This is a genomic window from Baekduia sp. (assembly GCF_035685985.1).
In the GTDB taxonomy this organism is placed as follows: Bacteria; Actinomycetota; Thermoleophilia; order Solirubrobacterales; family Solirubrobacteraceae; genus Baekduia.
In genome coordinates this window covers 1-55,136 of the sequence record NZ_DASRZV010000009.1, presented here as the reverse complement: position 1 = coordinate 55,136, position 55,136 = coordinate 1, and the positions used below count along the sequence as shown (strand labels likewise).

The window sequence follows — 55,136 nt, the reverse complement described above, 5'->3', positions numbered from 1 at the left end:
CACGATCATGAGGTGCTCGGCGAACGTCTTCTCGTCGTCGCGCAGCTCGCCGGGGATCTCCGCGTCGCGGACCGGGTCGGCCGAGCGGGCGGCGGTGCCCTTGATCGGGCGTGCCTCGACGCGGCCGTCGCGGTCGATCGACAGGAAGCGCTCGGGCGAGGACGACACGACCGCCAGGTCGCCGCCGAGCTTCAGGTAGGCGGCGAACGGCGCCGGGTTGCGGCGGCGCAGCAACCGGTACAACTCGAACGGGTCGGGCGACGCGGTCGTCGTGATCTGGTCGGTGAGGCAGACCTCGTAGGACTCGCCGGCCATCAGCGCCGCCTGCGAGCGGGCGATGTCGGCCAGGTACTGGGTGCGGCCGCGGCCGACCTGGAAGACCACCGGCTCGACGTCGGCCGGCGGGTCGGGCGCCACCGCGACGACCGGCGGGGCGACGTCGTCGGCGGGCGGCGCCGCGAGCGCCTCGCGGACCACGGCCTCGGCGACGTCCAGCCAGCGCGACGGCGCCGGGTCGTCGGGCGCCCCGAGCGCGAGCAGGTAGGTGGTGTCGGAGACGTGGTCGACCGCCACGACCCGGTTGGCGAACAGGAAGACCGCGTCGGGGACGTCGGAGCGGTGGACGTTGGGCGAGCCGCAGTCGGCCTTGCACTCGTAGCCGAGGTAGCCGACGAACCCGCCGACCAGCCCGCGCGGCACCGCGGCCGGCGGCTCGATCGCGTTCGCGGCGCCCTCGCGGTCCAGCACGTCGAAGATCGACGCGTGCTCGACCGTGACGTCGTCGCCGCGCCGGATGCCGACCTGGCCGGCGTCGACGTCGTACTCGACCACGCAGTGCTCGGCGCTGGCCGTCGTCCCCAGGAACGACTGCTGGGCGAGCTTGCTCGGCGCGTCGGCGCTGTCCAGCCAGAAGGCGTGCTCGGCCTCGCCGAACAGCCGCTGGAAGACCAGCTCGGTGGACGGCTGGCCCGGCAGCTCGCGCACGCGCAGCTCCAGGCCGCTGGCCTCGCGACCGCGGTCGCCGGCCGTGCGCGACGGCGACGGGGCGGGCGCCGGCGGGCGGCCCGCGCCGCGCCGGCGCGGGCGCTTGTGCTCGCGCGCCAACCGGTAGAAGTTGTCGACGATCGCGTGGCCGTGCTCGGAGGCGATCGACTCGGGGTGGAACTGCACGCCCCACAGCGGGCGCCGAGTGTGCTCGATGCCCATCACGACGCCGTCCTCGGTCCACGCCGTGACGTGGCCGTCGGGCCCGAGCGGGCCGGTGACCGCCAGCGAGTGATACCGCACCACGGAGAAGTCCTGCGGAACGTCCGCGAACAGGCCGGTCCCCGCGTGCTGGACGCGCGACAGCCGCCCGTGCATCGGAACCGGCGCGCTGCCGACCACGCCGCTCAGCACCCGTCCCAGGCCCTGGTGGCCGAGGCAGATGCCCAACACGGGGATGTCGCTGGAGCGCAGGATGTCGCTGCACACGCCGAAGTCGTGCCAGCGCGCCGGATGCCCGGGTCCGGGGGACAGGACGATCGCGTCGAAGTCCCACCGCGACAACGCCCGCCACGACACCATGTCGTTGTGCACGACGATCGGCTCCTCGCCGGAGACCGCCGCCAGCAGGTGGAAGACGTTGTAGGTGTAGCTGTCGTAGTTGTCGATCAACAGGGTGCTCATCGGGCGGCCTCCAGGCCGAGCCCGCGCGCGCTGCGATCCAGCAGCGTCTGCACGACGCGGTCGACGTGCTCGCCGCGGTCGCGCTCCATCGACCAGCGCGCCAGGTGCTTCAGGTACAGCGCCAGCGGCCCGACGTCGTAGCGCTCGACGGCCAGCCGCAGGTGCTGGCGGTAGAGCTCGGACTGCACGACCGCGAAGCGGTACTCCGGGTCGTCGGCCGGGCGGCCGCCCTCGGCGCCGCCGCGCTGGCTGATGTGGGCCCGCGCGCGGACCAGGTCCCAGCCGACCGACTGCTTGTCGCGCAGCAGCTTCTGCTGGTCGAAGTCCATCGGCCGCGCGACCGGGTAGGGCAGGAAGTAGCCCAGCGCGATCTGCGGCGCCATCCGCTCGGGCTGCGGGTGGTGGCGGCGCAGCTCCCGCGTCGCCGGGTCGGCGTCGATCTGGTCGTCGACCCAGTCGACGAGCTCGTCGATCAGCAGCGCGCCGTCCGACGAGGAGATCGCGCGCTTCTGCCGGGCGACCATCGCGTTGAAGATGTCGAGCGTCGGGTGCAGCGACCCATTGCCATTGGGCAGCAGCTCGTCCATCAGCTTGCGCCGGGCGGTGACGTGGCCGACCCACTCGGTCCCGCAGATCTGCATCGAGGTCATGTCCTCGAGGTCGGGCGCCGCCATCCAGTAGGCCAGCGCCCGCATGTGCTGGGTCGTGACACCGTCGGGGCGCACGAGCGGGAACTCCTCGAAGCCGTCGACGCCCGTCGGGTAGACCACGACGCCGTCGTCGCGGCGCACGAAGCGGCCGTCGCGCAGGCCCTCGGCCATCAGGTCGGTCGCGTCGCCGAGGAAGTCCGACTCGAAGAACACGCGGTCGAACGCCACGCCCAGGCGGGCCAGCGTCTTGCGCTGGCCGGCGATGACCCAGGCCCGCGTCTTGTACCACAGCTCCAGCGTCTCGCGATCGCCCTCCAGGACGCGCCGCAGCAGGTCGTCGGCGTCGTCGTGGCGGACGGTCAGCTCGCGCGTCTGCGAGTCCTCGGGAAGCTCCTGCTCCCCGGCGACGATCGCCGTCGAGGCGGCGACGTAGTCGGCGTAGCAGACGCCGACGAAGTGATCGCTCTTCTCGTCGCCGTCGCTCCACCCGTTGGTGTGGCGGCCGCTGGCCATGACGCCGGCCATCGCCTCGCCCATCGAGCGCCCGGCGTCGGAGATCAGCGAGCGGCGCTCGACCTGACCGCCCGCCTGCGTCAGCGCGCTGGCGATGGCGTTCCCGATCGAGAGGTTGCGCAGGTGGCCGACGTGCAGGGCCTTCGTCGCGTTGGCGTCCCAGAACTGGACGGAGTAGCGCCGGCCGGCGGCCAGGTCGGACAGGCTGGAATCGGCCGAGCCGCCGGCCTCCAGGCCGGAGCCGACCGACTCGATCCAGCTGTCGGCGATGCGCACCTCGACCCCGTCGCGCTCGCGCTTGACGGAGTCCACCCAGGGCTCGCCCTCGATCCGGTCGAGGACCCTGAGGGAGTCGGGATCCTCCTGCCAGTAGGTCGTGCGGGGAATCAGCTTGATGTCGAACCGTCGGGGCCGTCGCGGCGCTCTCGCCGCCCACGGTGCGCCCGCGCCTTCGCGGGCCGTAGTGGTTTTCAGCTGGTCAAAGATGTTCAACGGCATGAGTATGGACCTGACCGGGACATGTACCAGTGGCCTCCGTGCCGCTTCAACGTGGACGTGTAGCCAGTCAGGCAAGAAGGTCAGGGGCTCTGACGATTGGCTTGTCGCAAGGCCAATTGGCTGTTGTGGGCCCCGTCCCGTGGCCGTTAGAAATGCCCTACCTCACGGCGCCGTCCCCATCGGATCTACGGCAAGGACGAGCGGGACGACAGCTGTGAGCCGTGCACCTGTGCCCTAATCGGTGAAGGGACCAGATTAGTAATCTGGGCATCAGGGTTCGAGCCCCTGCAGGTGTGTTTCGAGTTACCGCCATGCACGATCGGTCCACGTCTCTGCCACCAGGCCCTCCGATGCCGGCGGCTCTCCAGGCGTGGCGGTGGACCCGCGAGCCGCTGCCCTTCCTGGGGCGCTGCCGGCATCGATACGGCGATGCCTTCACCCTCCGGATGAGCCACGCCGGCACGTGGGTCGTGCTGAGCGACCCGGCCGACGTCAAGCGCGTCTTCACGGCCGCGCCCGACGCGATGGGCGCCAGCACCGCCAGCGCGGTGATCGAGCCGCTGCTGGGACGGCGCTCGGTCATGCTCCTCGACGAGCCCGAGCACCTCACGCGCCGCCGCATCATCCTGCCGCCGTTCCACGGGCAGCGGATGGCCGGCTACGCGGACATGACCGCGATGGTCGCCCGCCGCGAGGTGCAGCGCTGGCCCGTCGGCGAGCCGTTCGAGCTGTGGCCGCGGATGCAGTCGATCACGCTCGACGTGATCATGAACGTGGTCTTCGGCGAGGACGCCGAGACGAACCCGCGCCTGGGCCGGGTGCGCGAGGCGCTCGTGGCGATGACCGAGTGGCTCAACGACCCGCGGCGCCTGGCGGTGCTGGCGGTCCTGGGCCCGCGCTGGATCCGCGGCCACCGCGGCTTCGCGCGCACGCGTGGAGCGGTGGCCGACGCGGTGATGGACGAGGTCCGGCTGCGGCGCGGCGCCGCCGCCCATGGTGTGCCGGGTGGCAACGACATGATCTCGCTGCTGCTGGAGGGCAGCTACGAGGACGGCCGCCCGCTCAGCGACCAGGACCTCGCCGACGAGCTGATCACGCTGCTCTCCGACGGGCCGACGTCCACGACGCTGGCCTGGGCCTTCGAGCGGCTGCTGCGCCACCCCGACAAGCTGGAGCTCCTGCGCGACGAGGTCCGGGCCGGCGAGGACGACACCTACATGGAGGCCGTCATCCGCGAGACGCTCCGGCTCTGCCCGCCGGTCCCGGTCGTCGTGCGCCGGCTGCTCGCGCCGCTGGAGCTGGAGTCCGGGCACCGGCTGCCCACGGGCACGACGGTCGCGCCGTGCGTCTCGCTGATCCACCACCGCGAGGACGTCTACCCCGAGCCCGACGCGTTCCGGCCGGAGCGCTTCCTCGGCACGACGCCCGGCACGTACACGTGGATCCCCTTCGGCGGCGGCGTGCGGCGCTGCCTGGCCGCCTCGTTCGCCAACCAGGAGATGAAGCAGGTGCTGTCCACCGTCCTGCGCACCGTCGATCTGCGGGCCGTCGGGTCGGCCTCCGAGCGCGTCGCGCGCAGCTCGATCGCCTTCGTGCCCGACCGCCGCGCGCTGGCGCTGGTCGCATGAGGGCCGACCTGCTGGTGATCGGCGCGGGGGCGAAGGCCGCCGCGGTCGCCGCCAAGGTCCACGCGATCAACGAGCTGGGCCACGGGCCCGTGTCGGTGACGATCGTCGAGGACCGCGAGCCCGCCGCCTCCTGGCTGGGGCTCAACGGCATGACGTCGGGCGACGAGACGCTCGCGATCCCGCCGGTCAAGGACGTCGGCTTCCCGTACGAGAGCGGCCGGGCGTTCGGCGAGATCGGCAACGAGATCGACGGGGCGATGTTGTCGTTCTCGTGGGCGGCGTACCTGATCGCGGGCCGGCGCTACGCGCGCTGGATCAACGCGGAGTCGCCGAGCGTACGCCATCGCGACTACGGGATGTACCTGTCGTGGGTGCACTCGCGGGCGACGACCGGCGTACGTCACGTGCGCGGGCGCGCGGCGGCGATCGAGCTGGACGCCGACGGCTGGTCGGTGGAGGTCGTCACGCCGGAGGGCGCGCGCGTGCGCGAGATGGCCTCCGCGCTGATGCTCACCGGCTCGGGCGTGCACCGCGAGCTGGCGCACGACCCGGCGGTCGCCGATCGGCTGCTGCACTGCGACGACCATCGCGGCGACCTCGCGCGGGCGATCCCGGCCGACCGGCGCTCGGAGGTCGCGATCGTCGGCGGCGGCGAGGGCGCGCTGAGCTGCGTGCTGTTCCTGCGGGCGGCGCGACCGGCGGCGCGGATGACCGTCCACACGCCCGACCTGCCGATGAGCCGCGGCGAGGGCTTCCTCGAGAACCGCGTCTTCGCCGACCCCGACAGCATCGGCTGGAGCGGGCTGGACCTCGCGACCCGGCGCGACTTCATCGCCCGCTGCGACCGCGGGGTCTTCGGACCCGAGGGCCTGCTGCGGATCGCCTTCGACGAGCACCTGCGCTTCGTCACGGGTCGGGTCGTCGGCGTCGGGCCGGACGCCGACGGGCGCGGCGTGCGGGTGGACTGCTCGACGCCCGACGGGCCGTGGAGCGACCGCTATGACTTCGTCGTCAACTGCACCGGCTTCGACGTGCTGCGCCAGGTGCGCCGGCTGTTCTCCGACGACGTCCGCGACGCGATCGAGCAGGCCGCGGGCCCGGTGTGGTCGGCGTCGTCCGGCGAGGAGCTGCGCTTCGGCCGCGCGCTGGAGGTGGCCGGCCTGACCCCGCGCCTGCACATCCCGGGGCTGGCGAACGTCAGCCAGGGCCCGGGCTTCGCGAACCTCGGCTGCCTCGGGCTGACGGCCGACCGCGTGCTGGCGCCGGTGGTGCTCGGCGCCGAGGCGCCCGCGACCGCGCCGACGACCGCCTGGACCGCCGCGACGTGACGGCGGACGGCCGCGCGTGACAGCGTGCCGGCCGGCAGCTCGACGACGAACGCGGTGCTGCTGGGCCGGACGTGCTCCTGCCAGCGCGTCGCGGTGCCGGGCAGGCGCGGCAGCGTCCGGACGCGCATCCGCGCGGTGCGGGCGTAGCGGGCGATGATCGCGGGGTCGCTGCCGCGCGTGCGATCGACGAGGTCCATGTGCTGGTGAAACCAGATCGTCACGCGCGGGCGCTCGCGGCGGATCAGCGACATGATGGCCTTGGTCTCGGGCTCCGACGCGGGTCCCGACCCGGACGCGTAGATTCCGCCCTGGCGGCGCCAGCCCCAGGGGAAGTTGCGGTTGAGGTCCACGCCGCGCGCGTTGCCGCGGGTGCCGCGCGCGCAGCCGTCGGGGTTGGCGGCGTCGAGCAGCAGCAGCTGGACGCCCGCGGGCGGCGTGGCGCGGCGCAGGGCCTGGACGACCGGCAGCCCCGCGCGCTCGGTGCCGTGGACGCAGCCGACGACCAGGACGCGGACGGCGTGGGCGCCGGGCGTCTCGGCGCCGACGCGCACCAGGCGCAGCGCCCGGTGGCGCACCGAATGGCCGATGACCTGCGCGTGGATCGGTGGCGCGTCGGCGAGCACGTGTGCCGCGGAGCGTAAGGCGCCGCGAAGCGGCGCGCGATCCTCGGCGTCCGGCCGGCGGGGCCTGGGCCGACGACCGGGACCGACCCGCGCGCTCACGCGGGAGCGCGCCCGGCGGCTTGGCCGGTCCGCTGGTCGAGCCCGAGGACCTCGATCTCGCAGCCGGCGCGGTGCGGGTCCTTGGCGACGAACGCGGTCAGCCGCGCGCCGGGCGCGGCGGCGTCGAGCATCCCGAGCGTGATGCCGCGGTGCAGGCCGCAGACCGTCGGCTGGTCGGCCTCGACGACGTCCCGGTACGGGCAGTTGTGGAGGCAGAAGCGCGTGTGGCCGTCGGGCGCGGCCGCGCGCCGCGGGCGGAAGCCGAGCGCCGCGAGCGCGGCGTGCAGCGCGGGGCCTGGCGGGCCGTCGGCGTCGATCAGCTCGCGGCCGATGCGGCGGCCGGTGGCCTCGACGTCCGCGTCGGCGTCGGCCTCGGCGAGCGCGCGGACCAGCCAGCGGCCGAGGGCGGCGTAGCCGGTGGGCGCGTCGCCGACCGGGGCCTCGGGGTCCAGCGTCCACTCGTCGCGCGGGCGGCCGCGGCCGTGGGCGACCCGCTCGCGGGTGACCGCGCCCTCGCGCGCGAGCGCGTCCAGGTGGGCGCGCACGCCGTTGGGGTGCAGGCCGAGGCGGCGGGCCAGCTCCGCCGTCGTCGCCGGCCGGGCGAGCTCGTCGAGCAGGGCCACGAGCCGCGCGGGGGTCGGCGCGTCGTCCGAGGTCGCGTCGCGGATCGGTTCGGCCACGTCGGCCAGTCTGGCATCCGGGTCGGCCACGGTGCTATTTTTCACACTTAGATGTAAAAAATAACGCCCATCCTCAGGAGACCACCCCATGGCCTATGTGATCAGCGAGCCCTGCATCGGGACCAAGGACAGCTCGTGCGTCGAGGTCTGCCCCGTCGACTGCATCCATCCGACGCCCGACGAGGCCGACTTCGACCAGCACGAGCAGCTCTACATCGACCCCGAGGAGTGCATCGACTGCGACGTGTGCGTCGAGGCCTGCCCGGTCGACGCGATCACGCCGCTGGAGCAGATCCCGCCGGAGTGGGAGAAGTACATCGCGATCAACGCGAAGTACTACGAGCGCGCGTGAGCAGCGAGTGGGCGGCCACGAGCGCCCACGTCCCCTCGAGGAGCAGGAACCCGTACTGGCGCTCGTGCGCGGCGAGGACCGCGAGCACGGCGCCGCCGACCATGTTGAGCACGAGGTAGGGGCGCGAGCGGTCGCTGAGCCAGCCGCGCTGCGACGCGAGGAACGCCGCGAGGACGAGCAGCGAGCCGAGCACCTGGATGACCTGTTCCATGGTGGGAACCTCCTGGGTCGCGCCGTCGTCAGGCCGGGTACGGCGCGAGCTCTCGTCCGGGCGGCCGCGCTGGTGCGGCCGCGCCCTTCAGGCTAGCGGCGTCCCGATCATGCGCACGAGCAGGTCCGTCAGCCGGCGCCGGTCGGCCGGCGGCAGCGCGCCGGTCAGCGGCGCGAGCGCCCGGGCGACCTCGGCCGCGCCCCGGTCGGCCACCTCCGCGCCCGCGACGGTGATCAGCACGTCGACCGCGCGGCCATCGTCCGGGTTCGGCGCGCGCGCGAGCAGGCCCCGCTTCTCGGCGCGGTCGACGAGCCCCGACATCGTGGACTTCTCCAGCCCGAGGTAGTCGGCCAGCGCGGTCATGCGCAGGCGGCGGTCGCGCAGGATGGCCAGGACGCGCAGCTGCGTGAGCGAGAGGTCGGCGTCGGCGGCCGCCTTGGTCAGGACGGCCATGGTGGCGAACGACGCCTGGACGAGGGCGTCGACGAGCGGGTCGGCGGCAGGGGCGGCGGGCACGCCCGGAGCGTACTTGACGGAAGTTCGTAGTACCAACTAAGATGGTTCGTAGTACGAAATATCTTCGATCCGGAGGCCCGACCATGAGAGCTGCCGTCGTCACGTCGTTCGACGCGCCACCCGAGTACGAGGAGGTCCCCGCGCCGGTCGCCCGCGGGGAGGACGAGCTGCTCGTCGACGTGCTCGCCGCGGGCCTGCATCCACGTGTGCGGTCGCAGGCCGGCGGCTCGCACTACACGAGCACCGGCGTGCTGCCGCTGGTGCCGGGGGTCGACGGCGTCGGGCGCGACCCCGACGGGCGGCTGCGCTACTTCGTCCTGCCCGACACGACGCTCGGCTCGATGGCCGAGCGGACGCTGATCGACCCGCGCCGCAGCGTCGTGCTCGACGACGCGGCCGATCCGGTCGCGGTCGCCGCCGCGATGAACCCGGCGATGTCCTCGTGGGTCGCGCTGCGGCGGCGCATCGCCTTCGCGGCCGGCCAGAGCGTGCTGGTGCTCGGCGCGACCGGCAACGCCGGGCGCATGGCCGTGCCGATCGCGCGGCACCTGGGCGCCGCGCGCGTCGTCGCCGCCGCGCGCGACGCGACCAAGTTGTCGCGGTCGGACGCGAGCGACACGGTGGTGTTGGACGACGCCGAGCGCCTCGCCGCGCGGGCCGCCGACGTCGACGTCGTCATCGACTACCTCTGGGGCGAGCCCGCCGCGGCGGCGATGGTCACGCTGGTCGCCGCCCGACCCGACCGCGCCAAGCCGCTGACCTGGATCCAGATCGGGTCGGTCGCGGGCCCGACCGCGCCGATCCCGTCCGCCGCGCTGCGCGCGTCGCGCCTGCAGATCGTGGGCAGTGGCCAGGGCTCGGTCCCGACGAGCGACCTCGTCGCCGAGCTCTCCGCGCTGGCCGGCGAGATCGCGCGCGGGACGTTCGCGATCGACGCGCGCGCGGTGCCGCTGGCCGACGTGCGGCGCGCGTGGGGCGAGGCGGGAGCGACGGCCGAGCGGGTCGTGCTCGTGCCCTAGTGTCGTGATTCAGTCATTCGCTGGCCGCCTCCGGGCGCTCGCCGCCGCCATGCGCTCGTCGCTGATCCTCAACGACCCAAGGGGTCGCTTGCGGTCATCGACGACCGCCTGACGGGGCCGAGCATCCCGGAATGCTGCGACCGAATGAATGAATCACGACACTAGATGGTGGTCGCATCTCGCGCAGGCGCGCTCATCGCTCATCGCTTCTCGGTGCGCGTCGTCGGCGCCGGCGCCGCCACCCCGGCGGCCAGCGCGTAGGCGCGGTCGGCCTCGACGGCGGGCGGCGTGCCGTAGACGTGGAAGCTCTCCACGGTTCGGACGCCCCAGGCCTGGCCCTTGGCGCGCTCGGCCTCGGTCCACATCAGCGGCTGCTGCTCGGGGTCGTAGAGGAAGTGGCCGCCGGTGGTGACCTCCATGCGGTTGCCGCCGGGCTCGAAGCCGTACAGGAAGAAGCCGCCGGCGACCGCGTGCTTGGAGGGCGCGGCCTCGATGTGGACGCCGTAGTCCAGGAACAGGTCGGCGGCACGCAGGCACTCCTCGCGCGTGTCGACCCAGAAGGCGACGTGGTGGAGGCGGCCGTGCGCGCCGCGGGCGTCGTGGACGTAGATCAGCTCGTGGGCGGCGATCGACAGCGACAGCCACGCGCCGGTCTCGTCGCCGTTGTCGAGTTGTATGCCTTCGTAGTGGCGGAAGCCCAGGACGTCGGTGGCGAACCGCCGGCAGGCGGCGACGTCGGCGGCCAGCAGGTTGACGTGGTCCAGGCGCTTCACCGCGGCGCCGCGGCCGGTGTTGCGCATCGGCACGTTGCGCAGCGCGGGCCTGAGGTGCTCGGGCGCGACGTAGCGGTCGGCCTCCCAGATCAGCTCCATCGCGTGGCCGTCGGGGTCGGTGAACGTGTAGGCCTTGCCGTGGCCGTGGTCACCGTCGTGCCATCCGATCCCGAGTCCGGACGTCTCGATCGCGGCGACGCGACGCTCCAGCGCCTCGGCGCTCCAGGCGCGGATCGCCATGTGGCCCAGCCCGGAGGTCCTCGACTCGGTCAGCTTGAGGGAGTAGCGCTGGTACTCGCCCCACGAGCGCAGGTACACCGACGGCCCGTCGCGGTGCTCGACCTCCATGCCGAGCACGTCGACGTAGAAGTCGAGGCTCGCCTGCGGCGTGGGCGTGAGGACCTCGACGTGGTGGATGTGCGCGAGGTCGCTCACGACGACGGCGTTCCCTCCACGACCGCGCGCAGCCCGTCCAACTCATAGGACAGCTCGCCCGCCCGGAGCTTCTCGCGCTTGTCGCGCTCCTTGGCCTCGCGGGCCAGGGACGCGCCGAGCACCTCGTCGGCGCGCTCCTGGGCGACGACCGTGCCGCCGTCGGCGTCCAACACCACCAGGTCGCCCGGGCGGATCCGCGCGCCGCCGACGACGACCGGGACGTCCAGCGCGCCGACGACGTCCTTCGTCGCGCCGCGCGAGCGCACCCAGCGCGCCCAGACCGGCAGGCCCAGCTCCTCCAGGTCGGCGCAGTCGCGCACGGCCGCGTCGACGAGCACGCCCGCCGCGCCGTGGACGAGCGCCTGCGTGGCGAGCAGGTCGCCGAGCAGCGCGACCGGCGCGGGCTCGGGCATCGTCAGCACCAGCACCTCGCCCGGGCGCAGGGCCGCCATCGCCGCGTGGACCATCAGGTTGTCGTCCTGCCCGCAGCGGGCGATGCGCGCCGGGCCGCACGCGCGGGCGCCGGGGACGACCGGGATCAGGTCGGCGTCGATCAGGCCCTCGCGGCCCGACGCCTCGTAGACCGTCGCGGCGCCCAGGCGCGCGAGCTCGTTGGTCACCGTGCTCACAGCTCGTCCACCACCTGCGGGACGACGCGCATGAAGCTCTCGCCGTGGCGGACGTCCTGGTCGCCGGACGCGCGCCGCGCGTGGTTGCCGCGCTGCTCGCCGCGCTGGGCGTAGTAGGTCTGCAGGTACCGCTGGGCCTTCATCTCGGCCATCGCCGCGACTTTCCTGTCCCACACCGAGGTGATGTCCACGTGGACGGTCGGCGTGAAGTTGCACAGCTCGGGCTGGTGGGGCTCGAACAGGAACAGCTGCGGCGGCTTGATGGTGGCGAACGCGCTCGACACGCCCGCGCCGGCGGCCAGCGACCGCGCCCGGTCGACGGCCGCGTGGGCGACGGGGTGGTCCGGGTTGAACGGGTCGGTGTCGGTGTGGGTGATCAGGACGTCGGGCGCGAACTCCCGGATCGCCTCGGCGATCGCCAGCAGCCGGTCGCCGTCGACCTGCAGCGGGTAGTCGCCGAAGTCCATGCACTTGAAGGACGCGCCCAGGTGTCCCGCCGCCGCCTCGGCCTCGGCGTGGCGCGTCCGCTTGACGTTCGCGACCGTCTGGCCCTCGACCTTCCACAGCTCGCCGGACTCGCCGCGCTCGCCGTAGCTCAGCGCGATCACCTCGGCCTGCCCGCCCAAGGACACCGCCTTGGCCACCGCGCCGGCCGCGCGCCAGACGAAGTCCGCGCTGTGGGCGCCGATCACCTGCACCCGCCTAGGCACGGACCTCGACCCCGGCCAGCCGTCGCGTGTTCTCCACCGCCATGGTCACGACCTCCTGCTCGCTGAACCCGGCCTGGAGGTGACGGTCGGCCATGAGCGCCAGGCCGTCCTCGACCGGAGGGTTGAAGACCTGCCCGAGATCGCTGCCCCAGACCGTGTGGCGCGCGCCGACCGCGCGGGTGGCGGCGAAGATCTCGTCCCACGTGCACTTGCCCGTGTAGGGCGTGGTGAGCGCGCGCTGCAGCAGCGCGCCGCGGTCGGCCAGCTCCACCTGCTCGGCGGGCGTCAGCCGGTGCGACGGGAACTCGGGGTTGGTGACGACGATCGTCTCGACCCCGACGTCGAGGGCGGCGTCCACCACGACGAGGATCTCGTCGCGTGACAGGTGGCCGGTGTTCAGGACGAGCCCGTGCGCGGCCACCACCCGCAAGACCTCCAACAACTCGGGAAGCGGCGCGCCGTCGCCGTCGAGGACGTCGACCGGGCGCGGGGGAGCGCCCGCCGCGCGCAGCTCGCGCTCGAAGCGCACCCACACCGGCACGTTGCCGCCCGCCGGGGCCCGCTGCACCTTGGCGACCTCGCCCGGCGCGCTGACCGTCGGCAGCCACACGAACCGCACGCCCTGCCGCGCCGCGACCTCCACGGCGGTCGCGTTGAGCCCGCCGACGGCGTGGTTGAGGACGATCGAGCCGGCGGCGACCGTCGCGCCGACCGCGGCGTTGACGACCGCGGCGCGCTCGTGCGTCGCCGTGTAGTGCGACATGACGCCGAAGCCCGCCAGCCCCAGCTCCAGGCAGCGGCGCGCCAGCTCGAGGTCGGTGATCCGCCGCGGCGCGAAGTCGGGCGCGACGTGCACGTAGGGATCGAAGCCGCCGCGCACCAGCGCGCGGGCGCGCTCGGACGGGACGGGATGGTCGTCGGGACGCCCCACGCAGAGAACGCTAACAGGATTGTCAACAATCTTGTTCGCTTAGACTCGACCTGTGAGCGACACCGACGCCTACGACGCGCTGCATCGCGACATCGTCTCCGGCGAGCTGTCGCCGGGCGAGCGGCTCGTCGAGGAGGAGCTGGCCGAGCGCCTGGGGGTGAGCCGCGGCGCCGTGCGCTCCGCGCTGCAGCGGCTCGACCACGACGGCCTGGTCGTCCGCGAGCGCAACCGCGGCGCGCGCGTGCGGCGCGTCACGCCGCGCGAGGCGATCGAGGTGCTGGAGGCGCGCGCGGCGCTGGAGTCGCTGGCCGCCGGCTACGCCGCGCTGCGGCGCACCGACGCGGAGGCGGCCGAGCTGCGGGCGCTGACCGCCGAGATGGCGCGGTTGCACGCCGCGGGCGAGCTGCTGAGCATGTCCGAGCGCAACGCGGTCCTGCACCGCCGCATCCTGGAGATCTCCCGCCACGACGTCGCGCGCGACATCTGCTCGCGCTTGCACTCCCAGCTCGTGCGCTTCCAGTTCCGCACCATCTTGGCCCCCGGTCGCTCGCCGCGGTCGCTGACCGAGCACCAGGCCATCGTCGAGGCGATCGCGGCGGGCGACCGCAAGGCCGCCGAGCGGGCGATGCGCAAGCACCTGGACAACGTCGCCCGGGCGCTCGACGCCGTCGCGGCGGGCGAGCGCGTCGCGTCCTGAGCGACCGATGGCCCGCGGGCAAGGCCCGCGGGCCATCGATCACCTTGGGGGCGCCTCCGCACGACCAGCGCGGCGCCTGACCGTGGGTCGGGCTAGATCGACAGCACCACCTTGCTCGCGGTGGCGCCGCCGACCGTCACGGTCAGCGTGTAGCGCCCGTGGGCGAGCGCGCGGCGGCCCTTGAGCGTCACGGCGCCGGCGCCGCGGCGGGCGGTGGCGGTCGCGACGGCGCGGCCGCCGCGGCGCAGGACCAGGCGCGCGCTGCTCGCCTGCTTGCCGGAGAACGTCACCTTGCAGGTGACCTTCACGCGCTTGGCGCCCTTGGCGGTGCAGGCGACCTTGGCGTCGCGGCCGGGCTTGCCGGTCGCGCCCTTGGCGCCGGTCTCGCCCTTGGCGCCGGTCTCGCCCTTGGCGCCCGCGGCGCCCGCGGCGCCGGTCTCGCCCTTCGCGCCGGTCTCGCCCGCGGCGCCCGTGGCGCCCGTCGCCCCGGTCTCGCCCGTGGCCCCCGTGGCCCCCGTGTCGCCCCGCGGGCCGGTGGCGCCGTCGACCGGCACCGCGCGGACGAGCGTCGAGCACGACTTCGTCGTGGCGTGGCCGACGCGGTCGGTGGCGGTGTAGGACACCGTCTTGGTCCCGGCGGTCGCGGTGTCGATGGCGACCGTGCCCGCCGCGTCGCCGGCCAGGCCGGCTCCGACGTCGGTGGCGATCGCCGTCGCCTGCGCGGCGTCGCCGACGTACGCGCTCGACGGGCACGCCAGCGCGACCGACGGCGCGGCCGCGTCGACCTCGACCGTCCGCATGGCGGTGGCCGACACGTTGCCCGCCCGGTCGCGGACCGCGCCGCCGACCGTCAGCGATCCGGTGGTCGTGCGCGACGCGCCGGCCGGCACCGACGCCGGGTCGACGCCGCTGCCCGCGCTGCCGTCCGCCAGCGCCGGGTCGGTGGCGCTGACCGACAGCGTCACCGCGTCCTTGAACCAGTCACCGTCCGGCCCGGGGTACTCGGGCGCACGGTCGGCCGCGATCGTCGGCGCATCCGGCGCCGTGCGGTCGATCTTGACGCCGCTGAGGACGTTGGACCAGGCGGTCGTCTCCACGCGCGAGGGCTCGACCGGCGAGGGCACCGTGTGGGTCGTGCTGCGCACGCGGAACGCGTAGGTGCCGTCGGGCAGCGCCGCGCCCGCGCCCGCGAAGCTCCGCGCGGCCAGCGCGTCGGCGCCCGCGACGCCGGCCCACCGGGCGCTGGGCGCCGCGTCCTGGGCCTCCAGCTCGTAGGTCGTGTCGGTGGTGACCGGCGACGGGCCGCGCCAGCTCAGCCCGAACGTCCCGGCGTTGACCTCCCCGCCGGACAGGACCGGCACCGTCGGCCGCAGCCGCGTGAAGTCGGCGGCGTCGGCCTTCAGCGCGTCGACGCCGGAGTCCGTGAGGAAGCCGCCGCCCCGCAGCGCCTCGGCCTGCGCGTCGGACCGGTCGACGTAGTCGCCGTAGTCGCTGTAGGTCGTCTCGAGCGCCGACAGGGCGAACGGCGTGCTGGAGCCGAGCAGCCCGCAGAACGCGCTGAACGGGTTCGTCGTCCCGGCCATGGCCGAGTTGACGGAGGACTCGGTCGCGACCGGCACCGTCAGGCCCGGCAGCTGGATGCCGCCGATCTCGTTGCCGTTGGCGTCACGCGACAGCGCCGCGCCCGCCGTGACGTCCACGTACTGCGCGCGCGGCGCGATGGCCGGCGCGGCGCCGCCCTTCGCCCACGTCGCGAGCGCGTCGAGCGCGCGGTTGGCGACGTAGGGCCACTGGATCCGCGACAGCGCGGGCTTGGTGCAGTCGGCCGACTGCACGCCGAGGTCGCGCGTCGCGGACGGCACCCAGTTCTTGTAGGCCACGAACGGGAGGTGCGAGCCGCCCGCGATCTCCCAGTGGCGCAGCGTCGCGCTGTCGGCCTCCGGCGACGCGGGCCGGGTCGTGACCTCGCGCTCGCTGAGCACGCGCATGACCTTGGCCGTCTGGTCGGTGCGCAGGGAGCCGGTGGCGACCGTGATGAAGAACCCGTCGATCAGGTTGGCGACCGGCTGGATCGCGTTGTAGTAGTTGTTGAGGCGGCTGCCGGACTGCGACTCGCCGCTGGCGATGACCTGCGTGGTCTCCAGCCCGCCCATCGGGTCGCGGCCGTTGAACGCGCCGCGCGTGGCCTTCACCGCCTGGGAGAAGATGTCGTAGGACAGGATGTCGGCCGGGGACACGCCGCCGGAGTCGACGTCGAGGTCGCCGTAGCGCGCGGGGCTCCAGGACTTCAGCGCGTTGACGCCGACGCGCTGCGCCGAGACGCCGACCCACGCGTAGCCGTGGTCCATCAGGTACTTGGGGTCGTTGAACCAGTTCCACTCGACGTCGAAGCCGGCGGTGACGTTGTCCCACTCGACGATCGTCGTCCCGTTGAACTTGGCCGGGTCGGACGGGCGCCGGACGACGATGCGCGTCTTGTAGGGGTACAGGCCGCCGGCGGGGCCGTCGAGGACCTTCGTCGACGTCGTCAGGCCGGAAGGCGTCGAGTACTTGGTGGCGTCGCCCGACAGGTTGTACTCCTTCTCGACGTAGCCGCCGCCGGCCAGGTCGAGGTCGGACGCCAGGAACGGGTGCGACGTGGCGGTGACCGGGATCGGGCCGGACACCGTCGGGGTCGGGACGTCGGACAGGGCGGCCGACGCCGCGGACGGGCCGACCGCGGCCGCGGTCAGGGCGCAGGCCAGCGCCACGCAGGTGCGTGCTGATCGCACGGTTCTCTCCTCCAGGAACGGGACCCGGCGCGCCCATGGGACAACGCGCGCTCGGATTCGGTGAACAGGTGTTGACCGTAACCACACACGACCTTCCGGGTCAAGCCTGTTTCGCTTTCCTGCCCTTCGGTAGGGTCCACCGTGAGCCGTGAGCATCCGTTCACCCAACGATCCGCCGAGGGTCCGCGCCGCGCGCAAGGAGCAGACGCGCCGCCGCCTGCTCGGCGCCGCCCACGAGCTCCTGGCCGAGCAGGGGTTCACGAGCCTCAGCCTGCGCGAGGTCACCCGCCACGCCGGCGTCGTGCCCGCGGCGTTCTACCGCCACTTCGACAACCTCGAGGCGCTCGGCCTCGCGCTGGTGCAGGAGAGCTTCGCCAACCTCAACGGGGCGCTGCGCGCGGCCCGCGCCCGCGAGGGGGCCGACGGGCTGACGACCGCCACGTCGGCCGAGGCCGTGCGCCTGCTCGGCTACGCCCGCGAGAACACCGCGAGCTTCCGCTTCGTCGTGCGCGAGCGCCTCGGAGGCTCGGCCGCGATCCGCGCGGCGATCACCCGCGCGATGGAGCGCTTCGAGGGCGACCTCGCGCTCGACCTCGCCCGCGAACCCGCGCTGCGCGCCTGGAGCACCGAGGACATCAGGCTGCTGGCGTCGCTGCTCGTGACGATGATGACCTCGGCCGTCGAGCAGATGGTCGAGGCCGAAGGCCCGGCCGCCCAGCAGGCGATCGAGCAGCGGATCCTGCGCCAGCTGCAGATGCTCGGCGCCGGCGTCCGCGGCTGGGACGGCGCCTAGCCCGCGCGCTTCCGGGCCGTCGACCCGCGCTCGCGCAGCTCGGCGTCGACGATCAGCGAGCCGGTCTCGGCGCGGGCCTCCAGGCGGTCGGCCAGGAACGTCATCGCGGTGTCGCCGATCGTCGCCGCGTGCAGCTCGAAGGCGGTGATCGACGGCGACGTCGAGCGCAGCGCGTCGCTGTCGACCGTCGAGGCGATGCCGAGGTCGTCGGGGACCGCGATGCCGAGCTCCTGCGCGACGCGCAGCGTGCCGAGCGCGAAGTGGTCGAACGTCGCGTAGATCGCGTCGGGGCGGTCGGGGCGCGACAGCAGGGCGCGGGCCGCCGCGATCGCGGCGTCGGCGGTCGGAGGGCCGGGGACCTTGACCGCCAGCGGCTCGCCGCCGCGCGCCCGGACCCAGTCGCGATGGGACCGGATCATGTCGTGGGCGTAGGACCGGGACGCCGCGCCGGTCAGCAGCGCCGGCCGCGTGTAGCCGCGTGCCTCGAAGTGGTCGAGGACCTGGGTCGTCAGCGCCGCGTGGTCGTTGTCGACCCACGAGACCTCGCCGGTCCGCCGCAGCGGGCGGCCCGCCGTGACCACGACCTTGCCGGTGTCGACGAGCGTGCGCAGCAGCGGGTCGCGGGAGGTCGGGTCGATGATCACGGCGCCGTCGATCGCCAGGCCCTCGACCGCGTCGGCGCCGAGGTCGGACGGCGTCAGCATCGGCGTGTAGCCCCGGCGCAGCGCGGCGGCCGACGCGGCGTTGAGTACCTCGATGAAGTAGGCCGAGTCCGGCAGCAGGATCTTGCCGCGGTGGCCGCTGACCTGCAGCGCGACGGTCATGTGGCGCCCGGTGGCCAGGCCGCGGGCGTGCACGTTGGGCTCGAAGCCCAACTCGGCGGCCACCGCCATGATCCGGGTGCGGGTCTCCGGACCGACGCGTCCCTTGCCGTTGAGGGCGTGGCTGACCGTCGTCTTCGAGACGCCCGCACGCGCCGCGATGTCCTGGACCGTGGGTCGGCGCGTGGGTTCCACCGCGTCCATTCTCACGCATCGGGCTTGCTTCGCGCGGACTCAGGCGCTACGGTGCCAAACCGGTTGGGCGCCAAACCGGTTAGGCAGATGGTCGCACCCTCCCGACGCCGCGCACCCCGAGAGAGGAGACTCGACCCCGATGTCCGCCGTTTCGCCGACGAACGACCACAGCCAGGAGCTGGTCCGCGACTTCACGTTGCGCTCCACCCTGTCGCTGGCCTTCGCGTTCGTCTCGCCGATCGTCGCCCTGTACGGCATCTTCGCCATCGGCCTGACCACGATCGGGCCGGGCTTCTGGTGGGGCTTCCTGGTCACGCTGGGCGGCCAGATGCTGGTCGCGCTGACCTTCGGGCAGCTCGCGTCGCGCTGGCCCTACGAGGGATCGGTGTTCCAGTGGTCGCGCCGCCTGCTGGGCGAGACCTACGGGTGGTTCGCGGGCTGGGCCTACATCTGGGTGCTGTGCATCGCGATGGCCGCGGTCGCCTACAGCGGCGCCGGGTTCCTGGCCCAGGTCGTCGGGATCGACACGCCGAGCCAGACGACGCTGGCGCTGCTCGCGCTCGGCCTGCTGGCCTTCGCGACGTGGGGCAACACCCACGGCCGCCACGTGGTCAAGATCATGGTGGCCTTCTGCATCGGCGCCGAGGTGATCGGGTCGATCGGCGTCGGCGCGTGGCTGCTGCTCTTCCACCGCGAGCACGGGCTGGGCGTGATGACCGACGGCCTGGGCTCCGCCTCGACCGCCGGGTTCATGTCGACGCCGGTCGTGCTCGCGATCGCCTACGCGGGCTGGTCGTTCCTGGGCTTCGAGAGCGCGGGCGCCATCGCCGAGGAGGTCCGCGACCCCCGGCGCGCGGTGCCCAAGGCGATGGCGTTGTCGCTGTTGTTCGTGGCCCTGGTCGTGATGTTCTCGTCCTTGGCGATCATCCTGGCGATCCCGGACCTCGGCGCGGTCGCGTCGGGCCAGGTCGCCGACCCGGTCGTCGGCACGCTGGAGGCCCAGCTCGGCCACACGGCGACCGAGGTGCTGTTGTGCGTGTTCCTGATCGGCTTCCTGGCCAGCCTGCTGGCCATCCAGGCCGCGGTGTCGCGGATCATCTGGGCGCTGGCGCGCGAGGACCGCCTGCCCGCGGCGACGTTCCTGCGTAAGCTGTCGGGGCGCGACCGGCTGCCGGTCCGCGCGATCTGCGTCACGTTCGTGATGTCCGGCGTCCTGTTCCTGCTCAGCGGGACCGACATCTACACGATCCTCGTCACGTTCACCTCCGGCGGCTTCTACATCGCGTTCTCGTTCCCGGTCATCGGGCTGGCGGTCGCGCGGGCGCGCGGGACCTGGCGGCCCGCCGAGGACGGCTTCCTGTCCGGGACCAAGGGCGTCGTGATCTCCTGGGCCGCGCTCGTCTGGCTCGTGCTGGAGACCATCAACATCGTGTGGCCGCGCGGCGGGCTGCCCTGGTACGAGGACTACGCGGTGTTCCTCGTCGCGGGCGTGATCGGGATCGCGGGCGTCGTCATCCGCACCCGGCTGCCGCGCACGGGCGCCGACGCGCCCGCCGAGCCGCACGCCGAGGCCGCGCCGGCCCTGGTGGCCGAGTGATGTTCGCCTGGCCGGAGGTCGACCGCGCGGTGCTGCGCGCCCACCGTCACGCGCGGGTCCGCGCGCTGATGGACGAGCGCGGGCTGGACCACCTCCTGCTCACGGGCCCGGACCACATCCGCTACGTCACCGACTACCGCGCGCAGATCATCAGCGAGGCCCACGACTGGTTCGCGGTGGTCGTCGACGGCGAGGGCGAGGCCGACGTGTTCGGGCCGTCGGTCGGCGAGACCGTCCTGGCGCCGGTGCCCGAGCTGCCGCTCGTGCGCGCCGAGCACCCGCTGCCGTCGTGGTGCCCGGCGATCGGGCACCCGGAGTTCTGGGTGTCCTCGGTCGCGCGCGAGCTGACGCGCCGCGGCGCCCGGCACGTCGGCTACGAGGGCCTCGACCCGGCGCTGCTCGAAGGGCTCCGCGCCGCGCTGCCGTCCGTGGCCTTCGTCGGCGTCGGGCTGGACCTGTTCCTGACGCGGCAGGTCAAGCATCCGCTGGAGGTCGAGCTGGTCGAGGCCGCCGCGCGCGTCAACGCCGGCGCGATGCAGCGCGCGCTCGAGGTCGCCGAGGTCGGCATGACCGACCACGACCTGCTCGCGGCCGCCAACGCCTACGCCCAGTCGATGGGCGCCGAGTTCCTGAGCCACTCGGTGTGCAACCTGCGCAAGGGCAGCGGCGACTGGTTCGCGCACGGCGCGGAGATCCGCGAGGGCGACGCGTTCTTCTTCGACATCGGGTGCTACGGCGTCGGCGGCTACGCGTCCGACGCGGCGCGCACGGGGTTCGTCGGCGAGCCGCCCGCCGTCGTGGTGAAGGCCTACGAGACGTTGTTGGAGGCCTACGGAGAGCTGGTCGCCGCCGCCCGCCCTGGGGTGCGCGCGTCCGAGCTGGTCGCGCGCGTCAACGGGTTCCTGCGTGGCCGTGGGCTGGGGGAGACGCCCTACTCGATCGGCCACGGCGTCGGGCTGCGTGGATGCGAGCTGCCGACGCTGCACCGCTCCGAGCTGCTGGACCGCGACGCGGCCCTGGTCGAGGGCATGACCATCGCCTTGGAGCCCGAGACCTCGCTGGAGGTCGACGGCCAGGTGATCGTCCTCAAGGTGGAGGACAACTTCGTCGTCGAGTCCAACGGGTTGCGGCGCCTGACCGAGGCCCCGACGCTGGAGCAGGTGGTGCGCGCGTGATCGACGTCTTCTGGCACGACGCGGTCCTGGACCACGACACCGGCGAGGGGCACTTCGAGCTGCCGGCCAGCCCGCTGCTGGCCGTCCAGGAGCGCCACCCCGAGAGCGCGCCGCGGATCGCCAACATGAAGTCCATGCTCGAGCGCGGCCCGCTGGCCGACCGCGTGCGCTGGCGCGACGGCCGCCTGGCCGAGGTCGCCGAGCTTCAGACCGTCCACGACCCGGCCTACGTGGCGTGGGTCCAGGAGGCGATCGCCGGCGGCGGCACGCGGCTCTACGGCCATACGGTGCTGACGCCGCGCTCCTGGGAGCCGCTGCGCGCGGCGGCGGGCACGGCGCTGGCGGCCACCGACGCGGTGCTCGCCGCCGGCGGCGGCGACGAGGCGGCGCGGGTCGCGCTCGCGCTCGTGCGCCCGCCCGGCCACCACGCCCAGCCGGCGCGCGCCGACGGCTACTGCTTCTTCAACCACGTCGCGCTGGCCGCCGAGCGCGCCCGCCGGGCCGGCGTCGAGCGCGTCGCGATCGTCGACTGGGACGTCCACCACGGGAACGGCACGCAGGCGTGCTTCTACGAGCGCGCCGACGTCCTGACGATCTCGCTGCACATGCGCACCGGGCTCTGGGGACCGTCGCATCCGCAGACCGGCGGCCCGTCGGAGACCGGGCTGGGCCCGGGCGCCGGGCACAACGTCAACGTCGAGCTGCCGCTCGGCTCCGGCGACCTGGCCTACGCGATGGCCTTCGACCGGATCGTCGCGCCGATCCTGCGCGAGTACGACCCGCAGCTGATCGTCGGCGCCTGCGGCCAGGACGCCTCGGCCTTCGACCCCAACGGCCGCATGAACGTCACGATGGACGGCTTCCGCGCGCTCGGGCGGAGCATGGGAACGCTGGCCGACGAGCTGACCGACGGCCGCCTGCTGCTCGTCCAGGAGGGCGGCTACGCCCCGACCTACGCCGCCTTCTGCCTGCACGCGACGCTCGAGGGCGTGCTGGGCGAGCCCGAGCCGCTGCTCCAGGAGACGCTGGCGTTCTTCGGCGACGACCTCGGCACCGCGCGCGCGGCGATCGACGGCGTGCACAGCGCGCTGGCGCGCCACTGGGCGCTGCGCGCTCGCTGACGGGCGCGGGCGCCCGCGCCGGGCTGAGCCGGCGCGGGGTTCCCGGCACGGGTCGCGGCGGCGCCTACGCGGCGGCGCCGACCAGGCCGTGAGGGTCGAGGATGAACTTCTGCGCGGCGCCCGAGTCGAACTCCTCGTAGCCGCGCGGCGCGTCGTCCAACGTGATCACGGTCGCGTTGACGGCGTCGGCGATGTGCACGCGGTCGTTGAGGATCGCCTGCATCAGCCCGCGGTGGTACTTCATCACCGGCGCCTGGCCGGTGGCGAACGTCAGGCTCTTGGCCCAGCCGATGCCGAACTGCAGCGAGAGGTTGCCGTGCTTGGCCGACTCGTCGGCCGCGCCCGGGTCGCTCGGGACGTACAGGCCCGGGATGCCGATGCCGCCCGCCGCGCGCGTGATGCCCATGACCGTGTTGAGCACGACGGCCGGCGCCTCCTCGCCGTTGGTGCCGTGGCCCTTGGCCTCGAACCCGACGGCGTCGACGGCGCAGTCGACCACGGGCACGCCGAGGATGCCCTCGATCGCGCCCGCCATCGCCTCGGGGGAGTCGACCTTGGAGAGGTCGATCGTCTCGCAGCCGAACGACCGCGCCTGGCCGAGGCGGTCGGCCTGCATGTCGCCGACGATCACGACCGCCGCGCCCAGCAGCTGCGCCGAGCACGCCGCGGCGAGGCCGACCGGGCCCGCGCCCGCGACGTAGACCGTCGAGCCGGTGCCGACGCCCGCGGTGACGCAGCCGTGGTAGCCCGTCGGGAAGATGTCGGACAACATGGTCAGGTCGCGGATCTTGTCCATCGCCTGCTCCTTGTCCGGGAACTTCAGGCAGTTCCAGTCCGCGTAGGGGACCGTGACGTACTTGGCCTGCCCGCCCCGCCAGCCGCCCATCGCCACGTAGCCGTAGGCCGATCCCGGCTGCTCGGGGTTGACGTTCAGGCAGACGCCGGTGTTGCGCTCCTTGCAGTTGCGGCAGCGCCCGCAGGCGATGTTGAAGGGGATCGACACGAGATCGCCCTTCTTGATGAACTCGACCCCCGGCCCGATCTCGATGACCTCCCCGGTGATCTCGTGGCCGAGCTGCAGGCCCTCCGGGGCGTCGGTGCGTCCGCGGACCATGTGCTGGTCGGATCCGCAGATGTTCGTCGCGACGACCTTGAGGATCGCGGCGTGCGGCAGCTCCCGCCCCACGTTGTCGGGGTGGACGCCCGGCCCGTCCTGCAGGACGAAGCCGGCGTCCGCGACGTCCTCGACCTCGACGTGGCGGATCCCGCGGTAGATGACGGCGCGGTTGGTGTCAGCCATCGGGTACTCCCTTCACGGCCGCCTCGGCGACCGGTTGGACGTGGTCGGCGGTGCCACCGCTGGGTCCACGGCGTCCGCCGTCGGGCACAGGGTGCCCCAAGTCCGGGAAGAAAGGCCATCGAGCGCCGGAGAGAGGCGCGTAGGCGCTCGCGAACGTCAGGGGCCGGCGTAGCGCTCGGCCAGCCGTCGCTTGAAGAGCTTGCCGGTGTCCTGCCGGGGGAGGTCCTCGAAGACGACGACGCGGGGCACCTTGTAGCCGGCCAGCTCGCGGCGGACGTGGGCGCGGACGGCGTCCTCGTCCACGGCGGCGCCGGGCGCGAGCTGGAGGTGGGCGGCGATCGCCTCGCCCCAGTCGGCGTCGGGGATGCCGAAGACCGCGACGTCGACCACGCCGTCGAGCCCGAGCAGGCAGGCCTCGATCTCGGCCGGGTAGACGTTGACGCCGCCGGAGATGATCATGTCCTTGATCCGGTCGGTGATGTGGAGGTAGCCGTCGGCGTCGAGGTGGCCGGCGTCGCCCAGGGAGACGAAGTCGTCGAGGCCGATCGCCGCGCGCTGCTCGGGGCGGTTGAGGTAGGTGAAGTCCGGCCAGAAGGACGGCGGGCGCAGGAAGATCTCGCCGGTCTCGCCGGGGCCGAGGTCCCGGCCGTCGGAGCCGACGATCCGCACGGCGCCGTCGGCGACCGGCCGGCCGACCGTGCCGGGGTGCTCCAGCCACGCCGCGGTGTCGGTGACGACGACCAGCCCGACCTCGGTCCCGCCGTAGTACTCGTGGACGATCGGGCCCCACCAGTCGATCATCGCGCGCTTGACCTCGACCGGGCACGGCGCGGCGGCGTGGACGACCGACCGCAACGACGACAGGTCGTACCGCGCGCGCGTCGCCTCCGGCAGCGCGAGCAACCGCGTGAACATGGTCGGGACCATCTGGATGTGCTCGATCCGGTGGGCCTCGACCAACGCCAGCAGCCGCTCCGGGTCGAACTTCGCCATGACCGTCAGCTCGCACCCCATCCGCACCGCGAACAGGGCATGGACGTTGGGTGCGGTGTGGTAGAGCGGCGCGGGGATCAGCGTCCGCATCCCCGGCGCGAAGGCCAGGCCCTCCAGGACCAGGCCGGCGATCGCCTGCGCGGACTCCGGCGGCGTCGCGTCGCGCAGGACGCCCTTCGGCGTCCCGGTCGTCCCGGACGTGTAGATGATGCTCATCGGCGCGGTCGTGACCGGCTCGGCGGGCGGGACGCCCTCGGCGACCAGGGCCTCGTACTCGACGTGGCGCCCCGTCGCGCGCGCGGCGGTCGCGTCGAGCGCCAGGGCCTCGACGACCTCGTCCGGCGGCACGACCTCGACGATCGTCGCGTCGGGCGCGGCCGCCTCGGCCACCGCCACCAGGTCGCTGTGGACCACCACGATCCGGCTGCCGCTGTCGGCCAGCACGTGGGCGACCTCGCGGCCGGTCCAGCGCGAGTTGATCGGCACCGGCGCGCAGCCCGCCACGCCGATCCCGATGCTCGCCTCCACGAAGCGCGCCTCGTTGTGCAGCACCAAGGCGACGCGGTCGCCCGGCCGCGCGCCGAGCGCCGCCAGCCCGCCGGCCAGGCGCGCGGCCCGCTCGGCCAGCTCGTCGTAGGGACGCTCCAGCGTCCCGGACCGCAGCAGCGACATCGTGCTCAGGACCCCTCGTCGTCGGGCAACAGCATGTCCAACAGGTCGCCGCGCGTCCCGGCCCAGAGGCGGCGGGTCGACTGCGGCGAGTGGCGCAGCAGGCGCAGCAGCGCGACGCCGCGGATCGCGGCCAGCGCGGTGTTCCAGCGCGTCGTAAAGCCGGGTGTCTCCACGCGCTCCGCGCCGAACAGCTCGAGCGCGACCTCGGTGACGTGCGTCGACATCGCGCGCTCCTCCTCCTCGACGGCGGCCTGCAGCTCGGGCGCGCCGCGCGAGGCGAGCGCCAGCTCGGTGACCGTCGCGAACAGCGGGCCGCTGAACTGCTCGAAGAGGAAGTCCAGCGCCGCCTGCGCCCGCGCGCGCGGATCGCCCGACGCGGTCTCGACGACGTCGCGCACCGCCTGCACCTCGCGCTCGGCGAGATGCCGCAGCGCCTCGCCGACCAGCGCGGTCTTCTGCGGGAAGTGGCCCTGCGCCGCGCCGCGCGAGACGCCCGCGCGCTGGGCGACGGCCAGCGTCGTCAGCCCCTGGTAGCCGTGCTCCAGCAGCTCGTCGACGGCGGCGTCCAGCAGCAGCCGGCGCGTCGCGCGGCTGCGGTCCTGCTTGGGCTCCAGCGAGCCGAGACGGGGCGCGGGCGTCATCGGCGCATTCTCGCGGTCACGCCGCCGGCGGCGTGTAGACGGTGACGACGGCCGCGCCGCCCAGGCCGATGTTGTGCTGCAGCGCGACGCGCGCGCCGTCGACCTGGCGCGGCCCGGCGCTGCCGCGCAGCTGCCAGGTCAGCTCGCCGCACTGCGCCAGCCCGGTCGCGCCGAGCGGGTGGCCCTTGGAGATCAGCCCGCCGCTCGGGTTGACGACCGGGCCGTCGCCGCCGTAGGTGGTGGCCTCGGCGTCGACCAGGTGATGGCCCTCGCCCACGGCCGCGAACCCGAGCGCCTCGTAGGTCAGCAGCTCGTTGGCCGAGAAGCAGTCGTGCAGCTCGCAGACGTCGACCGCCGCCGCGTCGATCCCCGCCTCCTCGTAGGCCTGCCGCGCGGCGTCGCGCGACAGGTCGAAGCCGACGATCGTCGCGCAGCTGGCGTGCTCGTCGAACGTCGAGGCCAGGTCGGTGACCAGCGCCTGCCCGGCGATCTCGATCGCGCCCGCCCAGAGGTCGTGGGCGTCGACGAACCGCTCGCTCGCGACGACCACGGCGGCCGCGCCGTCGGACGTCGGCGAGCACTGCAGCTTGGTCAGCGGCGCGTGGATCATCGGCGCGTCCAGGATCTCCTCCAACGTGTAGGCCGTCTGGAACTGGGCGTAGGGGTTGTTGGTGGAGTGCCGGTGGTTCTTGTAGCCGATCCACGCGAAGTGCTCGGGCGTCGACCCGTGGCGCTCCATGTGCTCGCGCCCGGCGTTGCCGAACATCTGCGGCGCCATCGGGGAGGCCTCGGGCGCGCGCAGCTCGGCCATGCGGTCGAGGTGGCGGTCCAGCGCGGGCGTGCGGTCGGCGTACTTCATGCCCAGCGACCCGCGCTCCATCTTCTCGAAGCCGATCGCCAGCGCGCACTCGGCCAACCCGCCGCGCACGGCCTGGCGCGCGAGCCACAGCGCGCTCGACCCCGTCGCGCAGTTGTTGTTGACGTTGACGACCGGGACGCCGGTGAGGCCGAGGCCGTAGACCGCGCGCTGCCCGTAGGTCGAGTCGCCGAAGCAGTAGCCGGCGAAGACCTGCTCGATCGCGTCGTACCCCACGCCCGCGTCGGCCAGCGCCGCGCCGCCCGCCTCGACGGCCCAGTCGGGGTAGTCACCGTCCTTGGTCCCGGGCTTGGAGAACGACGTCATCCCGACGCCGACCACGAACGTCCGTCGCGGCGCGCCGGCCATCACGCGCCCATCCCGAACGCGATGCCGCCCGACACGTTGAGCACCTGGCCGGTGACGTAGTCGCTCCACGGCGAGCACAGGAACGCGATCCCGCCCGCGGCCTCGGTCGCCGTGCCGGCGCGCCCGAGCGCGATCATGGCGCTCATCGCGGCCTTGGCCCGCTCGGGGATGCCGACCGCGACCGCGCGGCCGCCGACGTCGATCGTGGTGTCCTCGCTCTTGGGCGCGGTCAGGCGCGTGTCGATGACGCCGAAGGCCACCGCGTTGACGTTGACCTTGTAGCTGCCCCACTCGCGCGCGAGCGTCTTGGTCAGCCCGATGACGCCGGACTTCGCGGAGGAGTAGTTGGCCTGCCCGGCGTTGCCGTAGGCGGCCAGCGAGGCGACGTTGACGACCTTGCGGAAGACCTCGCGGCCCTCGGCGCGCTCGGCCTTGGCGGGCTCGCGCAGCAGCGGCGCGGCGGCGCGCAGCACGCGGAAGGGCACGATCGTGTGGATGTCGAGCATTGCCTGGAAGTCGGCGTCGCTGAGCTTGTGGACCGGCGCGTCGAGCGTGTAGCCGGCGTTGTTGACCACGATGTCGAGGCGCCCGTCGAACGCGTCGGCCGCGGCGGCGACCAGCGCGTCGGCCGCGCCCTCGCGCGTGAGGTCGCCCGACCAGGCGACGACGTCGCCGCCGAGCCGCGCGGCGGTCTCGGAGACCGCGTCGGCGTCGAGGTCGGCGATGAGGACCCGAGCGCCGCCGGCGACCAGCAGCTCGGCGGTCGCGCGGCCGATGCCGCGGGCCCCGCCGGTGATCACGGCGGTCTTGTCGTTGAACATGCTCAGGACCGTAACAGAAAAAAACATCACGACGACTTTTTTGTGTACGGTGCCGCCATGATCGACCCGGAGCTGGTGGGGCAGGAGCTGGGGAGCGTGCGCTTCCCGGTCGAGCGGAGCAAGTTGTACGAGCTGGCTCGTGCCCTGCACGACGACGACGCGGCGTGGCACGACCCCGACGCCGCGGCCGCCGCGGGCTTCGACGGCGTGCCGCTCCCGCCGACCGCGACCGTGCTCGCCGACCACTGGCGCGCCGACGGCGCGCTCGCCCCGGCCCTCGCCCTCGGCGCCGACCTGGGTCGGCTGCTGCACGGCGAGGCCGCGTGGGAGCTCCTGCGCCCGGTCGCGCTGGGCGAGGAGCTGCGGGCGACCACGCGCGTGGTCGACGTCACCACCCGCGAGGGCCGGCGCGGCGGCACGATGACGCTGGCGACGATCGCCACCGACTTCGTCGCCCCCGACGGCGAGGTCGCGATCCGCCGGACCGACACGCTGATCGAGACCGGCGAGGCGGCGGCATGACCGCGCTGCCCGCCGCGCCGGTCGCCCTCGCCGCCGGCGACGCCATGCCGCCGCACAGCGTCGGTCCGCTGACCCGCACCGACATCGTCCGCTACGCCGGCGCGGGCGGCGACCTCAACCCGATCCACCACGACGAGCCGCTCGCGCGCGCGGCCGGGTTCCCGACGGTCTTCGGCATGGGGATGCTGCACGCCGGCGTGCTCGGGATGCGCCTCGCGCGCTGGGTCGGGCCGACGCACATCAAGACCTACAACGTGCGGTTCGTCGGCCAGGTCTGGCCCGGCGACGTCCTCGCGTTCACCGGGACCGTCGCGTCGGTCGCCGACGGCGTGGCGACGCTCGAGCTGGTCGTCGCCTCCTCCAGCGGCGGCGAGGTCCTGCGCGCCACGGCGACCGCGGCGGTCGCGGCGTGAGCGCCACCGACGTCACCGCGCCGCACGCGCTCGGCGCCGAGGAGGCGCTGGCGCTGTTCCGCGCCCGCGCGCTCTCGCCGGTCGAGCTGATGGAGGACGTGCTCGCGCGCGCCGACGCCGTCGAGCCGACCGTCAACGCGCTGCCGTTCGTCCACGCCGAGCGGGCGCTGGAGCAGGCCCGCGCGGCCGAGGCGCGCTACGCCCGCGGCGGCGACCGCGCGCGCCCGCTGGACGGCCTGCCGGTCGCGGTCAAGGAGGAGGCGCCGATCGAGGGCCTGCCCAACACCTATGGGTCGCTCGTGCACCGGGACGCCGTCGCGACCGAGACCGCGCCGTTCGTGCGCCGCATCCTCGCGGCCGGCGGGATCGTGCACGCCCAGACCGCGACGCCCGAGCTGTCGTGCGCGGCCACCACGCACAGCCGGCTCTGGGGCGTGACGCGCAACCCCTGGGACGCCACGCGCGCGGTCGGCGGCTCGTCGGGCGGCTCGGCCGCGGCGCTGGCCTCCGGCACCGCGCCGCTGGCGACCGGCTCGGACATCGGCGGCTCGATCCGGATCCCGTCGGCCTACTGCGGCACGGTCGGCTTCAAGCCGCCGCCCGGGCGCGTGCCCGAGATGCCGCCCTTCAACCGCGACTACTACTGCCACGAGGGGCCGATGGCCCGCTCGGTCGCCGACGTCGCGCTGCTGCAGAACGTCATCTCCGGGCCGCACCACGCCGACGTCGCGTCGCTGCGCCCCAAGCTGTGGGTCTCGGGCACGCGGCCCGGCGTCGCCGGCTGGAGGATCGCGGTCTGCGTGACGCTGGGCGACTACGAGGTCGACGCCGACTGGGCGGCCAACGCGCTGGCCGTCGCCGACGCGCTGCGGGCCGCCGGCGCCGACGTGCGCGAGGTCGAGCTGCCGTGGAGCGCCGAGCGGATCGGCCATGCCGCGCTCTGCCATCTCGGGACGACGATGGGCGCGGCGACCGGCGCGCTGCTCGACGAGCACCGCGACCAGCTCAACGACTACACCATCGCGCTGGCCGAGACGGGCCGGGCGCTGGGGCGCGAGGCGCTGCTGGAGGGCATGGCGATCGAGGGCGCGTTGTACCCCGCCCTGGGTCGCCTGCTCGAGGACCACCGGGCGCTGATCTGCCCGACGATGGCCGTGGGGCCGTGGGAGGCGGGCATGAGCGTGCCGCTGCACCGGATGACGCGGGAGGCGATGACGCTCCCGTTCAACATGTTCTCCAACTGCCCGGTGATCGCGATGCCGTCCGGGCACGACCGCCACGGGCGGCCGACGGGCGTGCAGGTCGTCGGGCCGACGTTCGACGACCTGTCGGTCTTCGTCGTGGCCGCCACGATCGAGCGCGAGCGGCCGTGGCCGCGGCTGGCGCCCGAGCCGGTGGCGGCATGAGCGGCGCGAGGCACGCGGCGCTCGACGCCATCGCCTACTCCGACCCCGCGCGGTCGCGCGCGGAGATCGCCACGATCTTCCGCACGACCTGGCAGGTCGCCGTGCTCGCGCGCGACGTGGCGCGGCCGGGGTCCTACGCGACCGCCGAGATCGGCGGGATGCCGGTCGTGCTCACCCGCGACCGCGACGGCGTGCTGCGCGGCTTCCGCAACGTCTGCCCGCACCGGGCGATGATCCTCGCCGACGGTACCGGGCCGGCCAAGCTCCTGCAGTGCCCCAACCACGCGTGGACGTTCACGCTGCAGGGGCGGCTGCGCCACGCCCCGCGCGCCGACCGCGAGCCGAGCTTCCGCGCCGACGGCCTCGACCTGCGGCCGGTGGCCGTCCGCGAGTGGGGCCCGCTGGTGCTCGTCAACGTCGACGCGGACGCCGCGCCGCCGACCGCCGAGCTCGACGCGATGGGCGCCTCGATCGCCGCCGCCGGCATGGACCTCGACGGCCTCGTGCCGGTCGGCCCGGTCTACGACTGGGACATCGCCGCCAACTGGAAGATCGTCTGCGAGAACTACCTCGAGTGCTACCACTGCGCGGTCGTCCACCCGAGCTTCTCGAAGGTCTTCGACGTCAGCGCCGACCGCTACGCCTTGGCGCCGGCCGGCGACCTGCTCTCGGCCACCGCGCCGGTCAAGGACACCAGGAAGCTCGACGAGCAGCAGGCGGTGCTCGCCACGCGGTCCGGTCCCGTCGAGGAGAGCCTCTGGCACCTGCTGTTCCCGGCCATGACCATCAACATCTATCCGGGCGAGGGCGCCTTCGAGGCCACCTGGTACTGGCCGGTCGACGCGCACACGACGCGCGGGCGCACGGCGGTCTTCCTCCCGGAGGGCGCGACCGAGGAGTACGCACGGCAGGTGACCGAGCTGTCGCTGCGGGTCGGCGAGGAGGACAACGCGCTGTGCGAGGCGATGCACCGCGGGATGGCCTCGGGCGCGATCGAGCGCGGCCGCCTGATGGAGGACAGCGAGGCGCTGCTGGTCCGCTTCCAGCGCCGCGTGCGCGAGCTGATGGGCGAGGCGTAGATGCCGTCGCGCGAGCGTCGCGCGCGCTACCCGACCGCGCGACCGCCGGGCGGGCCAAACCGGCGCACGGTCGTGCGCCGCCCTGGCCACATTGGTGTCAACTGCGTTGACACCAGCGATGGCGTAGGCGTACGGTGCCGCGCCATGGAGAGAGGAGCGGCGGTCGACGCCGCCGAGCCGCCGCGTGCCCGCTTGGACCGCGAGCGCATCCTGGACGCGGCCGAGGCGATCGTGCACCGGGAGGGCGTGGGCCGGTTGACGATGCGGCGCATCGGCACCGAGCTGGGGTCCGACCCGACCGCGATCTACCGGCACTTCCGCGGCAAGGACGAGCTGCTGGTCCAGCTCGCCGACCGCCTCTTCGGGACCGAGATCGACGTCGACCCGGCGCTGCCGTGGCGCGAGCAGATGAAGATCGAGCTGCGCCACGCGATGTACCGCTACCGCAGCCACCCCGAGCTGGCGCGGCTGCTGGCGGTCCAGCCCGACGACACGCCGAGCCTGCAGCGGATCGCCGAGCGCAACCTGCAGACGTTGACCGAGCGCGGGCTGTCCGACGCGCAGGCGGCGATGATGTTCCAGGTCATCGAGAACCACGTCGTCGGCACGGGCCTCTACTACGCCCACGTCGAGGACGCCGACGACCCCCGTCTTCGCGACCCCGGCGCGATGCGCCGCGCGTACGCGCTGCTGCCCGCCGACCGCTTCCCCAACGCGGTCCGCGCGGCGGCCCACCTCTTCCCGGATCTCGACGCCGCCTACGACTTCGGCAGCGACCTGATCCTGGACGCCATCGAGCGATTGGTCGCCCAGGGCGGCGACGAGCCCGGTTCCACCTCTACCGACGGAGTGCCCACACCATGAGCAGAGTCCTCGTCCCGGCGACGGCCGCCGCCGCCCTGGCCGCGCTGGCCGTCAGCGGCTGTGGCAAGGCCGCGCCCTCCACGGCGACCGGCGGCACCACGAACGGCGCGGCGGCGCCGACCGCGAACACCCAGCTGCCGGCGACCACGCCCGCGGCCACGGGCGACGTCGCCAAGATCACCTGGGCGACCTACCGCGAGGTCGGCACGCTCGACCCGATCCAGGCCTTCGACTACCCGGAGAACACGGTCGACACGGCGTTGTGCGATGCCTTGGTCAAGCAGCAGCCCGACGGCACGCTGGCCGCGGGCCTGTCGGCGCTGCCCGAGCACCCCGACGACAAGACCACGGTCTTCAAGCTCCAGGACGGCGCGAAGTTCTCCGACGGGCAGCCGGTCACCGCCGCCGACGTCGTCTACAGCCTCAAGCGCGCCGCCGACCCGAAGTCCGGCGGCTTCTACCCGCAGGTCTTCGCGCGCGTCGCGTCGATCGCCGCCACCGACGACCACACCGTCACGCTCAAGCTCAAGCAGCCGGACTTCTGGCTCGACGGCGAGCTGTCGCAGATGGCGGGCATCATCTACGAGAAGGCCTACGCCGAGAAGCAGGGCAAGAAGTTCGGGACGCCCGGCGGCGGGATCGTCTGCGCCGGCCCCTACAAGGTGGGCTCCTGGAAGGCGGGCGCGCAGCTGACGCTCGTCAAGAACGACAACTACTGGGGTCCGGACAAGCCGAAGGTCGGCCAGATCGACTTCAAGGGCGTCCCCGACGAGTCGTCGCTGACCACGGGCCTGATCACCGGCGGGATCGACGGCTCCTACCCGCAGGCGCTCAGCGCGCTGGACCAGCTGCGGTCCAACCCCAAGGTCACGGTGAGCGAGGGCCCGTCGTTCGCGATGGACGCGCTGGTCATCTCCAGCCTCAAGGGCGTGCTCGGCGACGTGCGCGTCCGCCAGGCGCTGTCGATGGCGATCGACCGCAAGGCCTACATCCAGACGGTCTACAAGGGCGGCGCGCAGCTGCCGCGCACGCTGGCCAACCCCGGCTCGTGGGGCTACGGCCGCGAGGTCTTCGCGGCCGACTGGGCGAAGCTGCCCGAGCCCACGCAGGACGTCGCCAAGGCCAAGCAGCTGGTCCAGGAGGCGGGCGCGACGGGCAAGACGCTCACGCTCGGCATGACCAGCGAGGTCTCCAACCTCAACTCGGCGGCCAACGCGCTGCGCACCGCGGGCGAGGCGATCGGGCTGAAGGTGAAGTTCAAGGCCGTCTCGGCGCAGAACTTCATCAACTTCTTCACCGACCCCAAGGCGCGCGAGGGCGTCGACGGCTTCCCGACCGTCAACTACCCCGACTACGCCGATCCGGCCGCGTTCTACAACACGTTCGTCTCGGCGGACGGCACGCAGAACTACTCCGGCTTCAGCGACCAGCGGATCACCGAGCTGATGAGCCAGGCGCGTGAGACCGGCGACGCCGACGCGCGCGCCAAGCTCGTCGCCGAGGCCGGCGACCGGATCATGCAGCAGCTGCCGTGGATCCCGATGGCCGCGCCCAGCAACGTGCTGATCACCTCCAGCAAGATCACGGGCGCGCCGGCCTCGTTCGCCTACATGGGCGGGCCCTGGGCCAACCTGATCGGGAGCAAGTAGCGATGCGGTCGTTCGTCGCGCGGCGTGCCGGGATGCTGGTGGTGGCGCTGCTCGTGTCCAGCTTCGTGGTGTTCGCGTCGCTGGACCTCGCGCCGGGCGACCCGCTCTCGACGCTCTCCGGCGGCCGCACCCTGCCGCCGGAGGCCGTCGCCCAGTTGCGCGCCCAGTACCACCTCGACGACCCGTTCCTCGAGCGCTACGTGCACTGGCTGGGCAACGTCGTCCTGCACGGCGACCTCGGCACGTCGATCGCGTTCCGCGAGTCGGTCACCTCGGTGATCGGCGCGCGGATCGGGACGACGATCGACCTGGTGCTCTACGCGGCGCTGCTGATCGTCGTCTTCGGCATCGGGCTCGGCGTGCTCGCGGGGCTGCGCCGCGGTCCGGTCGACAGCTCGATCGTGGCGATCACCACGGTCTTCGCGGCGGTGCCGTCGTTCGTGGCGGCGATCGTGTTGTTGTCGGTCTTCTCGGTCAACCTGGGGTGGTTCCCGGCGCTGGGCGGCGGCGACGGAGGCATGGACACCATCAAGCACCTGACGCTGCCCGCCATAGCGCTGGCGCTCAGCGCGATGGCGATCGTCGTGCGCGTCACCCGCGTGGCGGTTCGCACCGAGCTGGGCCGCGAGCACGTGGAGACCGCGGTCTCGCGCGGGATCCCGTACCTGCAGGTCGTGCGCCGCCACGTGCTGCGCAACGCGGCGATCCCGGTGACGACGGTGGTGGGGATCACGATCACCTCGCTGATCGCGCTGTCGGCGGTCGTCGAGCGCGCGTTCTCGCTCGACGGCCTCGGCGCCGCGCTCGTGCAGGCGGCGTTGTCGAAGGACTTCGCGGTCGTGCAGGGGATCGCGCTGGTCTTCGTCGCGGCGTTCGTGGTGGCCAACGCGATCGTCGACGTGCTCTACGCCTTCCTGGACCCGCGGGTCGCGATCGGGAGCCGGGCGGCATGAGCACCCCATCCTTCGCCCTGGAGCAGGTGCGCACGCGGCGCCGTCGCGTGGCCGGCCACCAGGTCGTGTTCTGGGTCTGCTCGGCCATCGTGGGGCTGGCCGTCTTCCTGGCGATCTTCGGCCCGCTGCTGGCGCCGCAGGACCCCAACGCCTCCAACCTGGCCGACGCGTTCGTCGGGCCGGTGTCCGGGCACGCGCTGGGCTTCGACTCCCAGGGCCGCGACCTCCTGAGCCGCCTGCTGACCGGCGCGCGGACGTCGATGGCCGGGCCGCTGCTGGTGGTCGTCGTCTCGGTGTCGGCCGGCGCGACGCTGGCGGTCGCCGCCGCGTGGGCGGGCGGCTGGGTCGACTCCATCATCTCGACGGTCCTCGACATCATGTTCTCGTTCCCCGCGATCCTGCTGGCCGTGCTGGCCGCCGCGGTCTTCGGGGCGGGCCTCACGGCGCCGACGCTCGCGCTCGGCGCCGCCTACACGCCGTACATCGCCCGCGTGCTGCGCGGCGCGGCGCTGCGCGAGCGCGCGCGGGAGTACGTCGCGGCCTGCGAGGTCCAGGGCCTCGGCGCGTGGACGATCTGCGCGCGCCACCTCGCGCCCAACCTGCTGCCGCTGATCGTCGCGCAGGCGACGCTGACCTTCGGCTACGCGATGGTCGACTTCGCCGCGATCTCCTACATCGGGCTGGGCGTGCAGCCGCCGACCGCCGACTGGGGCGTGATGGTCTCCACCGGCCAGGCCGGCGTGCTGCAGGGCTACCCGTTGGAGTCGCTGACCGCGGGCGGGTCGATCGTGCTCGTGGTCGTCGCCGTGAACCTGCTGGGCGAGCGCCTGGCCGCCAAGGACGCCGAGGGACGCTGATGAGCGAGTTGTACGCCATGTCCGCCACCGAGGCTCTGGCGCGCTTCCGGGACCGATCGCTGTCGCCGGTCGAGCTGCTCGACGCGGTGGTGGCGCGGGCCGAGGCGGTCGAGGGCACGGTCAACGCGCTCGTGCACGAGCGCTACGAGCAGGCGCGCGCCGAGGCGCGGGCCGCCGAGGACCGCTACACGGCCTGGGCGGCGCGCGGCGGGGCGGAGCCGCGCGCGCTGGAGGGCATCCCGCTGGCGATCAAGGAGGAGGAGGCGGTCGCGGGCCAGCCGTGGACGCAGGGCTCGCTGATCTACCGGGACACCGTGGCCGAGCACTCGTCGGCCTTCGCGCGGCGGATGCTCGACGCGGGCGCGATCGTCCATGCGCGCACGACCGCGCCGGAGTTCTCGTGCGCGTTCTTCACGCACTCGCGCCTGCACGGGGTCACGCGCAACCCGTGGAACCCCGCGTTCGGGGTCGGCGGGTCGAGCGGCGGCGCGGGCGCGGCGCTGGCGTCCGGTACGACGACGCTGGCGTCGGGCTCGGACATCGGCGGCTCGATCCGCGTGCCGGCGTCGTTCAACGGCGTCGTCGGCTTCAAGCCGCCCTACGGCCGGGTGCCGGTCGACCCGCCGTTCAACCTGGACGTCTACTGCCACTGCGGGCCGCTGGCGCGCACGGTCGCCGACACCGCGCTGTACGAGAACGTGGTCGCGGGGCCGGATCCGGGCGACGTCGCGTCGCTGCGGCCCGCCTACGTGCTGCCGACGGCGTTCGACGGCGACCTGACGGGGATGCGGATCGCGGTGTCGGTCGACCTCGGGTCGTTCCCGGTCGACCCGGAGGTCGCGGAGAACACGCGCGCGGTCGCCGTGGCGCTGCGCGCCGCGGGCGCGACCGTCGAGGAGGTCGACCTGGTGGTGTCGCGGGCGAAGGTCGAGCGCGCGACGTCGATCCACTTCCACCTCGGCTTCGGCGCGTGGATCGGCGCGGAGACCGCGGCCCACCCCGAGCTGGCCACCGACTACGCGGCGGCGTTCGCCGACCAGCTCGCCGAGCGGGCCGAGGGTGGGACGTTGATGGAGAAGAACACGCTGGAGGCCGAGCTGTACGCGCCGGTCGGCGAGTTGTTGGAGGACTTCGACCTGCTCGTCTGCCCGACGGTCGGCACGCGCGGGCTGGTCGCGGGGGACTCCTACGTCGACCACGGGCTGACGGTCGGCGACGTCGACCTCGACTTCTCCTTCGGCGCGTCGCTGACGCCCGTGTTCAACATCATGTCGCGCTGCCCGGTCCTGGCGGTGCCGTCGGGCTTCGCCGACAACGGCGTGCCGACGGGCGTCCAGCTCGTGGGCCGGACCTACGACGACGTCACGCCGTTCCGCGTCGGCGCCGCGCTCGAGCGCGTCCGGCCCTGGCCGCTGGTCGCGCCGGTCACGGAGGTCGCCGCGTGAGCGCGCTGCTGGAGGTCGAGCACCTGGCCGCGCGGCTGCCGGTCGAGGGCGAGCTGCGCACGGTCCTGCACGACGTGTCGCTGTCGATCGCCGCGGGCGAGGCGGTCGGGCTGGTCGGCGAGTCGGGCTCGGGCAAGTCGATGACCGCGCGGGCGGTGGCGCGGCTGCTGCCGTCCGGCGCGCAGGCCGACGGCGCGATCCGCTTCGACGGCAAGGACGTGGCCGCGCTGAAGGGCGGCGGGCTGCGCGACTACCGCGGCGAGGTCGCGATGGTCTTCCAGGACCCGCGCGCGCACGTCAACCCGGTGCGGACGATCGGCGACTTCATGGTGGAGGCCTTGCGCGCGCTGCGCGGCGTGGACCGCGGGACGGCGCGCAAGCGGGCGGTCGCGGCCCTGGCCGACGTCGGGATCCCCGAGGGCGAGCGGCGGCTGGGCCAGTACCCGCACGAGCTGTCGGGCGGCCTGCTGCAGCGCGTGATGATCGCCACCATGTTGCTCACCGAGCCGCGGCTGGTGCTGGCCGACGAGCCGACGACCGCGCTGGACGTGACGACCCAGGCCGAGGTGATGGCGATCCTCGACGAGCTGCGGCGCGAGCGCGGGATGGCGTTGTTGTTCATCACGCACGACCTCGAGCTGGCGGGCGCGGTGTGCGACCGGACCAGCGTGATGTACGCGGGCTCGATCGTCGAGACGCGCGAGTCGGCCAAGCTGCACGACGACCCGCTGCACCCCTACACGGCGTCGCTGGCGACCGCGCGGCCGACGATCGACGCGTCGGTGCGCCGGCTGGCCGCGATCCCCGGTCGCCCGGTCAGCGCGTTCGAGGCGCCGGAGGGCTGCGCGTTCGCGCCGCGGTGCGCATACGCGCAGGACCGCTGTCGCGCGACGAGGCCGCCGATCGAGGCGCTGGACGGCGGGCTGGTGCGGTGCGCGCGCGCCGAGGAGCTGCGCGGGCGTCTGACGGAGAAGGTGGTCAACCATGGCTGACGAGCTGGTCCTGGAGGCGACGGGCCTGCGCAAGGCGTTCGGGGACGTCGTGGCGGTCGACGGCGTCGACCTGGCGGTGCCGCGCCGGGGGTCGCTGGCGATCGTCGGCGAGTCGGGCTCGGGCAAGACGACGGTCGCGAAGATGATCGTCGGCCTGGAGGCACCGACCGCGGGGACGATCGTGGCCTGCGGGCGCGACCGGTCCGCGCCGGCGCGCGGGGCCAAGGAGCGCCGGCGGCGCGGCGGCGAGGTCCAGATCGTCTTCCAGGACCCGTACTCGTCGCTGGATCCGCGCCACAGCGCGGTGCAGGCGGTCGACGAGGTCCTGCGCCTGCACCGGCCCGACATGGACAAGGGCGCGCGGGCGGCGCGGGTGGCCGAGCTGGGCGAGCTGGTCGGGCTGGACGAGCGCCAGCTGCGCGCGCGGCCGCGCGCGCTGAGCGGGGGCCAGCGCCAGCGGATCGCGATCGCGCGCGCCCTGGCGGCCGACCCGCAGGTCGTCATCCTCGACGAGTCGGTCGCGGCCCTGGACGTCTCGATCCAGGCGCAGATCCTCAACCTGCTGGCCGACATCCGCGAGCGGACGGACATCTCCTACATCCTGATCTCCCACGACCTCGCCGTCGTGCGGCAGATCACCGACGAGGTGATCGTCATGCACCGCGGGAAGGTCGTCGAGCGGGGCGGCACGGCCGATGTGCTCGACCACCCGCGGCAACCGTACACCCAGCTCCTGCGGGCCTCCGTCCCGCGGCCGGGCTGGAAGCCGGCGCGCGGTCCGCGCGCCACGACCGAAGAGGGCTCCGTCGCATGACCCCGCTGGACCTCGCGCTCGTCAACGGGCGCGTCCGCACGCTGAACCCCGAGCTGCCGTCGGCCACCGCGCTGGGCGTGCGCGGCGACGCGATCGTCGCGCTGGGCGACGACGCGGAGGTGCGCGCGGAGGTGGGCTCCGCGACCGAGGTGATCGACCTGCGGGGCGCCTGCGTGCTGCCCGGGATCGTCGACTCGCACGTGCATCCGTTCCACGGTGCCTTGGACGCGCGCGGCGCCGACCTGATGGACGCGCGCACGCTGGACGACGTCCAGCGCCTGGTCGCCGCCGAGCGCGCGAAGTGCGCGCCGGACCAGTGGGTGCTCGGCTACGGGTTGGACTACAACGCGTTCGCGGAGTCGGGCATCAGCGGCGAGCTGATCGCGGCCGCCGCCGGCGGCGGGCCGGCGTTGTTGACGTTCATCGACTTCCACACCGCCCTGGCGACGCCGCGCGCGCTGGAGCTGGCCGGCGTCGACGGCGCGCGGGCGTTCGCCGAGCACGCGGAGATCGTGGTCGACGCGGGCGGGCGGCCGACCGGCGAGCTGCGCGAGCGCGGCGCGATGGACCTGGTGGCCGAGGCGATGCCGGCGCTGACCGACGCGGAGCGCTACGGGATCCTCGCCGACCAGCTGCGGCGCTTCGCGGCGACCGGCATCACCGGCCTGCACGGGATGGACGGGACGCTGGCGACCCTCGACACGCTGCGCGAGCTGGAGGGCAACGGCGACCTCGTCACCCGCATGGTGATGCCGTTCTGGTCGCAGCCCGACACGCCCGAGGAGACCTGGGAGGCCTACGCGCGCCACCGGACCGAGCGCGGCGAGCGCTGGCGCATGGGCGTCGCCAAGCTGTTCATCGACGGCGTCATCGACACCGGGACCGGCTGGCTGTTCGAGGAGGACTCCGAGGGCGACGGCCTGGCGCCGTTCTGGCCCGACATCGACAAGTACTTCCGCGCGGTGTCGTTCTTCGCCGCCGAGGGCTTCCAGATCGTCACGCACGCCACCGGCGACCGCGGCGTCCACGAGGCGCTCAACGCCTACAAGAAGGCCGGCGCCGCGCCGGGCGTGCGCCATCGGATCGAGCACATCGAGACGCTCCAGCCGTCCGACCTGCCGCGCTTCGCCGCCGAGGGCGTGATCGCCTCGATGCAGGCCCAGCACATGATGTGGATCGAGCCCGACCGCAGCGACAACTGGTCGCGCCGCCTGGGCGCCGAGCGCACCGCGCCCGGCCGCGCCTTCCCGATCCGCTCGCTGTGGGAGTCCGGCGCGCACGTGACGCTCGGCTCCGACTGGCCGGTCGCCCGCTACGACTGGCGCGAGGGCATGGCCGCCGCCCGCCTGCGCCGCCCGCCCGGGCATCCGAACCGCGAGGCCTTCGACGACCAGGGCCTCACCGCGCTGCAGGCCCTGGAGGGCTACACGACCCGCCCGGCGGCGACCGTCGGCGACGACCGCCTCGGAGCGCTGCGGACCGGGCGGCTGGCGGACCTCACGGTCGTGGCCGAGGACCCGGTCGAGCTGAGCGCCGACGACCTGCCGGCGAACCCGGTGACGCTGACGGTGGTCGGGGGCGACGTGGTGTTCCGCGGGGCGTCGGTGGGATGAGGCGCTGACGGGGCGGCGGCGACGAGCCCCGCGGGATGTCCGTGGGGCTCGCCCCTTCACCTCGACCGTGTGACCGGTCAAACCGTCGGAGCGACCGGCATGCGGCGGTGCGCGATCGAGTGGCGCATCTGCGCGACGGCCTGCTCCCAGCGCTGGTCGGCCGCGGCGAACTGGCCGGTGATCCGGCGGGAGGCGTCGTTGAAAGCGCGCCACTGAGGCGTGTCGCGGAAGTCGTCTCCGAAGCAGAACGGATCGGACGTGCACTCCTGGGCGGCGTCGCCGGCGTCCGTCATCGCCACGATCGCGTCCGACAGGACGGCGAGCAGCGAGGCGTGCGCGGCGGCGAGCGGTTGAGGTGGGTTGATCGCGGCGAGCGCGTCCCGGACGTCCTTGCGGCGATCGGCGGCGGCGTTCAGCTCGTCGAAGGCCCGGCCGTAGGGGATCGTCTCGTCGCCGGTGTCGGAGACCCAGTCGTCGAGGTCGTCGCGCAGGCCGTCGTAGGTCGACAGCTGTCCGGAGACCGCCGAGTCGTAGGACGTCAGCGCGGCGAGGCGGCGGCGCTGCGCGCGGCGGGCGCGACGGTAGGCACGACGCCAGGTGCGCAGCTTCGCCTTGGCGTGCGTGACCAGATGGCCGTCCGCCTGCAGGCTCGCGGCCAACGCGGTGGCCGGTGGGGCGATCGCCGCGGGAGCCCCGAGCGAACGGGCCGCCGCGACCGTCGTCTGCAGTCGCAGGCCGGCGGCCTCGATGCGCTCACGCGTCGAAGGCCACTGGTCGATGTGCGCGGGGTCGACGTGGAGGGCGAGCGAGGTCGCGGCGAGCAGCTCCCGCTCGGCGCCGATGACGGCCAGCGCCTTGCGACCTGCGTCCTTGTCGGCGATCGGGCTCAGACGTGCGGCCTCGGCGGCGAGCACGGCCTCCTGCTCCTGGGCGGCGCGCCCGACGGCGCGCAGGTCGTGGAGGTCGTGGACGCGGCCCAGACGCTGGACGATCTGGCCGGTGCTCGCGTCGGTGAGGCGCAGCGACGCACGCGCCTGCTCGGGGCTGTGGTCGGGCGTCGGCCAGAACGCCGCGAGCCCGACGCCGACGAGCGCGACGGCGGCGGCAGCAGCGGCGCCGACCAGCCACGGACGACGGCGCGCGGAGGACGGCGCCACGAACGACCGCTCGCGGGTCGACTCGGTCGGCTCCGGCGGCTCCACCGGGCTCGGCGTCGGGGTGCGGTCGAGCGGTGGCTCGGGCGCCGGCTGCTCGCCGCACGCGTTGCAGAACCTCGCGTCGGTCGCCGTCAGGGCGCCGCAGTGGGGGCAGAAGGCGACCGGCAGCGCCTTCGCCTTGACCATCGTGGGGTTGTTGGTGCTGTTGCTCATGGTGACCTCCGGAGCGGATAGGTGGGATGAGCCGCACTGTCGCCCGTCGCGTCGCCGCCGGAAATCGCCCACAGGGGTGGGGCGACCTACACCTCCGCGTCGGAGGAGGCGATCGTCGGGCCGCCGACGGGCGGTGGCGCCGCCACGGGCGCACGCGGCGGGGGCGCCGATCGGAGGTGCCCGGCCGCGGCGACCACGAGCCCGGCGAACGCGCGGGCGCTCGCCGGGCGGTCCGCCGGGTCTTTGGCGAGCCCCGCGACGAGCGCGTCGTCCAGCGCCTCGGGCACGCCGGGCGCCACGGCGCCGGCGCGCGGTGGCGGAGCGTTGAGATGGCCCCACATCGTCGTCGCCGCGTTCTCGCCCTCGAACGGCGCGCGTCCGGTCAGGCAGAAGTGCAGGACGCCGGCCAGCGCGTACACGTCGGCGCGTCCGTCGACCGGATCGCCGCGCAGCTGCTCGGGCGCGAGGAAGTCGAGGGTCCCGACCCACGCGTCGGGCTGGGTCAGCCCGGTGCTCGGGCCGACATGACGGGCGAGGCCGAAGTCCGTCAGGTACACGTGCGCGGGATCGCCCGCGGTCAGCAGGAGGTTGCCGGGCTTCACGTCGCGGTGGACGAGGCCGCCGGCGTGCGCGGCGTCCAACGCGGCGGCTGCTTGCGTCACCAGGTCGACCGCGACGTCCACCGACAGCGGCCCGGCACGGTTGACCAACCGCGCGAGGTCGACCCCGTCCACCAGGCGCATGGCGATGAACAGCAGCCCGTCGTCGTCGCCGGTCTCGTAGACCGGGATGACGTTCGGGTGCTCGATCGTCGCCGCGATGCGCGACTCCAACGCGAACCGCGATCGGAACACCGGGTCGGCGGTGCGCTCCGGCGCGATGAGCTTGATCGCCACGGGACGGTCGAGCGTGAGCTGCACCGCGCGGTAGACGACGCCCATGCCCCCGCGAGCCAGCAGCTCCTCCATGCGGTAGCCGGCGACGATCGAGGTGACACCGACCGGGCGGGCGAGCAGCGGGCCGACGACGCCGGCGTCCCCGGCGGCGAAGCGCTCGCGGAGCTCCTTGTGCGCGCGGTCGGCGCGCCACAGGCCGAGGACGAGCGCGCCGGCGGCCGACAGGGCGAAGGCGACGAGGGGAGCGATCGCGAGCGTCACGACGCCCATCGCGAACAGCGCCTGCGTCGCCACGAGGAAGACGGCGGGGACGATGACCGCCGACGCGAACGCGCCACGCCGCCCGAGCCGGAGCGCGGCGAGCGGGACGGCCAGCGCCATCGCGCCGATCAGCAGGGCGTCGAGCCACCACGGCGCGGAGCGCAGCGGCACGCCGCGCAGCCAGGTGGAGATCGCGTTGGCCTGGACCTCGCCGCCGGCCATGGTGTCGCCTCCGGGTGCCACGGTGGCCAACACGTCCTTGACGCCGGGGTCGGTCGCGGCGACGACCGCGATCTTGCCGCGGATCGCCGCCGACGGCACGTGGCCGGCGAGCAGGTCGCTGAAGCGGACGCGGGAGACCGTCCCGGGCGGCCCCGCGAAGGCGATCCGCGCCTCCCCGTCGGGGAGGTCCGACGGGAGGCGCACGCCCACGGCGCGAGCGACGGTGGCCGACAGGCTCGCCAGGCCGCCGACCGCGATCGGCACGGTGCCGGCGGGCAGGCCGTTCTCCGTGCGGAAGCCGGAGAACCCCGTGCGCATCGACGAGAGCTCTCCGGCGGGCGCGAGGACGTTGGTCCGCCCGCGCGCGTCGGGTGCGAAGGCGGCGAAGACCACGTTCCCGGCCCGACGGGCCGCCGCGCGGACCGCGGCGCTGTCACGCCGCGCCGCCGCGGTCGTCCCCTCGGCGGGGAGCTCGACGTCATAGGCGATCGCGCGCGCCCCGTCGGCGGTCAGCCGGTCGATCGCGCGCGCGTGCTCGATGCGTGGCAGCGGCCACGAGGAGCCCAGCGCGGTGAGCGACTCGCGATCGATCGCGACGAGGACGACGTCGGACGGCGGTGGCTCGGTGCCCCGCACGGCGAAGCGCGCTCGCACGGTCTCCAACTCGAGCCGCGCCGGGGCACCCGTCAGGCCGAGGACCGCTCCGACCACCGCCGGGAGCGCGAGCGCCGGCACGAGGGCGAGCGCGCTCCGCCACGAGGCTCTGCGAGCGCGGGCGTCGTCCATCGCTCAGCGGTGTGCCTCATATCGACCGCCCGCGTGCAGGGTCACCGTCTGGCCCGTGACGAGGTCGTGCACGGCGACGATGCCCTGGCGCACGACCGTGGTCGTGCTGTCGCAGGCCTCGGTCGTCAGCCAGTCGGTGCCGAGGGCCGCCGCCGACGAGTACCCACCGATGGTGTGGAACCCGCCGCGTGGCTTGCGCTTCTTCCTGGCCTTGGCGTGGCGCTCGCGCACGCGGACGGTGTTGACGCTCACGGTCGCCAGCGCGCTGGCTCGGGCGCGCGCTTTGGCCGGGCAGGAGTCGGGACGGGCGAGGAGGACGGAGACCACCGCGGAGCTCCGTGCCTGACCCGGGGTGAAGAGGCCCTGGGAGAAGAACCCGAAGATGGTGTCCTTGGGTTTGCGACCGACCGCCGCGAACAGCTGGACCGAGCCGTGCCGGGTGTCCAGCAGCGTGCCCATGGGCACGGCGGAGCCCGGCGTCAGCGGCGTGGTGGTGCCGTCGGCGGCGCGGACGAGGACACTGCCGGTGACCTTCCCGGCGGTCGTGTCGATGCCCTGACGCGGCGGCGTGATGGGCGTCGCGCTGGTGTCGCGGGCGAACTCCGGCGTGAACGCCACGAAGCGGCTGGTGCGCACGAGCTTGCGGATCTCGCGGGCGGCGTGTGGATAGCGGCGCAGCACGTACGGGCCGTCGGGACGGTTGCCGTGGTTGTAGATCATCATCTGGACCCGCGGGTGATGGTGTGCCCACGCGAACAGGCGCGCGACGAACGCCGCCGAGTCCGAGCCCCAGAGGGCCCACTCGCCGAAGACGACCGGCTTGGTGTGGAAGTGCCGGTAGAAGGTCTCGAGGTCTCGGTAGTTGGGGAACTTGGAGTAGAAGTCGGTGCCGACCCAGTCCACGTACTTGTCGCCCGGCCAGTAGGCCTGGGCGCTGTTGGCGGCCGTCTTCGGGTTGCCCGCCGTCTGGGGGACCCACAGGAACGACACGGGCACCTCCGGGAGCGTGTCGTCGGCCTGGCGCCCGCGGACGGCGGGCAACCCGAGCCGGTGCAGCTCGTGGTCGATCCGCGTCACGGGACCGCCGCGCATGATCAGCACCGAGCGCTTCCAGGCCCGGCGGAAGTTGGCGGTCGAGTGCGAGGCCCCGCGCGAGCGGCCGTTGGCCGAGTACGCGCAGTACGGGTTCCAGTTGCCGTTCATCTCGGGCATGATCCGGACGTAGGTCGGGCCGAACTGCGCGATCTGGGTGTTGAGGCGCAGCAGGTAGGAGTCGCCGTCGCCGAGCGCGATGGCCCGCGGGGTGATCTGCTCGTGGGCCAGCGTGCCGGTCGAGATCGAGAGCATCGGCCGCGAGCGGGCCGCCGCCGCGCGACGGAACGCCCAGTCCGACCGCCCTCCCCATTCGACGAACTGCTGAAGGACGGGCGGGTGCTTGCCGGCGGCCCGCGTCCACCAGCCCGCCGGGTTGGCGCCGGCCAGGCCGGCGTAGACCTTGCCGGGAGGCGGCGCCAACTCGTCGGCGCGCGCGGTTCCCGCCGCGGCCATGACGGCGCACACCAGGAGCACGGAGGCGATCGTCGCCGTCAGGGTTCGGGCGACGTGGGCAGAGGGTGCGGGCGCGGGCAACGGACGACGTCGAGTCGGGCGGGCGCCTCCAGGGCCGCGGCTCCGCCACCCTAGGCAAGCGGCGGAGCCACGGTCAACCACACGCCCTCCCCGATAGTTCAGGGGTTCCGAGCAGCTCCGCTCAGGCGAACACGCCGGCCCAGAAGCTGGCATGCGTGACGCCGGTGCTGTAGATCCATCGCCCGCCGGACGCGCCACGTCCGGCGAACGGACCGCACCACGTGGCGATGGTGAAGCGGTGGCTGCCCGGCGGGAGGTCCACGCGCAGCGTCCGGCTGGGCCCGCTCTCGAAGGTGCCGGCGATGTCGACGGCGACCTTCCAATGCGTGAGCGACGTCCTCGGCAGGTAGCACGGGTTGTTGTTCAGCTTGATGATGACCGGCGCGGCGCCGGCGCCGGGCGGGTGCGCGAGGCCGGTCACGAGGGCCGCCGCCACCGTCAGCGTGGCGAGCGCGATGCGCGAGCGGAGCACGGTGGGGTGGCCGAGGACGAGGGGCGAGGTCATGACGGTGCCTTTCGGTCGGAGCGCCGAGGGCTCGGCGCGGGTGGATGGCGCCATCATGGGCAGGGCGGGCCGGGGCTCCCAGCCACCTTCGGGGTGAAGACGGCGACACCCGCCCCGGGTCAGCGCAGCCGGCCGCTGACGAGGTACTCGCGGTCGCCGCGGCGCCAGGTCGGCGATCCGTCGTTCCCCGCGGCGTCGAGTCCTCGGCCGTCCACTAGCGCTCGAGGTCGGCGACCGAGACGATCCCGAGCTGCAGCGCCGTCTCGGCGAGCTTCGCGCGCTTCTGGTTCTGCGGGAGATCGTTGAGCTCGAACTTCGCGAACAGCGCGCGCAGGTGCGTCTTGACCGCGTCGAGGCTGAGGAAGATCTCCGCGGCGATCTGCTGGTTGCTGGCGGCCGCGGCGTAGCTCGAGCCGCCGGTCAGATAGGGGCGGCACAGCGCGACCAGCACGCGCTTCTGGGCCGGGCTGACGTCGAGGTCGCCGTCGAGGCCGACGACGAGCGTGGGCGGGACGGGGCGCGCGGCAGGCGCGTTGAACGCGATGACCGTCTTCCCGGCGCGGATGCGGTCGCCATCGCTCAGCCGCCGGCGGCGGGAGACGCGTTGGCCGTTGAGGTAGGTGCCGTTCGTGGAGAGGCCGTCGTCGCTGATCGTCCAGGTGTCGCCGGCACCGGTCAGCTCGGCGTGAAGGCCGGAGACCTCCCCGTCCCAGGCGACGGCGACGTCCGAGTCGGGCCGTCGGCCGATCGTGACGACACGTTGTCGCGCGGCATCCAAGGTGAGCAGACGGAGGCGGTGATCGGCATCGCGCAACGCCAGGAACGGCGTGCCGTCGCGCTCGGCGACCATGAGCGCCTGCAGCTCGGACGGCGTGGCCGAGTGTCGGGCCAACGGATCGCTGAAGACCGCGTGAAGGTTGCCACCGCTGATCTCACGCATAGCGGCGCGTAGCGTACCGGGCCGTGGATGGTCCGCCGGTGGATCTTGATCGTGTCCGGGTGCCGGGGTGCAAACCTCGCCCTTGAGCCCAGCTCGGGGCGCTTCCCGGTGACCCTGGTCGACCGGTCAGGACCGCTTCTCGACGCTCGGGATCGCGTGTAGCTTCGCGCGATGTCTCGCCCGGCCGGCCACGAGCTCGTCACGTCTCCGAGCGGATCCACGCTCCGCCTGGCGCGGTCGGTGCTGCTCGTGCTGCTCGGCGTCCTGCTCGCGTGCTGGGCGCCGCAGGCGCGGGCGGGCGTGATCGTGTCCTTGGGCGACTCCTACTCCTCTGGCGAGGGCTCGGCTCCCTACGACCGGGACACCGACGTCAAGGGCAGCAAGCACAAGTGCCATCGCAGCGACCTCGGCTGGCCGAGGCTGATCGGCGTGACGGCCGACCATCACCTGGCCTGTTCGGGCGCGGTGGTCGCCAACATCCCCGAGACCGGAGACCGCGGGCCCGCGCAGAACGACGCCTCGCCGGACGACGTGACCCAGGTCACGAGGCTGAAGCAGATCGCGGGGACGACGGCGATCTCCCGGGTCGTCATGACCATCGGCGGCAACGACGCGCCGGTGAGCTTTGCCAAGCACCTGCGCAACTGCCGGCTCCTCGGCGCCCACGAGTGCCTTCGCGATGTCGACAAGGTCATCGGCGAGCTGCCGAGCCTGCGCACGCGCCTGGCCAACACCTATCGCAACGTCCAAGCCGCGGCGAGCGGCGCCCCGGTCCTGGTCGTCGGATATCCCGATCTCTTTCCCGCCCCGTCGGCCAAGCGCGTCAAGCTCCACTGCGGCTGGCTGGACCGCCCGACCCTCCAACGGCTGGAGAAGCTCGAAGCGGCGCTGGACTCCACGATCGCCGGCGCGGCGAGCGACGCCAACGTGGACTACGTCACGATGCGCGACGCGCTGAAGGGCCACGAGCTTTGCACGGGGTGGTCGTGGATCCGCGCCCTCGGCGGCAAGCCCGGCGACATCACGGGCGATCAGCAGCAGGGCCATCCCCTCAAAGAGGGCCAGACCGCGATGGCGATCAAGGTCCTGCACTGGCTCAACCAGCATCGCGGACAGTGCCAGGCCGCTTCCCGCGTCGCGACCATCTTGGACAACTCGGGGTCGATGGACAGCAACGACCCCGAGAACATTCGCGCCCAAGCGATGCAGCTGCTGTTGACCAAGCCCGACAACCAGAGCCGCGTCTTCGGCGCGATCAAGTTCGGCGACGATGCCGAGGCCCTGTTCGCCCCGGGACCGGTCGGCCCGAACCAGGCCATGATGCTCGGGACCCTGGCGGGTCTCGACAACGCGAGCGGCGGTACGGACTACAACGCCGCGTTCTCGGAGAGTGCCGCGGAGCAGCCGGACGCCGACGCCCGGATCTTCCTCACCGACGGCGGTCACAACGCCGGGACCTACGCCAACGGTCACCAGGGCGGGCCGCCGACCTACGTCATCGGCCTGAACATCGGACCGGCCGGCAGCGATGAGGACGCCAACCGACTCCAGCAGATCGCCGCCGACACCGGCGGGAAGTACTTCCCGCTCAAGCTCGCGGACGGCGACACCCCGGCCGTGCAGGTCGGCCGCCTGCAGTCGACGATCAACGACATCGACTCGCGCATCACGTGCGACCAGGTCCAGGCCGAGAGCGCGGTCACCGTGACCGCGCCGGGCACCCGGACCGGGACGGCGAGGACCTTGTTCGCGGGCAGCCCGGGCATGGAGGTCGTGCTCAGCTGGGCCAACCCGGACGCCGAGTTCGGTCTCGGATCGCTGACGGTGCGCGATCGCGCCGGGCGGGTCGTCGGCGACCTGTTGGGCACCAAGCGCATCGGCCACAGCCGCAAGAAGCGCACCAAGATCGCTCTGGGACAGGTCGACGGCCAGACCTTCTCGACCGTCACCTTCAAGCGCCCCAAGAACGGCAGCGGCCTGACGCTGACCGTCACCGCCACCGCGCTCCCGGCCCCGACGGCGGTTACGATCCAGATCCGTCCCATCGACCACCCGCCGACCGCGCCCAGCACGACCACGGTCCCCGTCGCCGGCTCGCAGCCCGGCGGCGGCTCGCAGGGCGGGGATCAGCAGGGGCAGGCGCCGAAGCCCAAGGGCAGGATCACGGCGACCGTCTCCGGCAGCGGCACGATCGCCAGCAACCCGGCCGGGATCGCGTGCCCGACCACGTGCACCGCCACCTTCGACTCCGGCGCCACCGTCACGCTCACCCCGACGCCCGCCGCCGGATGGTCCTTCGCCGGATGGACGGGGGACTGCTCCGGAGTCGGTGCGTGCACGATCACCGCCGACGCCGCGGCGGCCAAGACGGTCAAGGCCACGTTCAGCCCACCGCCCCCGCACCGCGTCGACGCCTACAGCAACTACGGTCCCGCCACCGCCGGCCGGGCGATGTGCCGTGGCAACCCCGGGACGCCGTCCTCCATGCCGGGCGGCACCGCGACCCAGACGTTCACCGTGCCCGCCGGCGTCGCGTCGTTGGACCACGCGACGATCCAGATCGACCCCGACAGCCGCGTCAACGCGCACCTGACGGTCTTCGTCAACGGCGCCGCCAGGGCCTCGGCCGACGCGGCCGCGGCGGGCGACACGCAGTTCTCGTTCTCGTCGGTCGGGGTCACACCCGGTGACACGGTGACGTTCTCGATCTCCTTCTCGGCGAGCTTCGGCAAGATCATCACCGTCTACAGCGCCGCGGCCGTCGGCGGCACCCTCACGATCGGCAACAGCTGCCCTGACGGGGCACCGAGCCTGACCAGCGCCAACGGCCTCCGGGCGGTGGTCTCCGGGTGGTCGACCTAGGTCGTGCGTCGCAAGCGTGAGGGATCGCAACAGTCCGCAGCGTGAACGAGGCAGAACCCGCTGAGGACGATGGCAAGCTCTTCTGGTTCACCGCCGCCGGAGCGCAGGCCCAGCGCCACCACGAGCGTTCCCTGCTGTCCGGCGTGCCGCTCGACCAGTTGCAGGGGCTGGACGCCGATCTCGTCGCGCTCCTGAGTGAGCACGCCCACGACGGGCGCGTCCATGCCTGGGGCGCGCGCCCCGGCAGCGCCGCCGAGCAGAGTGGCTCCGGCTCACGCCCGGTTTCCGCTGTGGGGCAAGGTGGTGGCCAAGGCGCCGGACGCCGAGGACGCCTGATCTCCACCATGCGCCCGACCGGCCGTCCCTGTCATGACGTGAGCGGATCGATCACTCCGTCGCGGCCTGTGGCGGCTCGACCAGCAGCTTGAACAGCCACAGCAGCATGATCCCGGCGACGACGGCGCCGAGCAGGCCGACGATGAGGCCGCCCTTGGTCATCAGGTTGGCGGTCGAGCAACTGCTCGAGGCGACGTTGCTGAACGCTTGGGCCATCTGGCCCGTGGTCGTGTGACAGGCCTCGTAGGTCCGGTGGTAGTGGCCTCGGACCGCGAAGCCGACGATCGCGACGAGCGTGCCGATCGTGGCGCAGATGCCAACGGCGACGCGGCGCGGCAGCTCCTCGAAGATGAAGTCGAAGATGTCGATGATGATGTCCATGTGAGTCGTCCTCCTCGCGCCCTGGTGGCGCGACCGATGAGTGTTGTCGATCGGCAGCCTCCCGGGCGTGGGTGGCGGCGTCCATCCGCCATAGGTGGCTTCCGGCTCCGCCCTGAGGGGCGGGGAACGACACCTTTGGGTGGATGCGGGCGGGCCCGTGGCGCGGGAGATTCGTCTTACGGGACGGAGCCCGCTCCGTTCGGTCCGAATCCACCCGCCCGAGGAGCATCATCATGTACTTGCGCACGCTCGCCATCGCCGGACTCGCCGTCGCCGCCATCCCGCTCGCCGGGTGCGGCACCAAGCTCAACGCCGACACCAGCTGCGAGTCCTTCCTGAAGGCCGGACAGCAGCAGCAGGACGAGGGCGTCAGCAGCGTCGCCGCCGACCTGCACGCCGGCAACGCGGTCACGCCGCTCGGCCGCCCGAACATCAACTACATCTGCGCCAACCACCCCGACATGACGCTGGGCGACGCCGTTCGCGCCACGGGATGACCAACCGCCCCGCACGGATGCGGCGAGACGCCGCGGACCTGGTCCGCGGCGTCGGCGTGTTGGAGTCGGCTCCCGTCCCCGGAACGGACCTCGAAGACGGAGAGGAGGCCGACGCGGCGCCTTCCCTATCGGCCCGCGCGTGGGCGTGCGGTCTCGGACTCGGCCGAACGCGCCGTGCCCTCGGGCGGTGAGCCTGCGCCGATGTCGTCGGCATCTACGAAATGCTGGAGCATGATGGACGACACCACGATGTCGCCGGGCGATGCCGACCTCGAGCTCGTGGAGGCCGGCGTGCCGGCGCGGCGGCGCTGGCACTGATGGTGGTCGGCCTGATTGACCGAGGCGGCGGCGCGCGGACGATCACCGGTATGGCGACCACCTCTGGCGCGCGCGTCGCGGTCCCCGTAGACCGCGATGGTCATGCCGTCCTGCGCCTGGCCGGGATGCCGAACCCGCCCGACGGCCGCGTCTACGAAGTGTGGCTCGTCCGGCGCGGGGACAGCCGCGTGCGACGCACGCGCTGTTCGCCGTCCGGCCGGACGGACGTGCCTAAGTGAGCATCCCGGAGAAGATCAGCGACGCTGATCGCATCATGGTCACCGACGAACCGCCGAGCGGCAGCGCGATCCCCACCGGGACCGCCGCGGCAAACGCGGATCTGCCCTAAGCGCTCGCGCGCGGACGAACGCGGCGGCCGGCGTGCCAAGTCGGCGGTGTTGACCGCAAATGGGTGATCTGTCCGCCGCCCGGCCGCGCAAGACCGGACATGACGAACATCGACATCGATCAGCTGGACCGCTCCGGCGACCTCCGGCAGGCCGCAGATGACGCGGGCGCGTGGGACCCGAGCGGGACGCGGCGCCAGATGCTGCGCAACGCGGGGATCGGTGGCGCGGCGGTCTTCGGGCTCAACGCGCTGCTGTCGCCGCTGGACGCGTTCGCCTCGGCGACCGCGGGGCAGAAGGGCGCCTACTCGACCTCGGGGTCGAAGTCGATCCGGCGCGGCAAGGCCAACGCCAACGACGTCAAGATCGGCAACTACGCGCTGACGCTGGAGTACCTGGAGGCCGCGTTCTACGCCGCCGCGGTGCAGGCCAACTACCCCGACGCCGACATCAACGCGTTCGCCAAGACCGTCGCCGCCCACGAGGCCGCGCACGTCACGGCGCTCAAGAAGGTCCTCGGCAAGGCCGCGGTCAAGCCGCCGGAGATCAACACCGCCACGGTCGGCAAGCTGCTGGCCGACCAGAACACGTTCATGAAGACCGCCGCGGCGATCGAGCCGGTCGGCACCGCCGCCTACGCGGGCGCCGGGCCCTACCTGAACAACTTGGCGATCGTCAAGGCCGCGCTGTCGATCCACTCGGTCGAGGCCAACCACGCCGCCTACGCCGCGGCGCTGGTCAAGTTGAAGGGCATCGACGCCACGGCGGACCCCATCCCCAACGCCTTCAACCCGGCCTACACGTTCAACAAGACCATCAAGACGGTCTCCGGCCTGGACCTCGTCAAGGGCGACCTCCAGCCGTAGAGGCGAAAGGAGCCAAGACCATGAACATGGATCAGATCTCCGTCGTCGAGTTCGACGGCGACGAGGCGGTCGCCGAGGCGGTCGCCGGGCTGGAGGAAGCCGGCGCGACGCGCGGGTCGTTCTTCCGGCGTTCGGGCGCGGCGGCCGGTGGGCTGGGCGTCGCGGCGGCGCTGGTGCCGTCGTTCTTCGGTGGGACGGCCGGGGCGCGCGAGGGTGGCAGCAAGGCGCAGGACGTCAAGATCCTCAACTTCGCGTTGACGTTGGAGTACCTGGAGGCCGCGTTCTACCGCGAGGCCGTCAACCGTGGGATCTACTCGGGCGCGGTGGGGACGTTCGCCGCGACGGTCGCGTCGCACGAGGCGACGCACGTCGCGACGCTGAAGTCGGTGCTGGGGTCCAAGGCGGTGGCGTCGCCGAGCTTTGACTTCAAGGGCACCACCAAGCAGTGGAAGACGTTCCTGCGCACCGCCAAGGTGCTGGAGGACACGGGCGTCGCGGCCTACCAGGGCCAGGCGCCGCGCATCCACCAGAACGCGGTGCTCGGGCCGGCGGCGGCGATCCTGGCCGTCGAGGCCCGGCACGCCGCGTGGGTCCGCGACCTGCTCGGCGCCGGCAAGACGGTCAAGCCCGCGCCGGCGGCGTTCAGCACGCCGCACTCGATGGAGGCCATCCTGGCCGCCGTCAAGAAGACCGGCTTCATCAAGTCCTAGCCCTCGACCTGGAGATCAAGACATGTTGTTCATGAACCAGAAGCCCCGGGTCGACCTGACCGCCGTGCTGGACTACGACACCGACGGCGCGCTGGCCGAGACGGCGGCCGAGGCGCAGCGCCACTCGCGCCGGGCGTTCCTGCGCCGGTCGGGGATCGCCGCCGGCGGCGCGGTCGCGGCGGGCGCGATGGTGCCCGGCCTGACCTCCGGCGCGATGGCAGCGACGCCCAAGGGTGACGTCGCGATCGCGAACTTCGCGCTCACACTGGAGTACCTGGAGACGGCGTTCTACGCTGCGGCGCTCAAGCACGCGGGGCTCACCGGTGAGCACAAGCGTCTCGCGCGGACCGTCCACGCCCACGAGGCCGCCCACGTCGCGGCGCTGAAGAAGATGCTCGGCAGCGCCGCGGTCAAGAAGCCGTCGTTCGACTTCGGCTCGGCCGTGCAGTCCCAGGCGGCGTTCACCGCCACCGCGATCACGCTGGAGGACACCGGCGTGCAGGCCTACCAGGGCCAGGCCGCGTTCATCAAGAGCCAGGCCGTGTTCAAGGCCGCGCTGTCGATCCACCCGGTCGAGGCCCGCCACGCCGCCTGGATCCGCCAGATCGCCCACCAGAACCCGGCGCCCGCCGCGTTCAACCCCTCGCTCACCAAGTCGCAGGTCCTGGCCGCCGTCCAGGGCACCGGCTTCATCAAGAGCTAGAAGAAGGAGATCAAGAACATGCCCATCGGCGTCCCCGAGATGTTGATCATCCTCGTCATCGCGCTGGTCGTCCTCGGCCCCAAGAAGCTGCCCGAAGCGGGCAAGTCGCTCGGCAGCGGCATGCGCGAGTTCAAAAGGAGAGCCTGTCCGGCGCATCCGCCCGCGACGACGAACGCGCCTAGTGAGCGGCGCGCCCGCCTCGGGATCTTGTCGACCGCAAGCTCTGCAAGGAGTTCAAGGCCTACAAGATGCGCGAGGCGGCCGAGCTGCGCGAAGCGCTGGAGGCGGGCGCTGACCTCCGTGACTGCCATGGTCGCAAGTTGAAGCCCTTGGGTCCCGCGTCGATGCGCAAGCTGATCGACCGCGCTGGCGATCATCCTGGACGAGGCCGCCGAGGACGAGTACCTGGACGCCAACCCGCGCGCGGCAAGCGCATGCGGGTCCGGGTTCCCCAAGCCCAAGCGCACGTTCCTGGAGATGGACGAGCTGGCGTGTCTGCTGGACTGCGCCTCCGACCAGGACAAGCTGCTCCCCGACGAGCCCGAGGACGACGGCGACACCCGCACCTCGGCGCAGGCGATGGTCGCCCACTGCCTCATGCGCGGCCTGGAGGGCGCCAGCGCCATCAAGCCGCGGGTCCTGGTCGCCGTCTAGCGATCGGCAACATCATCAACCTGAAAAGCGCCTCAGTGTCAGGCTTGGTGATGCGGATGGTGGTGGTGTCCGCTTGGGGTTGTTGGGTTCCGGGAGGGCGGCGGGCTGACTCGTAAAGCGCCTGTCTTTGTGACCTGGCGGGGTTGTGTCGCCCGTCGCCG

At 73.3% G+C, this 55,136-nt stretch carries 53 protein-coding genes, 1 tRNA gene and 1 pseudogene (1 of these 55 running past the window's edge); 30 read left to right on the top strand and 25 right to left on the bottom strand.

Annotation, left to right across the window (positions count from 1 at the left end; all coding sequences use genetic code 11):
* On the bottom strand, positions 1-1,668 hold the 5' portion of the coding sequence (gene pabB, locus VFG42_RS03855) for an aminodeoxychorismate synthase component I (RefSeq protein WP_324905439.1). 525 nt of this gene lie to the left of the window's left edge; only the first 1,668 of its 2,193 coding nucleotides appear in the window; it begins with the start codon at positions 1,666-1,668; its stop codon lies off the left edge, out of view.
* Complete coding sequence (argS, locus tag VFG42_RS03850) at positions 1,665-3,143, bottom strand: arginine--tRNA ligase (RefSeq protein WP_324905437.1); 1,479 nt, start codon at positions 3,141-3,143, stop codon at positions 1,665-1,667. The genes pabB and argS overlap by 4 nt, the downstream gene beginning before the upstream one ends.
* 409 nt (positions 3,144-3,552) lie before the next feature.
* Between argS and VFG42_RS03845 the strand changes: the two genes are divergently transcribed.
* The 3 genes and pseudogenes from VFG42_RS03845 to VFG42_RS27490 all read left to right on the top strand — a co-directional run.
* Positions 3,553-3,625 (top strand) — tRNA-Thr (locus VFG42_RS03845).
* A 15-nt stretch (positions 3,626-3,640) separates the two neighbouring features.
* Positions 3,641-4,957 (top strand): cytochrome P450, encoded by a 1,317-nt coding sequence (locus VFG42_RS03840; RefSeq protein ID WP_324905435.1) that lies wholly within the window; start codon positions 3,641-3,643, stop codon positions 4,955-4,957.
* Positions 4,954-5,661: pseudogene (locus VFG42_RS27490) on the top strand (SidA/IucD/PvdA family monooxygenase); the annotation flags it as partial. The gene VFG42_RS03840 and the pseudogene VFG42_RS27490, both read left to right, overlap by 4 nt.
* Positions 5,662-5,954: 293 nt before the next feature.
* Here the strand turns inward: VFG42_RS27490 and VFG42_RS27485 are convergent.
* Both VFG42_RS27485 and VFG42_RS03825 read right to left on the bottom strand, forming a co-directional pair.
* Complete coding sequence (locus VFG42_RS27485; RefSeq protein ID WP_324905433.1) at positions 5,955-6,908, bottom strand: DUF2817 domain-containing protein; 954 nt, start codon at positions 6,906-6,908, stop codon at positions 5,955-5,957.
* Positions 6,909-7,003: 95 nt separating this feature from the next.
* A complete protein-coding gene (locus tag VFG42_RS03825; RefSeq protein ID WP_324905431.1) occupies positions 7,004-7,687 on the bottom strand; it encodes a helix-turn-helix transcriptional regulator in 684 nt (227 codons plus the stop codon).
* Positions 7,688-7,775: 88 nt separating this feature from the next.
* Between VFG42_RS03825 and VFG42_RS03820 the strand changes: the two genes are divergently transcribed.
* The gene (locus VFG42_RS03820; RefSeq protein WP_324905428.1) at positions 7,776-8,039 is read left to right on the top strand and encodes a 4Fe-4S dicluster domain-containing protein; all 264 of its coding nucleotides are present in this window, start codon (positions 7,776-7,778) and stop codon (positions 8,037-8,039) included.
* Here VFG42_RS03820 and VFG42_RS03815 read toward each other — a convergent pair.
* On the bottom strand, positions 8,011-8,250 hold the full coding sequence (locus VFG42_RS03815; RefSeq protein WP_324905426.1) for a CBU_0592 family membrane protein: 240 nt from the start codon (positions 8,248-8,250) through the stop codon (positions 8,011-8,013). The two genes, VFG42_RS03820 and VFG42_RS03815, sit on opposite strands and share 29 nt — an antisense overlap.
* A gap of 87 nt (positions 8,251-8,337) precedes the next feature.
* Positions 8,338-8,703, bottom strand: a complete 366-nt coding sequence (locus VFG42_RS03810) for a MarR family winged helix-turn-helix transcriptional regulator (RefSeq protein ID WP_349260382.1) — start codon at positions 8,701-8,703, stop codon at positions 8,338-8,340.
* A 146-nt stretch (positions 8,704-8,849) separates the two neighbouring features.
* Between VFG42_RS03810 and VFG42_RS03805 the strand changes: the two genes are divergently transcribed.
* Positions 8,850-9,785, top strand: coding sequence for a zinc-binding alcohol dehydrogenase family protein (locus VFG42_RS03805; protein WP_324905422.1), 936 nt, complete (start codon positions 8,850-8,852; stop codon positions 9,783-9,785).
* A gap of 200 nt (positions 9,786-9,985) precedes the next feature.
* Here the strand turns inward: VFG42_RS03805 and VFG42_RS03800 are convergent, their stop codons facing one another.
* Genes VFG42_RS03800 through VFG42_RS03785 form a run of 4 tightly spaced genes read right to left on the bottom strand, consistent with a single transcriptional unit; the run spans position 9,986 to position 13,263 of the window.
* The gene (locus VFG42_RS03800; RefSeq protein WP_324905420.1) at positions 9,986-10,993 is read right to left on the bottom strand and encodes a VOC family protein; all 1,008 of its coding nucleotides are present in this window, start codon (positions 10,991-10,993) and stop codon (positions 9,986-9,988) included.
* Positions 10,990-11,622 carry a 4-carboxy-4-hydroxy-2-oxoadipate aldolase/oxaloacetate decarboxylase gene (locus VFG42_RS03795; RefSeq protein ID WP_349260379.1) on the bottom strand — a complete coding sequence of 211 codons (633 nt, stop codon included), beginning with the start codon at positions 11,620-11,622 and terminating at the stop codon, positions 10,990-10,992. The genes VFG42_RS03800 and VFG42_RS03795 overlap by 4 nt, the downstream gene beginning before the upstream one ends.
* Entirely contained in the window at positions 11,619-12,320 is a 702-nt protein-coding gene (locus VFG42_RS03790) for a PIG-L deacetylase family protein (RefSeq protein ID WP_349260381.1), read from the bottom strand. The genes VFG42_RS03795 and VFG42_RS03790 overlap by 4 nt, the downstream gene beginning before the upstream one ends.
* Positions 12,321-12,324: 4 nt before the next feature.
* Positions 12,325-13,263, bottom strand: a complete 939-nt coding sequence (locus tag VFG42_RS03785) for a DUF6282 family protein (RefSeq protein ID WP_324905414.1) — start codon at positions 13,261-13,263, stop codon at positions 12,325-12,327.
* A gap of 52 nt (positions 13,264-13,315) precedes the next feature.
* Between VFG42_RS03785 and VFG42_RS03780 the strand changes: the two genes are divergently transcribed.
* Positions 13,316-13,960 (top strand): GntR family transcriptional regulator, encoded by a 645-nt coding sequence (locus tag VFG42_RS03780; protein ID WP_324905412.1) that lies wholly within the window; start codon positions 13,316-13,318, stop codon positions 13,958-13,960.
* A gap of 92 nt (positions 13,961-14,052) precedes the next feature.
* On the opposite strand, the gene VFG42_RS03775 is transcribed toward VFG42_RS03780, so the two are convergent.
* The gene (locus VFG42_RS03775; protein WP_324905410.1) at positions 14,053-16,731 is read right to left on the bottom strand and encodes an alpha/beta hydrolase domain-containing protein; all 2,679 of its coding nucleotides are present in this window, start codon (positions 16,729-16,731) and stop codon (positions 14,053-14,055) included.
* Between the two features lie 148 nt (positions 16,732-16,879).
* Here VFG42_RS03775 and VFG42_RS03770 point away from each other — a divergent pair, with 148 nt between their 5' ends.
* Entirely contained in the window at positions 16,880-17,524 is a 645-nt protein-coding gene (locus VFG42_RS03770) for a TetR family transcriptional regulator (protein WP_324905408.1), read from the top strand.
* On the opposite strand, the gene VFG42_RS03765 is transcribed toward VFG42_RS03770, so the two are convergent.
* Positions 17,521-18,540, bottom strand: coding sequence for a LacI family DNA-binding transcriptional regulator (locus VFG42_RS03765; RefSeq protein ID WP_324905406.1), 1,020 nt, complete (start codon positions 18,538-18,540; stop codon positions 17,521-17,523). The genes VFG42_RS03770 and VFG42_RS03765 overlap by 4 nt on opposite strands.
* Positions 18,541-18,679: 139 nt before the next feature.
* Here VFG42_RS03765 and VFG42_RS03760 point away from each other — a divergent pair, with 139 nt between their 5' ends.
* Genes VFG42_RS03760 through VFG42_RS03750 form a run of 3 tightly spaced genes read left to right on the top strand, consistent with a single transcriptional unit; the run spans position 18,680 to position 22,433 of the window.
* On the top strand, positions 18,680-20,137 hold the full coding sequence (locus VFG42_RS03760; RefSeq protein WP_324905403.1) for an APC family permease: 1,458 nt from the start codon (positions 18,680-18,682) through the stop codon (positions 20,135-20,137).
* Positions 20,137-21,312 carry a Xaa-Pro peptidase family protein gene (locus VFG42_RS03755; protein ID WP_324905464.1) on the top strand — a complete coding sequence of 392 codons (1,176 nt, stop codon included), beginning with the start codon at positions 20,137-20,139 and terminating at the stop codon, positions 21,310-21,312. Before VFG42_RS03760 ends, VFG42_RS03755 begins: the two co-directional genes overlap by 1 nt.
* A complete protein-coding gene (locus tag VFG42_RS03750) occupies positions 21,309-22,433 on the top strand; it encodes a histone deacetylase (RefSeq protein ID WP_324905401.1) in 1,125 nt (374 codons plus the stop codon). Before VFG42_RS03755 ends, VFG42_RS03750 begins: the two co-directional genes overlap by 4 nt.
* A gap of 64 nt (positions 22,434-22,497) precedes the next feature.
* Here VFG42_RS03750 and fdhA read toward each other — a convergent pair whose 3' ends face one another.
* The 5 genes from fdhA to VFG42_RS03725 form a co-directional block, all read right to left on the bottom strand.
* On the bottom strand, positions 22,498-23,733 hold the full coding sequence (fdhA, locus tag VFG42_RS03745; protein WP_324905399.1) for a formaldehyde dehydrogenase, glutathione-independent: 1,236 nt from the start codon (positions 23,731-23,733) through the stop codon (positions 22,498-22,500).
* Positions 23,734-23,889: 156 nt separating this feature from the next.
* Positions 23,890-25,398 carry an AMP-binding protein gene (locus tag VFG42_RS03740; RefSeq protein ID WP_324905397.1) on the bottom strand — a complete coding sequence of 503 codons (1,509 nt, stop codon included), beginning with the start codon at positions 25,396-25,398 and terminating at the stop codon, positions 23,890-23,892.
* A gap of 5 nt (positions 25,399-25,403) precedes the next feature.
* A complete protein-coding gene (locus VFG42_RS03735; protein WP_324905395.1) occupies positions 25,404-26,039 on the bottom strand; it encodes a TetR/AcrR family transcriptional regulator in 636 nt (211 codons plus the stop codon).
* Positions 26,040-26,055: 16 nt separating this feature from the next.
* Entirely contained in the window at positions 26,056-27,264 is a 1,209-nt protein-coding gene (locus VFG42_RS03730; RefSeq protein ID WP_324905392.1) for a thiolase C-terminal domain-containing protein, read from the bottom strand.
* Positions 27,264-28,085: an SDR family NAD(P)-dependent oxidoreductase gene (locus tag VFG42_RS03725; protein ID WP_324905390.1), complete on the bottom strand. Its 822-nt coding sequence runs from the start codon at positions 28,083-28,085 to the stop codon at positions 27,264-27,266. Before VFG42_RS03725 ends, VFG42_RS03730 begins: the two co-directional genes overlap by 1 nt.
* A 57-nt stretch (positions 28,086-28,142) precedes the next feature.
* Here VFG42_RS03725 and VFG42_RS03720 point away from each other — a divergent pair, with 57 nt between their 5' ends.
* The 12 genes from VFG42_RS03720 (at position 28,143) to VFG42_RS03665 (ending at position 40,692) form a co-directional block, all read left to right on the top strand.
* Positions 28,143-28,607: an FAS1-like dehydratase domain-containing protein gene (locus VFG42_RS03720; protein ID WP_324905388.1), complete on the top strand. Its 465-nt coding sequence runs from the start codon at positions 28,143-28,145 to the stop codon at positions 28,605-28,607.
* Positions 28,604-29,020 (top strand): MaoC/PaaZ C-terminal domain-containing protein, encoded by a 417-nt coding sequence (locus VFG42_RS03715; RefSeq protein ID WP_324905386.1) that lies wholly within the window; start codon positions 28,604-28,606, stop codon positions 29,018-29,020. Before VFG42_RS03720 ends, VFG42_RS03715 begins: the two co-directional genes overlap by 4 nt.
* The gene (locus VFG42_RS03710) at positions 29,017-30,426 is read left to right on the top strand and encodes an amidase (RefSeq protein ID WP_324905384.1); all 1,410 of its coding nucleotides are present in this window, start codon (positions 29,017-29,019) and stop codon (positions 30,424-30,426) included. Before VFG42_RS03715 ends, VFG42_RS03710 begins: the two co-directional genes overlap by 4 nt.
* Positions 30,423-31,505: an aromatic ring-hydroxylating dioxygenase subunit alpha gene (locus VFG42_RS03705; RefSeq protein WP_324905382.1), complete on the top strand. Its 1,083-nt coding sequence runs from the start codon at positions 30,423-30,425 to the stop codon at positions 31,503-31,505. Before VFG42_RS03710 ends, VFG42_RS03705 begins: the two co-directional genes overlap by 4 nt.
* 144 nt (positions 31,506-31,649) lie before the next feature.
* The gene (locus tag VFG42_RS03700; RefSeq protein WP_324905380.1) at positions 31,650-32,369 is read left to right on the top strand and encodes a TetR/AcrR family transcriptional regulator; all 720 of its coding nucleotides are present in this window, start codon (positions 31,650-31,652) and stop codon (positions 32,367-32,369) included.
* The gene (locus tag VFG42_RS03695; protein WP_324905378.1) at positions 32,366-34,018 is read left to right on the top strand and encodes an ABC transporter substrate-binding protein; all 1,653 of its coding nucleotides are present in this window, start codon (positions 32,366-32,368) and stop codon (positions 34,016-34,018) included. Before VFG42_RS03700 ends, VFG42_RS03695 begins: the two co-directional genes overlap by 4 nt.
* A gap of 2 nt (positions 34,019-34,020) precedes the next feature.
* On the top strand, positions 34,021-34,971 hold the full coding sequence (locus tag VFG42_RS03690; RefSeq protein WP_324905376.1) for an ABC transporter permease: 951 nt from the start codon (positions 34,021-34,023) through the stop codon (positions 34,969-34,971).
* Positions 34,968-35,828 (top strand): ABC transporter permease, encoded by an 861-nt coding sequence (locus tag VFG42_RS03685; RefSeq protein WP_324905373.1) that lies wholly within the window; start codon positions 34,968-34,970, stop codon positions 35,826-35,828. Before VFG42_RS03690 ends, VFG42_RS03685 begins: the two co-directional genes overlap by 4 nt.
* A complete protein-coding gene (locus tag VFG42_RS03680) occupies positions 35,828-37,273 on the top strand; it encodes an amidase (RefSeq protein ID WP_324905371.1) in 1,446 nt (481 codons plus the stop codon). Before VFG42_RS03685 ends, VFG42_RS03680 begins: the two co-directional genes overlap by 1 nt.
* Complete coding sequence (locus VFG42_RS03675) at positions 37,270-38,265, top strand: ABC transporter ATP-binding protein (protein ID WP_324905369.1); 996 nt, start codon at positions 37,270-37,272, stop codon at positions 38,263-38,265. Before VFG42_RS03680 ends, VFG42_RS03675 begins: the two co-directional genes overlap by 4 nt.
* The gene (locus VFG42_RS03670) at positions 38,258-39,079 is read left to right on the top strand and encodes an ABC transporter ATP-binding protein (protein ID WP_324905367.1); all 822 of its coding nucleotides are present in this window, start codon (positions 38,258-38,260) and stop codon (positions 39,077-39,079) included. The genes VFG42_RS03675 and VFG42_RS03670 overlap by 8 nt, the downstream gene beginning before the upstream one ends.
* The gene (locus VFG42_RS03665) at positions 39,076-40,692 is read left to right on the top strand and encodes an amidohydrolase (protein ID WP_324905365.1); all 1,617 of its coding nucleotides are present in this window, start codon (positions 39,076-39,078) and stop codon (positions 40,690-40,692) included. Before VFG42_RS03670 ends, VFG42_RS03665 begins: the two co-directional genes overlap by 4 nt.
* A gap of 77 nt (positions 40,693-40,769) precedes the next feature.
* Here VFG42_RS03665 and VFG42_RS03660 read toward each other — a convergent pair whose 3' ends face one another.
* The 5 genes from VFG42_RS03660 to VFG42_RS03640 form a co-directional block, all read right to left on the bottom strand.
* Positions 40,770-42,062, bottom strand: a complete 1,293-nt coding sequence (locus VFG42_RS03660; protein ID WP_324905363.1) for a zinc ribbon domain-containing protein — start codon at positions 42,060-42,062, stop codon at positions 40,770-40,772.
* Positions 42,063-42,148: 86 nt separating this feature from the next.
* On the bottom strand, positions 42,149-44,176 hold the full coding sequence (locus VFG42_RS03655; RefSeq protein WP_324905361.1) for a serine/threonine-protein kinase: 2,028 nt from the start codon (positions 44,174-44,176) through the stop codon (positions 42,149-42,151).
* Positions 44,177-44,230: 54 nt separating this feature from the next.
* Positions 44,231-45,796, bottom strand: a complete 1,566-nt coding sequence (locus VFG42_RS03650; protein WP_324905359.1) for a hypothetical protein — start codon at positions 45,794-45,796, stop codon at positions 44,231-44,233.
* A gap of 181 nt (positions 45,797-45,977) precedes the next feature.
* On the bottom strand, positions 45,978-46,361 hold the full coding sequence (locus VFG42_RS03645) for a hypothetical protein (RefSeq protein ID WP_324905357.1): 384 nt from the start codon (positions 46,359-46,361) through the stop codon (positions 45,978-45,980).
* Positions 46,362-46,575: 214 nt separating this feature from the next.
* The gene (locus tag VFG42_RS03640) at positions 46,576-47,301 is read right to left on the bottom strand and encodes an FHA domain-containing protein (protein ID WP_324905355.1); all 726 of its coding nucleotides are present in this window, start codon (positions 47,299-47,301) and stop codon (positions 46,576-46,578) included.
* A 171-nt stretch (positions 47,302-47,472) separates the two neighbouring features.
* On the opposite strand from VFG42_RS03640, the gene VFG42_RS03635 reads away from it, so the two are divergent.
* Positions 47,473-50,163 (top strand): GDSL-type esterase/lipase family protein, encoded by a 2,691-nt coding sequence (locus VFG42_RS03635; RefSeq protein WP_324905353.1) that lies wholly within the window; start codon positions 47,473-47,475, stop codon positions 50,161-50,163.
* Here VFG42_RS03635 and VFG42_RS03630 read toward each other — a convergent pair.
* On the bottom strand, positions 50,160-50,387 hold the full coding sequence (locus VFG42_RS03630; RefSeq protein WP_324905351.1) for a hypothetical protein: 228 nt from the start codon (positions 50,385-50,387) through the stop codon (positions 50,160-50,162). The two genes, VFG42_RS03635 and VFG42_RS03630, sit on opposite strands and share 4 nt — an antisense overlap.
* Before the next feature lie 163 nt (positions 50,388-50,550).
* On the bottom strand, positions 50,551-50,880 hold the full coding sequence (locus VFG42_RS03625; RefSeq protein WP_324905349.1) for a hypothetical protein: 330 nt from the start codon (positions 50,878-50,880) through the stop codon (positions 50,551-50,553).
* Between the two features lie 233 nt (positions 50,881-51,113).
* Between VFG42_RS03625 and VFG42_RS03620 the strand changes: the two genes are divergently transcribed.
* Positions 51,114-51,377 carry a hypothetical protein gene (locus VFG42_RS03620; RefSeq protein WP_324905347.1) on the top strand — a complete coding sequence of 88 codons (264 nt, stop codon included), beginning with the start codon at positions 51,114-51,116 and terminating at the stop codon, positions 51,375-51,377.
* Positions 51,378-51,502: 125 nt separating this feature from the next.
* Here VFG42_RS03620 and VFG42_RS03615 read toward each other — a convergent pair whose 3' ends face one another.
* Positions 51,503-51,799, bottom strand: coding sequence for a hypothetical protein (locus tag VFG42_RS03615; protein WP_324905345.1), 297 nt, complete (start codon positions 51,797-51,799; stop codon positions 51,503-51,505).
* Between VFG42_RS03615 and VFG42_RS27480 the strand changes: the two genes are divergently transcribed.
* From VFG42_RS27480 to VFG42_RS03590, 6 genes are all read left to right on the top strand, one after another.
* Positions 51,695-51,934, top strand: coding sequence for an anti-sigma factor (locus VFG42_RS27480; RefSeq protein WP_414642315.1), 240 nt, complete (start codon positions 51,695-51,697; stop codon positions 51,932-51,934). The two genes, VFG42_RS03615 and VFG42_RS27480, sit on opposite strands and share 105 nt — an antisense overlap.
* A 209-nt stretch (positions 51,935-52,143) precedes the next feature.
* Positions 52,144-52,908 (top strand): ferritin-like domain-containing protein, encoded by a 765-nt coding sequence (locus VFG42_RS03610; protein ID WP_324905343.1) that lies wholly within the window; start codon positions 52,144-52,146, stop codon positions 52,906-52,908.
* 20 nt (positions 52,909-52,928) lie between these two features.
* Positions 52,929-53,618 (top strand): ferritin-like domain-containing protein, encoded by a 690-nt coding sequence (locus VFG42_RS03605; protein WP_324905341.1) that lies wholly within the window; start codon positions 52,929-52,931, stop codon positions 53,616-53,618.
* A gap of 22 nt (positions 53,619-53,640) precedes the next feature.
* Complete coding sequence (locus VFG42_RS03600; protein WP_324905339.1) at positions 53,641-54,321, top strand: ferritin-like domain-containing protein; 681 nt, start codon at positions 53,641-53,643, stop codon at positions 54,319-54,321.
* An 18-nt stretch (positions 54,322-54,339) separates the two neighbouring features.
* Positions 54,340-54,645 (top strand): twin-arginine translocase TatA/TatE family subunit, encoded by a 306-nt coding sequence (locus VFG42_RS27380; protein ID WP_349260378.1) that lies wholly within the window; start codon positions 54,340-54,342, stop codon positions 54,643-54,645.
* Positions 54,646-54,798: 153 nt separating this feature from the next.
* Complete coding sequence (locus tag VFG42_RS03590; protein ID WP_324905337.1) at positions 54,799-54,975, top strand: hypothetical protein; 177 nt, start codon at positions 54,799-54,801, stop codon at positions 54,973-54,975.
* Positions 54,976-55,136 lie beyond the last annotated feature (161 nt).

Bases quoted from the DNA above. Each gene is read 5' to 3' on its own strand.
- VFG42_RS03680 (WP_324905371.1), top strand. From the start codon at position 35,828: ATGAGCGAGTTGTACGCCATGTCCGCCACCGAGGCTCTGGCGCGCTTC.
- VFG42_RS03660 (WP_324905363.1), bottom strand. From the start codon at position 42,062: ATGAGCAACAGCACCAACAACCCCACGATGGTCAAGGCGAAGGCGCTG.
- VFG42_RS03635 (WP_324905353.1), top strand. From the start codon at position 47,473: ATGTCTCGCCCGGCCGGCCACGAGCTCGTCACGTCTCCGAGCGGATCC.
- VFG42_RS03610 (WP_324905343.1), top strand. From the start codon at position 52,144: ATGACGAACATCGACATCGATCAGCTGGACCGCTCCGGCGACCTCCGG.
- VFG42_RS03590 (WP_324905337.1), top strand. From the start codon at position 54,799: ATGGACGAGCTGGCGTGTCTGCTGGACTGCGCCTCCGACCAGGACAAG.
- VFG42_RS03820 (WP_324905428.1), top strand. From the start codon at position 7,776: ATGGCCTATGTGATCAGCGAGCCCTGCATCGGGACCAAGGACAGCTCG.
- VFG42_RS03665 (WP_324905365.1), top strand. From the start codon at position 39,076: ATGACCCCGCTGGACCTCGCGCTCGTCAACGGGCGCGTCCGCACGCTG.
- VFG42_RS03740 (WP_324905397.1), bottom strand. From the start codon at position 25,398: ATGTCGCTGCTGCGGTCCGGGACGCTGGAGCGTCCCTACGACGAGCTG.
- VFG42_RS03600 (WP_324905339.1), top strand. From the start codon at position 53,641: ATGTTGTTCATGAACCAGAAGCCCCGGGTCGACCTGACCGCCGTGCTG.
- VFG42_RS03700 (WP_324905380.1), top strand. From the start codon at position 31,650: ATGGAGAGAGGAGCGGCGGTCGACGCCGCCGAGCCGCCGCGTGCCCGC.
- VFG42_RS03625 (WP_324905349.1), bottom strand. From the start codon at position 50,880: ATGGACATCATCATCGACATCTTCGACTTCATCTTCGAGGAGCTGCCG.
- VFG42_RS03615 (WP_324905345.1), bottom strand. From the start codon at position 51,799: ATGACCATCGCGGTCTACGGGGACCGCGACGCGCGCGCCAGAGGTGGT.
- VFG42_RS03630 (WP_324905351.1), bottom strand. From the start codon at position 50,387: ATGGACGCGCCCGTCGTGGGCGTGCTCACTCAGGAGCGCGACGAGATC.
- VFG42_RS03815 (WP_324905426.1), bottom strand. From the start codon at position 8,250: ATGGAACAGGTCATCCAGGTGCTCGGCTCGCTGCTCGTCCTCGCGGCG.
- VFG42_RS03805 (WP_324905422.1), top strand. From the start codon at position 8,850: ATGAGAGCTGCCGTCGTCACGTCGTTCGACGCGCCACCCGAGTACGAG.
- VFG42_RS03840 (WP_324905435.1), top strand. From the start codon at position 3,641: ATGCACGATCGGTCCACGTCTCTGCCACCAGGCCCTCCGATGCCGGCG.
- VFG42_RS27380 (WP_349260378.1), top strand. From the start codon at position 54,340: ATGCCCATCGGCGTCCCCGAGATGTTGATCATCCTCGTCATCGCGCTG.
- VFG42_RS03620 (WP_324905347.1), top strand. From the start codon at position 51,114: ATGTACTTGCGCACGCTCGCCATCGCCGGACTCGCCGTCGCCGCCATC.
- VFG42_RS03685 (WP_324905373.1), top strand. From the start codon at position 34,968: ATGAGCACCCCATCCTTCGCCCTGGAGCAGGTGCGCACGCGGCGCCGT.
- VFG42_RS03735 (WP_324905395.1), bottom strand. From the start codon at position 26,039: ATGACGCCCGCGCCCCGTCTCGGCTCGCTGGAGCCCAAGCAGGACCGC.
- VFG42_RS03810 (WP_349260382.1), bottom strand. From the start codon at position 8,703: ATGGCCGTCCTGACCAAGGCGGCCGCCGACGCCGACCTCTCGCTCACG.
- VFG42_RS03645 (WP_324905357.1), bottom strand. From the start codon at position 46,361: ATGACCTCGCCCCTCGTCCTCGGCCACCCCACCGTGCTCCGCTCGCGC.
- VFG42_RS03725 (WP_324905390.1), bottom strand. From the start codon at position 28,085: ATGTTCAACGACAAGACCGCCGTGATCACCGGCGGGGCCCGCGGCATC.
- VFG42_RS03670 (WP_324905367.1), top strand. From the start codon at position 38,258: ATGGCTGACGAGCTGGTCCTGGAGGCGACGGGCCTGCGCAAGGCGTTC.
- VFG42_RS03760 (WP_324905403.1), top strand. From the start codon at position 18,680: ATGTCCGCCGTTTCGCCGACGAACGACCACAGCCAGGAGCTGGTCCGC.
- VFG42_RS03605 (WP_324905341.1), top strand. From the start codon at position 52,929: ATGAACATGGATCAGATCTCCGTCGTCGAGTTCGACGGCGACGAGGCG.
- VFG42_RS03695 (WP_324905378.1), top strand. From the start codon at position 32,366: ATGAGCAGAGTCCTCGTCCCGGCGACGGCCGCCGCCGCCCTGGCCGCG.
- VFG42_RS03715 (WP_324905386.1), top strand. From the start codon at position 28,604: ATGACCGCGCTGCCCGCCGCGCCGGTCGCCCTCGCCGCCGGCGACGCC.
- VFG42_RS03705 (WP_324905382.1), top strand. From the start codon at position 30,423: ATGAGCGGCGCGAGGCACGCGGCGCTCGACGCCATCGCCTACTCCGAC.
- VFG42_RS03690 (WP_324905376.1), top strand. From the start codon at position 34,021: ATGCGGTCGTTCGTCGCGCGGCGTGCCGGGATGCTGGTGGTGGCGCTG.
- VFG42_RS03755 (WP_324905464.1), top strand. From the start codon at position 20,137: ATGTTCGCCTGGCCGGAGGTCGACCGCGCGGTGCTGCGCGCCCACCGT.
- VFG42_RS27480 (WP_414642315.1), top strand. From the start codon at position 51,695: ATGGTGGTCGGCCTGATTGACCGAGGCGGCGGCGCGCGGACGATCACC.
- VFG42_RS03720 (WP_324905388.1), top strand. From the start codon at position 28,143: ATGATCGACCCGGAGCTGGTGGGGCAGGAGCTGGGGAGCGTGCGCTTC.
- VFG42_RS03730 (WP_324905392.1), bottom strand. From the start codon at position 27,264: ATGGCCGGCGCGCCGCGACGGACGTTCGTGGTCGGCGTCGGGATGACG.
- VFG42_RS03640 (WP_324905355.1), bottom strand. From the start codon at position 47,301: ATGCGTGAGATCAGCGGTGGCAACCTTCACGCGGTCTTCAGCGATCCG.
- fdhA (WP_324905399.1), bottom strand. From the start codon at position 23,733: ATGGCTGACACCAACCGCGCCGTCATCTACCGCGGGATCCGCCACGTC.